This window comes from Paenibacillus sp. J22P143, from assembly GCF_059692035.1.
The window spans coordinates 1-57,671 of record NZ_JCAUAQ010000021.1 but is presented as its reverse complement, the minus strand read 5'-3'; the positions used below and the strand labels follow the sequence as shown (position 1 = coordinate 57,671).

The 57,671-nt window shown below is 43.5% G+C and carries 47 protein-coding genes, 1 pseudogene and 1 other annotated feature (1 of these 49 running past the window's edge); of the genes and pseudogenes, 38 read left to right on the top strand and 10 right to left on the bottom strand.

The window, feature by feature from the left end; all coding sequences use genetic code 11:
• The 14 genes from AC58PQ_RS22605 to AC58PQ_RS22540 all read left to right on the top strand — a co-directional run.
• Nucleotides 1–132, top strand: the end of a protein-coding gene (locus AC58PQ_RS22605; RefSeq protein WP_497245557.1) for a Rossmann-fold NAD(P)-binding domain-containing protein. The gene continues 636 nt to the left of window position 1, outside the view; 132 of the gene's 768 nt are visible here — the last part of the coding sequence; the start codon falls outside the window, past its left edge; the stop codon is at nt 130–132.
• Between the two features lie 273 nt (nt 133–405).
• Complete coding sequence (locus AC58PQ_RS22600; protein ID WP_497245555.1) at nt 406–1,908, top strand: malate:quinone oxidoreductase; 1,503 nt, start codon at nt 406–408, stop codon at nt 1,906–1,908.
• 330 nt (nt 1,909–2,238) lie between these two features.
• On the top strand, nt 2,239–3,771 hold the full coding sequence (locus AC58PQ_RS22595; protein WP_497245553.1) for a type 2 periplasmic-binding domain-containing protein: 1,533 nt from the start codon (nt 2,239–2,241) through the stop codon (nt 3,769–3,771).
• A 175-nt stretch (nt 3,772–3,946) separates the two neighbouring features.
• Nucleotides 3,947–4,909 carry an ABC transporter permease gene (locus AC58PQ_RS22590; protein ID WP_497245551.1) on the top strand — a complete coding sequence of 321 codons (963 nt, stop codon included), beginning with the start codon at nt 3,947–3,949 and terminating at the stop codon, nt 4,907–4,909.
• Nucleotides 4,910–4,928: 19 nt separating this feature from the next.
• Nucleotides 4,929–5,804, top strand: a complete 876-nt coding sequence (locus AC58PQ_RS22585) for a carbohydrate ABC transporter permease (protein WP_497245549.1) — start codon at nt 4,929–4,931, stop codon at nt 5,802–5,804.
• Nucleotides 5,805–5,882: 78 nt separating this feature from the next.
• Nucleotides 5,883–7,685, top strand: coding sequence for a sensor histidine kinase (locus tag AC58PQ_RS22580; RefSeq protein ID WP_497245547.1), 1,803 nt, complete (start codon nt 5,883–5,885; stop codon nt 7,683–7,685).
• Nucleotides 7,672–8,445 carry a response regulator transcription factor gene (locus AC58PQ_RS22575; RefSeq protein ID WP_497245545.1) on the top strand — a complete coding sequence of 258 codons (774 nt, stop codon included), beginning with the start codon at nt 7,672–7,674 and terminating at the stop codon, nt 8,443–8,445. Before AC58PQ_RS22580 ends, AC58PQ_RS22575 begins: the two co-directional genes overlap by 14 nt.
• Nucleotides 8,446–8,542: 97 nt before the next feature.
• A complete protein-coding gene (locus AC58PQ_RS22570; protein ID WP_497245543.1) occupies nt 8,543–10,549 on the top strand; it encodes an alginate lyase family protein in 2,007 nt (668 codons plus the stop codon).
• 53 nt (nt 10,550–10,602) lie between these two features.
• Nucleotides 10,603–11,364 carry a sugar phosphate isomerase/epimerase family protein gene (locus AC58PQ_RS22565; RefSeq protein WP_497245541.1) on the top strand — a complete coding sequence of 254 codons (762 nt, stop codon included), beginning with the start codon at nt 10,603–10,605 and terminating at the stop codon, nt 11,362–11,364.
• A gap of 90 nt (nt 11,365–11,454) precedes the next feature.
• Nucleotides 11,455–13,464, top strand: coding sequence for an alginate lyase family protein (locus AC58PQ_RS22560; protein ID WP_497245539.1), 2,010 nt, complete (start codon nt 11,455–11,457; stop codon nt 13,462–13,464).
• A gap of 56 nt (nt 13,465–13,520) precedes the next feature.
• Complete coding sequence (locus tag AC58PQ_RS22555) at nt 13,521–14,711, top strand: glycoside hydrolase family 88 protein (protein ID WP_497245537.1); 1,191 nt, start codon at nt 13,521–13,523, stop codon at nt 14,709–14,711.
• A gap of 57 nt (nt 14,712–14,768) precedes the next feature.
• Nucleotides 14,769–18,191, top strand: coding sequence for a type 1 glutamine amidotransferase family protein (locus tag AC58PQ_RS22550; protein WP_497245535.1), 3,423 nt, complete (start codon nt 14,769–14,771; stop codon nt 18,189–18,191).
• A 94-nt stretch (nt 18,192–18,285) separates the two neighbouring features.
• A complete protein-coding gene (locus tag AC58PQ_RS22545) occupies nt 18,286–19,542 on the top strand; it encodes a Gfo/Idh/MocA family protein (RefSeq protein ID WP_497245533.1) in 1,257 nt (418 codons plus the stop codon).
• Nucleotides 19,543–19,546: 4 nt separating this feature from the next.
• Complete coding sequence (locus tag AC58PQ_RS22540) at nt 19,547–20,542, top strand: Gfo/Idh/MocA family protein (protein WP_497245531.1); 996 nt, start codon at nt 19,547–19,549, stop codon at nt 20,540–20,542.
• Between the two features lie 1,336 nt (nt 20,543–21,878).
• On the opposite strand, the gene AC58PQ_RS22535 is transcribed toward AC58PQ_RS22540, so the two are convergent.
• Nucleotides 21,879–22,691: a hypothetical protein gene (locus tag AC58PQ_RS22535; RefSeq protein ID WP_497245529.1), complete on the bottom strand. Its 813-nt coding sequence runs from the start codon at nt 22,689–22,691 to the stop codon at nt 21,879–21,881.
• Between the two features lie 976 nt (nt 22,692–23,667).
• Here AC58PQ_RS22535 and AC58PQ_RS22530 point away from each other — a divergent pair.
• The 13 genes from AC58PQ_RS22530 to AC58PQ_RS22470 all read left to right on the top strand — a co-directional run bounded on the left by AC58PQ_RS22530 (nt 23,668) and on the right by AC58PQ_RS22470 (nt 35,217).
• Nucleotides 23,668–24,831: a YhgE/Pip domain-containing protein gene (locus AC58PQ_RS22530; protein WP_497245527.1), complete on the top strand. Its 1,164-nt coding sequence runs from the start codon at nt 23,668–23,670 to the stop codon at nt 24,829–24,831.
• Between the two features lie 24 nt (nt 24,832–24,855).
• A complete protein-coding gene (locus tag AC58PQ_RS22525; protein ID WP_497245525.1) occupies nt 24,856–25,443 on the top strand; it encodes a TetR family transcriptional regulator in 588 nt (195 codons plus the stop codon).
• A gap of 15 nt (nt 25,444–25,458) precedes the next feature.
• Nucleotides 25,459–26,433: a PfkB family carbohydrate kinase gene (locus AC58PQ_RS22520; protein WP_497245523.1), complete on the top strand. Its 975-nt coding sequence runs from the start codon at nt 25,459–25,461 to the stop codon at nt 26,431–26,433.
• Nucleotides 26,434–27,138: 705 nt separating this feature from the next.
• Nucleotides 27,139–27,846: a CpaB family protein gene (locus AC58PQ_RS22515; RefSeq protein ID WP_497245521.1), complete on the top strand. Its 708-nt coding sequence runs from the start codon at nt 27,139–27,141 to the stop codon at nt 27,844–27,846.
• 168 nt (nt 27,847–28,014) lie between these two features.
• A complete protein-coding gene (locus tag AC58PQ_RS22510; protein WP_497245519.1) occupies nt 28,015–29,250 on the top strand; it encodes a CpaE/TadZ family protein in 1,236 nt (411 codons plus the stop codon).
• Nucleotides 29,251–29,273: 23 nt separating this feature from the next.
• A complete protein-coding gene (locus AC58PQ_RS22505) occupies nt 29,274–30,779 on the top strand; it encodes an ATPase, T2SS/T4P/T4SS family (RefSeq protein ID WP_497245517.1) in 1,506 nt (501 codons plus the stop codon).
• Nucleotides 30,776–31,708 carry a type II secretion system F family protein gene (locus AC58PQ_RS22500; protein ID WP_497245515.1) on the top strand — a complete coding sequence of 311 codons (933 nt, stop codon included), beginning with the start codon at nt 30,776–30,778 and terminating at the stop codon, nt 31,706–31,708. The genes AC58PQ_RS22505 and AC58PQ_RS22500 overlap by 4 nt, the downstream gene beginning before the upstream one ends.
• 13 nt (nt 31,709–31,721) lie before the next feature.
• Entirely contained in the window at nt 31,722–32,621 is a 900-nt protein-coding gene (locus AC58PQ_RS22495; RefSeq protein WP_497245513.1) for a hypothetical protein, read from the top strand.
• Between the two features lie 22 nt (nt 32,622–32,643).
• Nucleotides 32,644–32,793 (top strand): hypothetical protein, encoded by a 150-nt coding sequence (locus tag AC58PQ_RS22490; RefSeq protein WP_497245511.1) that lies wholly within the window; start codon nt 32,644–32,646, stop codon nt 32,791–32,793.
• A 31-nt stretch (nt 32,794–32,824) separates the two neighbouring features.
• Nucleotides 32,825–32,956 (top strand): hypothetical protein, encoded by a 132-nt coding sequence (locus AC58PQ_RS22485; protein WP_497245509.1) that lies wholly within the window; start codon nt 32,825–32,827, stop codon nt 32,954–32,956.
• On the top strand, nt 32,953–33,378 hold the full coding sequence (locus tag AC58PQ_RS22480; protein WP_497245507.1) for a hypothetical protein: 426 nt from the start codon (nt 32,953–32,955) through the stop codon (nt 33,376–33,378). The genes AC58PQ_RS22485 and AC58PQ_RS22480 overlap by 4 nt, the downstream gene beginning before the upstream one ends.
• Nucleotides 33,379–33,394: 16 nt before the next feature.
• Nucleotides 33,395–33,877, top strand: coding sequence for a hypothetical protein (locus tag AC58PQ_RS22475; protein WP_497245505.1), 483 nt, complete (start codon nt 33,395–33,397; stop codon nt 33,875–33,877).
• A 152-nt stretch (nt 33,878–34,029) separates the two neighbouring features.
• Nucleotides 34,030–35,217 carry a M24 family metallopeptidase gene (locus AC58PQ_RS22470; protein WP_497245503.1) on the top strand — a complete coding sequence of 396 codons (1,188 nt, stop codon included), beginning with the start codon at nt 34,030–34,032 and terminating at the stop codon, nt 35,215–35,217.
• A 226-nt stretch (nt 35,218–35,443) separates the two neighbouring features.
• Here the strand turns inward: AC58PQ_RS22470 and clpP are convergent, their stop codons facing one another.
• From clpP to AC58PQ_RS22455, 3 genes are all read right to left on the bottom strand, one after another.
• Nucleotides 35,444–36,025, bottom strand: a complete 582-nt coding sequence (gene clpP, locus AC58PQ_RS22465; RefSeq protein WP_497245501.1) for an ATP-dependent Clp endopeptidase proteolytic subunit ClpP — start codon at nt 36,023–36,025, stop codon at nt 35,444–35,446.
• Between the two features lie 65 nt (nt 36,026–36,090).
• Nucleotides 36,091–36,378: a hypothetical protein gene (locus AC58PQ_RS22460; RefSeq protein WP_497245499.1), complete on the bottom strand. Its 288-nt coding sequence runs from the start codon at nt 36,376–36,378 to the stop codon at nt 36,091–36,093.
• 12 nt (nt 36,379–36,390) lie between these two features.
• Entirely contained in the window at nt 36,391–36,990 is a 600-nt protein-coding gene (locus AC58PQ_RS22455) for an ArsR/SmtB family transcription factor (RefSeq protein ID WP_497245637.1), read from the bottom strand.
• Nucleotides 36,991–37,314: 324 nt separating this feature from the next.
• On the opposite strand from AC58PQ_RS22455, the gene AC58PQ_RS22450 reads away from it, so the two are divergent.
• From AC58PQ_RS22450 to AC58PQ_RS22435, 4 genes are read left to right on the top strand one after another with little or no spacing between them, the layout of a single operon-like run.
• Entirely contained in the window at nt 37,315–38,130 is an 816-nt protein-coding gene (locus AC58PQ_RS22450; protein WP_497245497.1) for a TnsA endonuclease C-terminal domain-containing protein, read from the top strand.
• On the top strand, nt 38,127–40,262 hold the full coding sequence (locus tag AC58PQ_RS22445) for a TnsB C-terminal domain-containing protein (protein WP_497245495.1): 2,136 nt from the start codon (nt 38,127–38,129) through the stop codon (nt 40,260–40,262). The genes AC58PQ_RS22450 and AC58PQ_RS22445 overlap by 4 nt, the downstream gene beginning before the upstream one ends.
• The gene (locus tag AC58PQ_RS22440; protein WP_497245493.1) at nt 40,259–41,968 is read left to right on the top strand and encodes an ATP-binding protein; all 1,710 of its coding nucleotides are present in this window, start codon (nt 40,259–40,261) and stop codon (nt 41,966–41,968) included. Before AC58PQ_RS22445 ends, AC58PQ_RS22440 begins: the two co-directional genes overlap by 4 nt.
• Nucleotides 41,969–41,989: 21 nt before the next feature.
• On the top strand, nt 41,990–42,955 hold the full coding sequence (locus tag AC58PQ_RS22435) for a TniQ family protein (RefSeq protein WP_497245635.1): 966 nt from the start codon (nt 41,990–41,992) through the stop codon (nt 42,953–42,955).
• Nucleotides 42,956–43,083: 128 nt separating this feature from the next.
• Here AC58PQ_RS22435 and AC58PQ_RS22430 read toward each other — a convergent pair whose 3' ends face one another.
• On the bottom strand, nt 43,084–44,961 hold the full coding sequence (locus tag AC58PQ_RS22430; RefSeq protein WP_497245491.1) for a TnsD family Tn7-like transposition protein: 1,878 nt from the start codon (nt 44,959–44,961) through the stop codon (nt 43,084–43,086).
• Nucleotides 44,962–45,094: 133 nt separating this feature from the next.
• Between AC58PQ_RS22430 and AC58PQ_RS22425 the strand changes: the two genes are divergently transcribed.
• On the top strand, nt 45,095–45,460 hold the full coding sequence (locus tag AC58PQ_RS22425; RefSeq protein WP_497245489.1) for a hypothetical protein: 366 nt from the start codon (nt 45,095–45,097) through the stop codon (nt 45,458–45,460).
• Between the two features lie 16 nt (nt 45,461–45,476).
• Here the strand turns inward: AC58PQ_RS22425 and AC58PQ_RS22420 are convergent, their stop codons facing one another.
• A complete protein-coding gene (locus AC58PQ_RS22420; protein WP_497245487.1) occupies nt 45,477–45,827 on the bottom strand; it encodes a helix-turn-helix domain-containing protein in 351 nt (116 codons plus the stop codon).
• Nucleotides 45,828–46,128: 301 nt separating this feature from the next.
• Nucleotides 46,129–46,386 (top strand) — a binding site (T-box leader).
• A 79-nt stretch (nt 46,387–46,465) separates the two neighbouring features.
• Here AC58PQ_RS22420 and ileS point away from each other — a divergent pair.
• Together ileS and AC58PQ_RS22410 are read left to right on the top strand one after the other, a co-directional pair.
• A complete protein-coding gene (gene ileS, locus AC58PQ_RS22415; protein ID WP_497245485.1) occupies nt 46,466–49,546 on the top strand; it encodes an isoleucine--tRNA ligase in 3,081 nt (1,026 codons plus the stop codon).
• Between the two features lie 140 nt (nt 49,547–49,686).
• Nucleotides 49,687–50,202 (top strand): hypothetical protein, encoded by a 516-nt coding sequence (locus AC58PQ_RS22410; protein WP_497245483.1) that lies wholly within the window; start codon nt 49,687–49,689, stop codon nt 50,200–50,202.
• 156 nt (nt 50,203–50,358) lie between these two features.
• Here AC58PQ_RS22410 and AC58PQ_RS22405 read toward each other — a convergent pair whose 3' ends face one another.
• The 3 genes from AC58PQ_RS22405 to AC58PQ_RS22395 form a co-directional block, all read right to left on the bottom strand.
• Nucleotides 50,359–50,544: a hypothetical protein gene (locus tag AC58PQ_RS22405; RefSeq protein ID WP_497245481.1), complete on the bottom strand. Its 186-nt coding sequence runs from the start codon at nt 50,542–50,544 to the stop codon at nt 50,359–50,361.
• Nucleotides 50,545–50,621: 77 nt separating this feature from the next.
• The gene (locus AC58PQ_RS22400; protein ID WP_497245479.1) at nt 50,622–50,768 is read right to left on the bottom strand and encodes a hypothetical protein; all 147 of its coding nucleotides are present in this window, start codon (nt 50,766–50,768) and stop codon (nt 50,622–50,624) included.
• An 11-nt stretch (nt 50,769–50,779) separates the two neighbouring features.
• Nucleotides 50,780–51,640: an ATP-dependent DNA ligase gene (locus AC58PQ_RS22395; RefSeq protein WP_497245633.1), complete on the bottom strand. Its 861-nt coding sequence runs from the start codon at nt 51,638–51,640 to the stop codon at nt 50,780–50,782.
• 460 nt (nt 51,641–52,100) lie between these two features.
• On the opposite strand from AC58PQ_RS22395, the gene AC58PQ_RS22390 reads away from it, so the two are divergent.
• Nucleotides 52,101–52,469 (top strand): YhjD family protein, encoded by a 369-nt coding sequence (locus AC58PQ_RS22390; protein WP_497245477.1) that lies wholly within the window; start codon nt 52,101–52,103, stop codon nt 52,467–52,469.
• Nucleotides 52,470–53,741 (top strand): DNA polymerase IV, encoded by a 1,272-nt coding sequence (locus tag AC58PQ_RS22385; RefSeq protein WP_497245475.1) that lies wholly within the window; start codon nt 52,470–52,472, stop codon nt 53,739–53,741.
• A gap of 496 nt (nt 53,742–54,237) precedes the next feature.
• On the opposite strand, the gene AC58PQ_RS22380 is transcribed toward AC58PQ_RS22385, so the two are convergent.
• Nucleotides 54,238–56,028 (bottom strand): hypothetical protein, encoded by a 1,791-nt coding sequence (locus tag AC58PQ_RS22380; RefSeq protein WP_497245473.1) that lies wholly within the window; start codon nt 56,026–56,028, stop codon nt 54,238–54,240.
• Nucleotides 56,029–56,317: 289 nt separating this feature from the next.
• Here AC58PQ_RS22380 and AC58PQ_RS22375 point away from each other — a divergent pair.
• Both AC58PQ_RS22375 and AC58PQ_RS22370 read left to right on the top strand, forming a co-directional pair.
• Nucleotides 56,318–56,479 (top strand): annotated as a pseudogene (locus tag AC58PQ_RS22375) (YhjD family protein); the annotation flags it as partial.
• A gap of 517 nt (nt 56,480–56,996) precedes the next feature.
• Nucleotides 56,997–57,554 (top strand): DUF6431 domain-containing protein, encoded by a 558-nt coding sequence (locus AC58PQ_RS22370; RefSeq protein ID WP_497245631.1) that lies wholly within the window; start codon nt 56,997–56,999, stop codon nt 57,552–57,554.
• Nucleotides 57,555–57,671: the final 117 nt, after the last annotated feature.

Below are 57,671 nucleotides of genomic sequence, written 5' to 3'. Positions count from 1 at the left end.
GGCTATGGGGGCAAATGTCTGCCCAAGGATGTTCACGCACTCATCAGCATGGCAGAGGATAAGGACGTGAATGTCGACTTAATGAGATCGGTTCAGCAGAAAAATAACCGACTTACCCATTTGACGGAGTGAAATTTGTCTAAAAATAACAATTTATGGACCTACAGCTGAGTGCTGCAGGTCTTTATTAGTAATTATTCATAAATCCGATAAGACTTCTTTGCTGCACTTCTTGTCCTAGACCTTATAACTATCATATAATAGTAAATAAATATTTTAATCGATAAGCATATATGGATCCAGAATAGGAAAGGTGTGAGACTAGGTCGCGCCATGGCTTGCTGTAGCGTTAAGCAGGAGCGCCTACATCCTTTCTGCAAATTTTAGGGTATAAGGATGGTAATAATGAGCAACGGAGAAACTAAAACAGACGTCATCTTAATTGGTGCCGGGATCATGAGTGCGACTTTAGGGACGCTTCTGAAAGAATTAGTACCGGAATGGGAAATCAAAGTGTTTGAGAAGCTCGAAAGTGCAGGAGAAGAAAGCTCTAACGAATGGAATAATGCAGGAACAGGACACGCGGCACTGTGCGAGCTTAACTACACGGTCGAAAAACCAGACGGTTCCATAGATATTAGCAAAGCTATTCAAATTAATGAACAGTTTCAGCATTCCATGCAGTTTTGGTCTTATCTTGTAAATAGCAAGCTAATACGTAATCCGCAAGACTTTATCATGCCATTGCCTCATATGAGTATGGTACAAGGGAAACAAAATGTAACATTTTTGAAGAAACGCTATGAAGCGATGTCCAATAATTCGCTGTTTCAAGGGATGGAATTTTCCGATGACCCTAACAAGCTGATGGAATGGATTCCGCTAATTATACAAGATCGTCCATCGAATGAACTCATAGCGGCAACAAAGATCGACTCCGGCACGGATGTTAACTTTGGTGCTTTAACGCGCATCTTGTTTGACCACTTGAAGAGTAAAAACGTCGATATTCAATACAAGCATAGCGTTGACAATTTGAGACGTACAAGCGATGGCTCGTGGGAATTGAAGGTACGTAACGACAACGGTATCGTCCAACGCCATACGGCCAAATTTGTCTTCATCGGAGGCGGTGGCGGGAGCTTGCATTTACTTCAAAAATCCGGTATTCCGGAAGGGAAAAATATTGGCGGATTCCCGGTGAGCGGAATCTTTATGGTATGTAATAATCCGGAGGTTGTAGCGCAGCATCATGCCAAAGTATACGGCAAAGCGAAGCTTGGAGCTCCGCCAATGTCTGTTCCGCATCTAGACACCAGATTTATCGATAATAAAAAATCATTGCTATTTGGACCGTTTGCTGGATTCTCACCAAAGTTTTTGAAAACCGGTTCCATGTTTGATTTGGTAACCTCCGTTAAACCGAATAATTTGGTAACGATGTTGTCGGCAGGTGCCAAAAACATGTCACTGACCAAATACCTGATCGAGCAAGTTATGTTATCGAAAGAAAAGCGCATGGATGAGTTACGAGAATTTATCCCGAGCGCCAAAACCGCGGATTGGGATTTAGTCGTAGCAGGCCAACGTGTGCAAGTTATCAAAGATACGGACGCTGGCAAAGGAACGCTTCAATTTGGTACGGAAGTTATTAGTTCCGCTGATGGCTCGATAGCTGCATTGCTCGGTGCTTCACCAGGCGCTTCTACCGCGGTATCCGTCATGCTTGAGTTAGTAAAGAAATGCTTCCCGCAACATATCAAAGAGTGGGAACCGAAAATAAAAGAAATGATTCCGTCGTATGGCGTTTCGCTCATGAAAAACCCAGAGATGATCCGCGAAATTCATACGTCAACAACGCGGACACTTGGTCTAAGCAAGCCGCTACAGGTTGCACGCCAAACGTAACATAAGTGAGTGTAATGAAAGGGGAGTCTGCTTCGCGGCAGAGCTCCTTTTTTTGTGTTTCTTTCAGGAACGGCTGCTACATCCCCATAAATTAGGATACATTTCGCTTAAAGTAGAGCATGTAAGCGCAAACAAAAATTCGATAAGATTACTAATATCAACCCGCAGCCGAATAATGTAAGCGTATTTTTAATCGCTGCAGCAGTCTCTTTTATTAGTAAAGGAAATGACTTGGTAAGGGTGAAGCTCTCACAACAAGCGTAAAAATACGATATAATCGATTGATTTTGCAAACGAAATATAGAAAAAAATCGAAAGGGGTACTACAGAATGAAAAAGAATTTAGTGATTGTTTCTCTTGCGGTTATCATGATTACGGGGGCATTGACCGGATGTAGCAGTTCCGAGAATAAGAAAACTTCAACTGGCGCATCGGTTTCAAGCGAGCCGACTAAATTAAAGGTGCTTCTCATACAACCAGGCGATCTGCCTAAAGTGGATTTAAACAAAGCGAAGGAAGATATCGAGAAACGCGGCAATGTCAAGCTTGACATCGAACTGGCGATCGAAGATGTATACAAAGATAAAATCAGCTTGGCAATGGCTAATTCGTCAGCCTACGACCTTATTCTGTTTGACAACGGAAAAGACAGCGTGTTTGCCAACTACGTGAAACAGGGCGCTTTCCATGACCTTACCCCCTATCTGAAAGACAAGAAGAATCTAAGCCTGATTCCTGAAGTCACTTGGACCCAGACGAAGGTTGACAATAAAGTATACGGTATCCCTCGCCCACGTGGAATGTATGGTGCGCAGGGAATCATCGCGATACGTAAAGACTGGCTGGACAAGTACGGTTTGAAAACGCCGGAGACCCTGAACGATTTTACCCAAGTAATGAAAACGTTCAAGGAGAAGGATCCAGCTGGTGGAGGGAAGACCGTGCCGATCGTCACCTATCCTACAAACGCGTATACGGTTTTCGGTTGGCTCGCACCGGTTCAGTTCGCAGAAGGTATGCCTAACGGATGGAAAATCGAGAATGGCGTTCCTAAGCATGCGATTCAAACACCGGAATATTTGAAATATTTGGATTGGGTAAAGCAATCGTGGAAGGATGGACTTTTCGACAAGAACGCCCCTGTATTAAAGTCCTCTCAGGCCCAGGCTCAATATATTTCAGGTGTTGTCGGAACCAGAGCCACGAATGTATCGGAATTGAATGACAGCCAGAACGGCAGCTTGGCCCAAATTCGTAAAGCCGATCCCAACGCGAACTTGGAACTCATTCCTTTGTTGAAGGGCCCAGATGGAAAAGGCGGTATACAGAAAGCTGGCGGTTATTATGGATTATGGGCGATTCCGAGTACGACGCCAAAAGACAAGGTTCAGAAAATTGTCGATTATCTTGATTTCACGGCTAGTGAGGAAAATCAACCCTTCGCCGTAACAGGGGTAATCGGTACGCACTCTACAAGTTATAAGGACGGCAAGTTGGAGCAGTCACCTGAGCAGCTAAAACTGTTCAAGGAAGAACAGCCGAGCCTCTGGTCGCTTGAAAATCGTTATGATCCCTATATATACGTCAAAGCAGACGCTTCTGCTCCGGTCAGAGGAATCATGAAAAACATCACTGACAGTTATGAGAAAGTCGGCATAGTGAATCCATTCGATGGTATGATATCGGATACGAATGCCAAAAATCCAGACAATATGAATAAGCTCAGTACTGCCGCATTGAAATACATCATCGGAGAAGGCACACTCGACTCGGTAAAGGCCGAAATCGGAAATTGGGAGAAAGCATACGGCATCCAGATTGCCAAGGAGTATATGGAGCAGTATAACGCCCAGAAAAAGTAAGGCGTTCTAAGAGAATTGTCCTCTGTCCTCTGGACGCAGGGGGCAATTCTCTTTCTTCTACATGATGCATGGAGAAGATCATAAAAGAGGATACAGTTCTAGTAACGAAGGACATTTGAAAGGCTATTAAAGCGTTGTACGATAAGACTATATCAGGAATGAAGGAGGGGAGAAGATGGGTGTATATCAGGGCGAACAATCGGGGCTACAAATGAAAGCGAATTCTTTTAGAGCAGCAGAAAAGTCTTTATTTAAGAAAAATGCAAAAAAATACATGCCGTTTTATTTGCTGGCTGCTCCGGGAATGATCTATTTTATTTTGTTTAAATACTTTCCGATGTGGGGCATCTTGCTCGCATTCCAAGACTATAGCCCGTTTTTGGGTTTTTGGAAAAGTCCGTGGGTAGGCTTCGAGCATTTTCAAGAATTTTTCACTAATGAATCGTTCTTTCTTCTACTAAAGAACACGCTGATGTTAAGCCTCTATAATTTAGCGTTTTACTTTCCTTTTGTCATTTTTTTTGCGATTATGCTGAGCGAGCTGCGCTTCGTGTTGATGAGAAGAATCGTGCAGACACTTGTCTATTTGCCGCATTTTCTTTCCTGGGTCGTAGTTGTAGCGATTACACTCATTTTCTTCGGGCCGTCCGGTGTCATTAACCATTATTTAGGGGAAGGCCAAGAATTAGGATTCATGACGAGCAATGAGTGGTTTCGGCCGCTCGCGGTATTTCAGGGAATTTGGAAGGAAGCGGGTTGGGGAACGATCATCTTTCTTGCGGCGATTGCAGGCGTGAATCCCGACCTTTATGAAGCAGCCAAGATGGACGGTGCCGGAAGATGGCAGCGAATATGGCATGTTACCCTTCCTGGCATCAGGAGCACTATAATCATATTACTAGTGCTGCGCATCGGCAGCATTATGGAATCGAACTTCATGCAGGTATTTCTGATGAGCAACCAGCTTAATCAAGAAGTCTCCGACGTTTTCGAACTGTATGTGTACCGGGTAGGCATAACCCAGTCCCAATTCAGCTACGGAATTGCAGCAGGATTGTTCAATTCGGTAATCGGATTTATCATGGTTGTCCTCAGTAACTATTTTGCCAAAAAAGCGGGAGAAGACGGCGTGTTCTAAGCCAGATCGAGGTGCTAATGTGCGAGTAAAGGATAAATTCACCTTTTTCGATGTAACCAACTTTTATTTTATGCTGTTATTCAGCTTGATCGTGCTCCTTCCATTCTTATACATCGTGGCCGTTTCGTTAAGTGGCGGCGGAGAATCGATTGGAGGACAATTTTTTCTAATACCGAAAGAATTTTCCTTAGAGGGATATAAATATTTACTATCAACGAGTCGATTCCCACGTGCAATTGGTAATACGATTTATATCACAGTAGTCGGAACGGCCATCAATTTGCTATTCTCTGCAACGCTCGCTTATGCACTGTCCAAAAAGTTTTTGCCGGGAAGACGTGCGATGATGTTAATCATTTTTTTTACTATGCTCTTCTCGGCCGGACTAATACCTAATTATTTGCTGATAAAATCGCTAGGACTGTTGGATACTTACTGGGCGTTGTTACTGCCGGGTGCAACGAACGCTTTTACGATAATGGTCATGAAAACATTTTTCCAGGGACTTCCAGAAAGCTTGGATGAGGCGGCACGAATGGACGGAGCGGGGGAAGTTCGGATCTTATGGTCGGTCGTGCTGCCGCTTTCCATGCCGGTTATGGCGACATTCGGTCTTATGTTCATGGTCGGTCACTGGAATGAGTTCTTCGGAGCCGTCATTTATTTGAGCAAGAGCAGTATGTGGACGGTTCAGGTGCTGTTAAGGCAAATGATTATTGTTGGCACAGCAAATATCAATAATGAATATAGCTTGGATGAAAAAAATGCCGCTCAGCTTGGCGACAGCATCAAAATGGCAGCCATCATCTTATCTATGATCCCTATCGTAGTTATTTATCCGTTTTTGCAAAAATATTTCGTGCAGGGATCCATGCTGGGATCGATTAAAGAATAGGTTGTCTTATCATATTTTTAGAAGGTAGAAGGCCCCATGTTGAGGTATAATGAGGCTTAAAAAGGTGGCGATGGCAGGATGAGAGCTTCGTTTTTAAGCTTTTTACGAAGAAGTTTTTTTGTGAAAGTTATCTTTATATTGTTTCTCGTTTCTGTCGTTCCCCTGCTTATTTTCGCTTATTTGACTATAACCCTCTCCAATCAAACGGTCATAGACAAAGTCAAGATACTCAATTTGCAGGTCGTGAACCAAATCATGGGGCGTATCGATACAACGATGTCCCGCATGCAGCAAGTTAGCTCTCAATACGGAATATCGCCAAGTATTATTAATTTAATGGATTCGCAAAAGGACTTTTTCAATTATGTCATACAAAATCAGGAGCTGCAGCGGGTATTGGATACGGGCAAAACGGCAATCGGGGACATCGACGATATCGCACTCTATTCAGTCGAGTCCGGCGAAGTGGTCACTTCACTCGACCCGATTGTTCCGCTGAAACAATCGCGTTACGCTGAACTGATTGAACGATTTGAGCAATCGAGCAAGCCATTTTTTTTGGTCGTTGACCAGAATGACAAAGATTCCTTTTTGCAAAACAACAGCTTTTTCATGCGTAAAGTACCGTATTCCAATGGGTACGGCTTTAAAGGAGTTTTAATAATCACTCTGTCGAACAATGCGTTGAAGCAAACGATTCAGAACATCGATTTGGGACCGGAAGGTGCGATCTATATCCTTTCCCCAGACAGGAAAGTAATCGCCTCGACTAGCAGTGAAGATTCATTTGTACTGACCAAACATATCGGGCAGCTTCTGGACAGCTGGGAGCAAAGGGGACGGAGCGATCAATTCACATTAGGGCACTCGCTTGTATCCGTGAAACAATCGAAAGATTTTCACGAATGGATTATCGTCTCGGAAATTCCGGATACGCATTTGTCGGAGAGCACGCATTTTATTACAAAATCCGCCTTGATCGCGCTATTCGTGCTGATGCTGCTCGGTTTGATCGTTTCATTGACAATAGGATACAGCCTGTATAGCCCTCTGAAACGGCTTAAACATCATATGCAGCTTATCCAGAAGGGGGATTTTACAACGCAAGACACGAAGTATCCAAACAACGAAATCGGCGATTTAGGTGTAATGTTGAACAAGACGGCCTCCCGACTGCAATTGCTTATGGAGGAATTACAGAAGTCGGAGGAATTGAAGCGACGCAATGAAATCCGCGTGCTGCAATCGCAAATCAACCCGCACTTGATGTACAACACCTTGAACACGATCAGCGTATTCGCCACGCTACGGGATTATAACAAAATCAAGTCGATGATGCGCAGTCTGATCTCGATCCTGCGCTATTCGATGGAAAATTACGAACAACTCGTTCCGCTTTCCCGGGAGTTGAAATATTTAGCCGATTATGTGAGCATGATTCAGCTGCGGTACGATCGTCGTATTATCCTGAAATTAGAGGTAGAAGAGCTTCTAAACGAAATGCTCATTCCAAAATTACTTCTGCAGCCTTTGATCGAAAATTCACTGTTCCATGGTATTTTGGCCAAGGAGGACGATGAAGGGGTAATAATCGTTCGGGCTGTACAGGTTTCGGAAGAAAAAGTCCTGCTGCAAATCGAAGATAACGGCATAGGAATTGATCCGGATCGGCTGAAAGCACTCAACACTAATTTGGTACTAGGTCTGCCGGGTGAGAGCATCGGCGTGAAAAACGTCTGGGAGCGGGTTAGATTGCTCTATGGCGAGCAAGCGGTATTTCAAATTCATAGCAGTGAGAACGGAACGGTTGTGTCTATCTTCATTCCTAGCGTGAGACTGGACTTCGAAAGAGAGGATACTTCATTATATGACACCATATAAAGTGATGATTGTCGAGGACGAGAAGCCGGCTCGCGAAGTGTATAAGCAGATGATCACCGAGGAACACGGTCTGTTCCATGTTGTGGGGGAGGCGACTAACGGGGAAAAGGGGTTGCTGTTGTGTAAAGAGCACAAACCCCATTTTCTGGTCACCGATATCACGATGCCAGTTATGGATGGAATCGAGATGATGGTTGAGCTCACCAAGCTGGAACAGGAAATGCCACTCATGGTCATATTAAGTTGCCATAGCGACTTTCACCTCGCGCAAAAGGCGATCGAACTAGGTGCTTCGTCGTATTTGTTAAAGGAAGATTGCTTGGCACAAGATACGTTGCTTGCCGAAACGTTAAAGAAGCTTATACCTAAGCTGGAAGAGCGCGTTTATGCTTCGCTCAAAATGGATGAGCGCACGTCGATCAGTGATCCCGTCCCTGGGCACCCGAACGATGTCATGAAAGATGTCATTCGGCAGCTGCAAGCTGATGTTAGCAGGTCTTATCGCATGGAAGCAATGGCCGCACAAGCCGGCTACAGCGCACCTTATTTCAGCGCCATGTTCAAAAAAACAACTGGCCGAACGTTTACTCAATATATTATGGAGCTGCGGGTCAATAAAGCCAAGCAACTGATTACTTCTTCAAATCTTCGGACAAACGAAATCGCTGAGATGGTCGGGCTGGAAAATTACCGCCACTTCAATAAAATTTTCAAACGAATAGTTGGGATGAATCCGAGCGATTATCGTAATGCGCGTTAAAAGAACAACGGGGAAAACAGGTAGTACGGGTGAACGGTTGAACTTGAAAACCGTTCTCCCAATTGAGACTGTAGCGACAAATGGAGGTCATGATAACATGGAAAACCAAGTAGAATCTGGTCCACGAGTAAGCGATTATGAATTTTTCAAGTCGATCAATATAAACTTGCCGGGTCTTGAGGATGTAAAGAAAGCGGTCGAAAGCGAAGATTTCGGAAAGGCTCGCCAATTATTTGCGGAACATGTGCGTAAATCTTTGCGTCCGGATCTGTATTTCCAGATCCCGCCTCACGAACTGCAAAACATGTATTATCTCCCGGGAGAGACGTTGGAAGAAACGGGCGAGCGCATTTTATCTTTAGAGCTTGTCTCTTGCGGCATGCCCCACCAATTCTCTGGAATGGTGGACTGGTCCATCAATCCTACTTTCAATCAATATTTGGAATGGACCTGGCAGTTGAACCGCCATTGGGAATGGGAGGTACTGGCGAAGCGTTACCGAGAAACGGGAACTGAAAAATTTGCCGAGGGACTCGTTAACTTGTTTACTAGTTGGGTCAAGCAGGTCGTTGTGCCAGAAAGTGGGCCGGGATATGGATGGCGGACGATCGAATGCGGGCTGCGTATGGGCAATGCCTGGCCGTACGCACTTCACGCCTGTTACCGTTCTCCCCATTTCACCGACGATGTGTTGATCGATTGGTATAAATCCTTGTTGGAGCATGCTATGCGGCTCCGCCACCATCACCGGCAAGGCAACTGGCTGCTTATGGAGATGAATGGTCTGTCCCACATCGGCGTACTTTGTCCCGAATTTAGGGAAGCGGAAAACTGGAAACATTATGCTCAGGAGATGCTGATCAATGAATTGAACAGACAACTATACCCGGACGGATTTCAGTTCGAATTGAGCACGAATTATCACGAAGTTACTTTAGTAAACTATTTTCAAGTTATTCAGTTGTATGAAGCATACGGACTCCCGATTGCTACCGAACTTATTATCGCACTCGAAAATGCCTGCTCACTCAATGTCAAGCTGATGATGCCAGACGGTCGTTTGCCGGATTTGAACGACGGCCGCTGGCTGAAGGTTTCGGATGCACCTTCCATGCCTGAGGCGGTACGGCGATATCCACATCGGTACGATTTTCTTTGGGCATTAACGAAAGGGCAAGAAGGGAAACCTCCGATTGAAACATCCGTACCATTAACCTACAGTGGGTACTATGTCATGCGAAACGGTTGGGACCAACAAGCTGTATGGGCGATGCTTGACGCGGGGCCCTTCGGGAGGGGTCACCAACATGAGGATAAATTGAATTTGCTGATTCATGCCTACGGTAAGCTATTACTAACCGAAGGAGGCAATTACGCTTATGACACATCTGAGATGCGGAGCTATGTAGAGTCCACCCGCTCTCACAATACGGTCCGTGTAGATGGATCGGATCAAAACCGGAGGGTCGCTTACCAGTGGAAGGAGGAAGACATCCATTTACCGGCAGACGCGATATGGCATTCCTCTGACAATTCCGATTATGTTCATGGAACCTATGACGAAGGTTATGGCGATGAGGCACATATCAGGGTTACGCACAACCGAAGCGTACTATTTCTGAAAAACCATCCGCTCGTCGCTCCATGTTTTCTGGTGATCGATAGGCTAACGCCGCAAGACGAATTTGAGCATAACTATGAATTCTTATGGCATCTGGATAGTGAATCGGCGGTTGTTCAGGGGTTGAAGAGTGTTACTTTAAACGATGAAGGTCCGAATCTGACCTTAGTGACTAACCAAATGGATAATCTGGCAGGCAAAATCGTTCAAGGGCAAACCGAACCGGAGTGGCAAGGGTGGAAAAACACCGATACTTTTGCGCAAGGGGCATATGCGCCTGCTCCTACGGTTGTGTACAATTTGACGGCAGAGGGACCAGTTCGTGTAGTTACCCTGTTGTTTCCGACAAACGCGGGAGAAAAGTGCCCGGTAGCAGAAGTTGAAGCCTCGGGAGACGTTCGCGATCGGCAAATCCGGCTGAACCTGCAAAACGGTCAATCGATTGTGATTGATGAAAACGAATATTCAAAAAATGTTATGTAACCCTTCCAGAGTTGAATCATACATTTTTTTCATATTGCCAAAGGGGTGTTTAAGTGATTAAAAACAAATTTGCAGCCCAGTTGTTCACGCTTCGCAACGAGTTGGAGCAGGATTTTCCGGGCGTAATTCGCGAGCTGAAAAAAATGGGATGGGCCGGCGTGCAAATTTCTGGTCTGCGCGGCTACAAAGCCGAAGAAATCGCAGCGGTATTGAAGGAAACGGAGCTCGGCACCGCGGGTATGCATATCGGGCTTGATCGGTTCCGTGGCGAGCTTGACTCGGTTATGGAGGAAGCGCGTCTTTTTGGCACGAAAGACTTGATTTTGCCGTATATTCCGGTTCGCAGCGAAGAAGGTTTTCGGGCGACCCGCAGTGAAATGAACGAAATCGCGCGAAAGATTGCTCCGCAAGGCTACCGGATCAGTTACCACAACCACGCTTGGGAGTTCGATACGGTGATCGAAGGTAAATCGGCACTTGAATTTTTGCTGGAGCCTTCCGCAGACAATGCGCTGCTTGCCGAAATCGACGTCTTCTGGGTAAAAAAAGGCGGTAGAGATCCGGTCTCGTTCATCGCTCCTTACGTGAACCGGATGCCAATCATTCACTTAAAAGATATGACGAATGACGAACGGCAAACATTCGCCGAAATCGGCACAGGTGTCATCGACTTTGCGCCGATTTTGGCTTGGGGCGAGCGGAACGGCATCGAATGGTATTGCGTCGAACAGGACGAATGCCCGGGTAATCCGATGGACAGCCTGCAAATCAGCTTGAATAATTTGAACCTTCTCGCCGACCGGCTGGCGAAATAAGTTGGCCGATCGGCGGAAAGACAATCGAATAGATTCTTGAAAACCGTTCTCCTGATTGAGACTTAAGAGCCTAATGGAGGTCATAGTAGAATGGAAAACCAAGCACTTTTTGGTCCAAAAGTAAGCGATTACGAATTTTTTACCCGTTCGATCAATATGAACTTGCCGGGGCTTGAGGATGTAAAGAAAGCGGTCGAAAGCGAAGATTTCGGACAGGCGCGCCAATTATTTGCGGAACATGTTCGGAAAACTTTACGTCCAGATCTGTATTTCCGTATCTCGCGCCTTGAAATGCCAATCCAGATTTTTCTGCCTGGAGAGACGATAGAAGAAATGGGCAAACGCATCTTGTCTTTAAAGCTTGTATCTTGCGGCACGCCCCACCAATTCTCTGGATTGGTGGACTGGTCCGCCAATCCTACTTTCAATCAATATTTGGAGTGGACCTGGCAGCTCAACCGCCACTTGGAATGGGAAGTGCTGGCGAAGCGTTACCGGGAAACGGGAGACGAAAAATATGCCGAGGGACTCATTAACCTGTTTACCAGCTGGGTCAGGCAGGTCGTTGTGCCGGAAAGTGGACCGGGATACGGGTGGCGGACAATCGAGTGCGGTATCCGTATGGGCTTTGCCTGGCCTTACGCGCTTCACGCCTGTTACCGTTCTCCCCATTTCACCGACGATGTGTTGATCGATTGGTATAAATCCTTGTTGGAACATGCTATGCGGCTCCGCCACCATCACCGGCAAGGCAACTGGCTGCTTATGGAGATGAATGGCCTGTCCCACGTCGGCGTAATTTGTCCCGAATTTAGGGAAGCGGAGAACTGGGTACATTATGCTCAGGAGATGCTGATCAAAGAATTGAACATACAACTATACCCGGACGGATTCCAATACGAATTGAGCACGAATTATCACGAGGTCGTGTTAATTAATTATTTTCAAGTCATTCAGTTATATGAAGCATACGGGCGCTCGATTGCTCCCGAACTTGTTCATGCACTCGAAAATGCCTGCTCCGTCCATGTCAAGCTGATGATGCCGGACGGTCGGTTGCCGGATTTGAACGACGGCCGCTGGCTGAAAGTGTCGGCCTCTGCTTCCATGTCCGAGGCGACACGGCGATATCCGCACCGGCACGATTTTCTTTGGGCATTAACGGAAGGGCAAGAAGGGAAACCGCCGATTGAAACGTCCATACCATTTCCCTACAGCGGATACTATGTCATGCGAAACGGTTGGGACCGGCAAGCCGTATGGGCGATGTTCGACGCGGGGCCCTTCGGGCATGGCCACCAGCATGAGGATAAATTGAATCTGCTGATTCATGCCTACGGTAAGCTATTGCTAACCGAAGGCGGCAATTACGCCTATGACGAATCCGAAATGCGGTGCTATGTGGAGTCAACCCGCTCACATAATACGGTCCGTGTAGACGGATCGGATCAAAACCGGAGAGTCGCTTACCAGTGGAAGGAGGAAGACATCCTTTTGCCGGCAGGCGCGAAATGGCATTCCTCCGAAACTTTCGATTATGTTCAAGGAACCTATGGCGAAGGCTACGGCGTTCAGGCGCAGATCAGGGTCACGCACAGTCGAAGCGTACTGTTCTTGAAAAACCATCCTCTTGTATCTCCATGCTTCCTGGTTATCGATAGGCTGAAACCGCAAGATGAAAAATCGCACAGCTATGAATTTTTATGGCATCTGCAAAGTGAACAGGCGGTTACTCAAGGTTTGAAGAGTGTTACCTTGAACGATGAAGGACCGAATCTGACCCTAATAACGAACCGAATGGAAAATCTGGCTGGCAAAATCGTTCAAGGGCAAACCGAACCGGAGTGGCAAGGGTGGCAAAACACCCCTATCCTTGCGCAAGGGGAATATGCGCCTGCTCCTACGGTTGTGTACGATTTGACGGCAGAGGGACCAGTTCGTGTAGTTACACTGTTGTTTCCGACAAACGAAGGAGAAAAGTGCCCGGTAGCGGAAGTTGAAGCCTCGGGAGACGTTCGCGATCGGCAAATCCGGCTGAACCTGCAAAACGGTCAATCGATTGTGATAGATGAAAACGAATATTCAAAAAATGTTATGTAACCCTTGCAGCGTTAAGCGGCCTCAAACTGTTCTAGCCATTTGGAGGGAGAGCTCACATGTTACACGTTAAAGACGAAGGAATACAAGATATGAGGAAATATGACGATGCTCCTATTCTGACCAAATCTTTTTGCGAAAACGAGATTCAATATGTGATATCGCAAATTGATCGGAATCTGGAGAATTTTACAGACAAGTTTCCGTCGTCGTCCAGTATTAACAATGTATACGAACCATGGGACAATTTTGAATGGACTCCAGGGTTTTGGACGGGGATGCTGTGGCTGGCCTATGAAGTGACAGGAGATATGAAATATCGCTTAACAGCTGAAGGGCAGTTGGAAAGCTACAAGAAACGGTTAGAGGATAAAGAACATACAGCCACTCATGACCTGGGATTCCTCTATACGCTCTCTTGTGTCTCCGCATACAGGCTGACCGGTAACGAGGAAGCGAAGAACTCGGCACTCCGTGCGGCCGACTTGCTTCTTGAACGGTATTTCGAGAAAGCGGGAATCATCCAGGCTTGGGGCAATCTAGACAACCCAAAACAGCGCGGTCGTATGATCATCGACTGCTGCATGAATTTGCCGCTGTTATACTGGGCTTACGAAATGACCGGCGAACGGAAATATTATAGCGCTGCAGTAAGTCACGTCAAGCAGGCCGCCGCTTATTTGATCAGAGACGACGCTTCCAGCTACCACACGTTCTACATGGATGTGGAATCGGGTGAACCGAAATACGGCAAGACGGCGCAAGGATACTCCGATGATTCGTGCTGGTCGCGCGGGCAGGCTTGGGCGATGTATGGTTTTCCACTCAGCTACATTTACTCAAGGGATTCCGAATTGCTCGACGTGGGGCAAAAAGTGACGAATTACTTTTTGAACAGACTTCCGGACGATTACGTGCCCTACTGGGATTTAATTTTCACTGAGGGCCCCGAAGAAAGAGACAGCTCTGCGTCGGCCATCGCCGTATGCGGCATGCTGGAGCTTGCCAAGCATTTACCCTTGTCGGACAATAACAAGCGTATATACGAAAATGCCTCGTTACATAGCCTGAAATCATTGGCTGACAAGTATACGGCCAGGAGTGATCCGAGTTCCAATGGTATATTGCTGCATGGCGTTTACGGCAAGCCGGCCCCCGGCCATGGTATCGATGAATGCTGCATTTGGGGGGACTATTTTTACTTCGAAGCGCTTGTAAGAGTTTATAAAGATTGGAAATTGTACTGGTGATCGAAATCGGACACATGTCCCGGGAAATTCGAAAGAAATTGATTGGGGAGATAACCAATGAAATCATCTGTAGAAAAGAATGAAAAATCCCTTGAAGCAGTAGGCCATAGTGATTACGGCTTTGAGCGGTTGTATCAATTGCCGGACAGGTGCTTCTCTGGGGAAGGATTCATTATGCATGAGGACTATCGCTACTTGAGGGCAGGCGAGAGTGTTTCCTTGCGCTTTTCGGGAAACGATATCGGATGGTCCGCGAGCGATGGCCGGAGCTACAGATTAAGGCTCACCGGGGAAGTTGACCTGCCTCCAATTTGGATGACGGAACAGCACTTTCCTCCGCTTTACCGATTGATCGACGACAGTTTGTGCGAATCTGCGACCCATCATAGTCGGTTCAGTCTGGCCTTGAGTTCTGAGGGGGAAGATTATCCGAGAGAAGCTTATACCAAAGTAGTCTGGAACGAGGTCGAAGGTGGATTCCCAGAACTTAGGAATGCCGGAGTTACATCGTTAGAGATGTCGGTTTGGTGCAAAAAAGAACAAGTCGAGCTGCTGCAGGGTGGATCACTCGAGATGGTGGCGGAAGTGTTCTATATAAAGGAAGGGAAGCATCCACGGGATATTTCTGAAATGGCGGATGCGATTTATCGGATCGACGTTGGAGCAGGTACGTGCGGATGGGAGAAAAAAAACGTCGTCATCCCGGTCGAAGGCAAGCTCGCCTGCTTGCTGATACACGTAACCGGTTGCAACTATTCCGGAAACGTATGGTTGGAAGATCCATGCCTGCAAGCGGAGAGTTCTCTTAATCTTCTTCCCCCGTTTGCGCCTTCCGTGCCGTTTTCCACATCTTTTTCCTGGCTCGGACGAAATTTGTCCAAGAAGGAATGGGCGGCGTTCCGTGTGGAAATCGATGGACAGACTGTATGGGCGGGAGAACGCTTTCAACCGGTTTACCGCTGGCCGGTGTCCGAGTTCGAAATTCCGCACGGCGTCCTTCACTCGGGGAATCATGACATGACAATCACACTCGAATCCGATTATCGGGAACCGCTTCCCTACAAGCTGAGATCGGTCGAATTCGTCAGCCGGCCATTTGATTTCGGTATCTTGTCATGCCCGGACATTGTAACCGCCGGCGAAGCCTTCAGCGTATGGGTTCAAGCGGGGCAGCCGGGTATCAAGGTTCAGGTTTCGGTGAGTGGAGGAACGCACATCCGGCCAGAACAAAGCGAGTTTATCACGGAATGCCAAGGATTTAACGAGATTCGCTTTTTTGCGGAACGTGCAGGAGGAACCGCGACGATCGAGCTGTGCACTGAAGACGGTTCGTGGTGCGATACTGTGGAGCGAGCCGTCGAACGAGACGACGATCATGTGCTGACCGGGACGTCCGATCTTGTCTACATCGAAACAGATGCCAGCGAAATGGCCTATTTCCTTGCTTGGTATATGAACCAACAGATCGGCAACATGACCACATTCCGTCCCGTCTACCGATGGTCGGGTACGAGGTCACTCAGAGAGCAGGATTGGAATCAAACGAAGGAATTATGCGAAAAACTTGGCCTGCAATATGCTCTGATCGTTGAAAACAGGGAATTGCCTGGAAGTGGTGTCAATCCGGAAAGAAAGACACTGGGTGGTCCTAATTTTCTGGGAAGCCAAGCGCATGAACGGGATGGATTTTCCAGTTACTGGGGCGCGAGCCCTGGCGCAGAACGCGAGCTATATAGCGACTTACTGAACAGAATGTCACGCTTGGAAGGGCATGTCGTAGTTCAGACACCTGTGCGAACATTGCACGGCGTCTACTATAACTTGGATCCGCTAGCAGCGAAGGACATGGAAATGGCCGCTATACAGTTCGTCAAGAGCGTCGGGCTCGTTCCGCACTACGCTTCAAGGCACACGGGACCTTCCGTTTTGTTCAAATATTTATACCAGGCTGGTGTTTCCTGGCTAGGAGCGGAATTGATGTATGGTCCGCATGAAGTCATTATTGCTGCGCTAAGAGGGGCATCTCGTGCATACGGTCGAGACAGTTTCGGCGCCCATCTGGCCGTGCAATGGTCTACGACACCGCACGACACTGAACAACGTTACCGACGGTATCGACTTGCTTTGTATTTGTGTTACATGCATGGAGTCGATCAGATCAATACGGAAGAAGGCCTATGGAGACTGGAAGAGCGTTTTGCCGATCTGGAGAGGTTTAGTGTGGCGTGTCGCCGACATACGGACGAACAGCGGAATTTCTACAGATTTGTTCAAACACATACCCGCAGAGGCAGGTTGCACGGATCGATTGCGTTTTTACATGGACAGAATGACGGATGGACGTGTTTTGGACGCAGGAACGTATGGGCTCAGCAGGGGGATGAATGGGCGTTTTCCACTCCGGAAGAAAGCTGGGATCTATTAAAAGTCTTTTATCCACGGTCGGTTCTTTCTGCCATTTATAAACATCCGTGCCCTTCTGAACCGGTGGGCTACTATACCGGTACTCCGTATGGCATCGCAGACATCGTTCCCGTTGAAGCGAATGATCAGATACTTGGAAGCTACGCGTACATGGCCTTTCTTGGCTGGAATACGGCGGATTCGGAGCAAATCCAAAAATGGATTAGGTACGTGCAGGAAGGCGGTACGCTACTCATCGGGCTGCCGCATCTGTACGCGACCAAAAGTCGTTCGGATGCTTTTGGAGAAGCACCAACTCTGGTTGATTCCTCAGACATTCAGCAATTGATCGGCGCCGAGATTACAGGTTATCAAAGAACGAAGCTGGAAACAGGAGAAACGCTCGAAATCGGAAGATTAGAGAAATTGACTGCCAGTGTCCGGATGACAAGCGTGAGCGGAGACCCGTTGATTCTTGAGCATCTGTTTGGAAAAGGAAAAGTGCTGTATGTAAATGCAAAAGCGTATCCTGCAGATCAGCGGATTCGGGGATGGTATGAACAGGTGTTGCATGGCTTTGGGGCTTCCGTAATGGAAATGGAACGTAAGCGAGGTTGGCTAGCCGGCAGCCCGGACATTGGGTTTACGGTATACGAACGGGAAGACGGCTTGCGCGTAATTTACACGCTTAATATCAATTGGTGGGAAGAAAGCTCTTCTCCTGTGAGATCAACTTTGTTGTGGGGAGACCAGGAGATTGAAGTTTCCGTCAATCGGGACAAGATGCATATGATCACCTTGTCCGACAATGTGGGGATCATGACAGAAGACAATGAAACGGATGTCATTGACCTGCGCGAGGATGAACAGGAAGTAAAGTTGACGGTTCAAGGCAGCGGAGACACAGAACTGACAGTATTCGTTAAACATCATGATTCAAATTGCGTTCTGTCTGCAAAGACCGAATCGGGAGAAAACCTGGCGGTTCACAGCGAAGGCTCCCCGCAATCGTGGAAACTGAACGTTCATCTGACGGGATCTGCGATTATCAGCTTGAGATTGATTTTGGAAGTGTGAAATAGAGCAGATACAACTTAATGTGGATTTCATCTAGTACAGGAGCAAGGATAATACGATGATAAGTACACTAGATTAAGAAAGGGGAATTGAATTGAAACCATTGACAGCAGTTCTCCTTGGAGCAGGATCCCGAGGCGCCCGAAGCTATGCGCCCTATGCGCTGGACTACCCGCATGAATTGACTTTTGTAGCAGTTGCCGAACCAGATACGGAGAGAAGAGAAAGGTTTGCCAAGGAACACAATATTCCAGCGGAGCGCTGTTTCTCAAGCTGGGAGCAGGTGATGGAACAGCCGCAAATGTCGGATATCATGCTCATCTGTACGCAAGACAAAATGCACCGCGATCCGACGATTGACTCCCTAAACAAAGGCTACCACGTCCTTCTGGAGAAGCCGATGTCTCCTGATCCAAGGGAATGCATGGAAATGGAGCTCACGGCGAAGGAAAACAATCGCTTGTTATCCATCTGTCACGTGCTTCGATATACACCATTCTGGTCGACAATTAAGCGCTTGATTGATGAAGGTAGAATTGGAGAGGTTGTCTCCATTCAGTTGAATGAAAATGTAGGCTTCTGGCACATCGCCCATAGCTTCGTTCGTGGGAACTGGAACAATTCAAACTCTTCCAGCCCGATGATTCTTTCCAAATCGTGCCACGATATGGATGTGCTGTCGTGGTTAATGGATCAGCCTTGTGTTCGCATCAGTTCCTTCGGCTCACTTATGCACTTTCATTCTGGTAATGCGCCTCAAGGCTCAACAGACCGATGCCTGGATGGTTGTGCGGTTGAGTCCCAATGTGCCTATTCAGCTCCAAAATTTTATTTGGGCGATGGGAAGGGCTGGGCATGGCATTTTGCGCCAACGATGTCTAAAGCTGAAATCGTGGAAGGACTAAAGACTACCCCTTATGGGCGTTGTGTGTATAAATCAGATAATAATGTGGTCGATCACCAGGTGGTCAACATGGAGTTTGCGAATGGCGCCACAGCGACTTTCAGCATGTGCGGCTTTACGATGGAGCAAGAAAGGATCATTCAAATTATGGGAACGAAAGGACAAATCAGCGGTCATAATGATAAGATTGCGCTGTACGACTTCGTGACGAAAGAGAAAAATGAGATTACTGTACATGTACCAAACAGTGGTCATGGCGGAGGTGACTCAGGGGTGATGAGCTCCTTCATAAAAGAAGTACGACAATATGATGGAGGAGAAGGACTGACTTCTGCTGCTTCCTCCGTACGCAGTCATTTAATGGCTTTTGCTGCGGAAGAATCAAGATTGAATAAGGGGCGATCCATTGAGCTTACTGAATTCGCTAATGCAATTATAGGAGCGTGAAAGTATGACGGTCAAAATCGGTTTTATCGGCACTGGAGGCATTGCCAATTATCATCTAAAAAACCTCTTCCAAATGAAAGAGGTAGATGTCATATCGTTTTACGATCTGGATCATCAGCGTGCGCAGCAAGCGGCGTCAAATCACTTCGGAGCGAGAGCGTTTGCTACTATTGACGAGATGTTGGACAGTTCCCGATTAGATGGTGTTTACGTATGTATTCCCCCAATGGCTCACGGTGACGCAGAGCATAAACTAATCGAACGCGGTATTCCTTTTTTGGTGGAAAAACCATTAGGAATAGACACGGAAGTGCCTAATGGCATCGGCGAAAAGATTGAAGAGAAGAAGATCATCACCTCCGTTGGTTTCCATTGGAGGTATGATCAGTCGGCCAGTAAGGCCAAGCAATTGTTGGAACGTAGCAAAGCGGGAATGGCGCTTGGCTATTGGATGGGCAGGATGCCGATGGTTCCATGGTGGAGAGTACAAGCGGGCTCAGGAGGGCAATTCGTAGAGCAGACTACCCACATTGTCGATTTGCTTCGTTATCTGTGCGGGGAGGTTCTTGAGGTCTACGCCGCTTACGCACTTCAGGTCATGGACGAGCAAGTGGAAGGTACCGATGTGCCAGACGTTGGAACTGTAACCTTGAAAATGGCCAACGGCATGATCGCCACCATTTCCAATACTTGTATGCTACCTATAGGCCATCATATCGGACTTGATATCTATACAAACAAGGGAGTGTTGGAACTACGGAACAACGAACTTCGTGAGCATACTTCAGAAGGAATACATACATATCCTAATGTAACTAATCCTTATTTCGTTGAAGACGAGGCGTTCATTTATGCCTTGAGAACAGGAGATCGATCACACATTTTATCCGACTATAAAGACGCACTGAAAACCCACGAAATCACTATGGCTGCTAACAAATCCGCTGCGAACGGCCAGGTTGTTTCAATTTCCCCGAACACGGAAGAGAGGGCTTTATAACATTTCGTATTTTATGTCGGATAACAAGGACATTGTCCGAATCAAGTCCGCGTAAATAGCAGGCTTTTTTAGTTGTCGGATCAAGTTCTTGTCATATTATTATGTAGAGACATTTGTGTAGTTATTAGATTTAGATTATTTAGATTATTATTAGTCCGCAGTACAACGACATGAAAGTGGACCTCATTTAAACCTTGTTAAATCAAGGTTTTTTGTGTTTATAGGGATTTTCTTGTCGTTATTTTTGCGACGAGAAGATCCCTACAATACGTGCAGACGACAAGAAAATCCCTGGAATATGAGCAATTTGATTTGAATTGTATCAGAAATGGAAATTAGTCATGAAAGTTACACTTTTTTAAGTGGTAATTTTATGTTTTTAATTAAAACACTAGATCACAAAAGAATGCAAAATGAGACTGTGCGTACTCGAATGAACCACACAACCAACCATGCGATTTATCATCGTAGGGTGGTATCGCTATCAATGCGAATAACCGCTCAGGAAATATTGCTATTAATATATACTCCCACCTAGTTCAAATGGACCTATGTTTCAATCAATATGACTGGGAAAATTTAATGTTTCTTGCAAAGTAGGTTTCTTTGAAATTCATCGTAATACATTTGCCCTTTTCAGCTATTAATCTACAATTAAGCTAAAGTAATAAAGACTATAGAAGCAGAGGCGCATTAGAACTTTACTTTCCAAGTTCTAGTCCACCGCTGCGTCATTTTTACCCCCTATGGATGTAAATGCCTCTTGCGAGGGCACTATAGATGAGTAAAAAAATTAGAAATGATCGGTCTGTGGGAATCTAGCTGCATGATGAACTCCTAAGGTAATTGTTCGGTTAAACGTTAGTTCAAAAAATTCAAAATAAAAAGGCTGACGCGGCAGCCTTTTTATTTATGGAAGCCTAATAGGCCAACTTAACCGTTATGTTGACTAGATCAATAAAACTGCCTTTAATATTTTCCTTAGCATTGTAAATCCGCGTTTTAAGTGGTACCCCAAGTGGGCATTAACGTTTGTTTTTAATCATTCCAATTATTATAACTACTAACAAAATAATATTAAATCCCCATAAAGTATATAGCCAATTTTGTTGAATATTAATTGTTTTCAATAGCAACCCTGATATTATGATTAAACCAAGGTTTTCTCTATTTAATCTTTTAAGTCTGTACTTCCATATTCTATAAACAACTAGGCCGATGATTACGACATATAGTAAAATTCCAAAAAGCAAAACCATTTATAACCTCCCATATAATAGACATATAGGTAGAAAAACTCCAATTCAATTATGCCATATTATCTGTTAGATTACTATTAAAAATGTGATACGTAACCATAAGCGTCACCTATATCATCTTCACAATCATTAAAATCATTGATGACTGCTACCGCAGAAATAGCAGCAGCTCCACCGGCTGCGACTAAACCAACCAATGTTCCCCATGTTAGTGCTGCCAACGCAGTCGAAAGCAATAATGCGGCCACATCATATTGAAAATCATCGTAATTATCCTCAAAAGAATCTACTGCGGATTTAGCTGAATTAAAGAAGGTGTTCGTTGGTGAAATAGTTCTATTAATATTGGATCCAGCTGAAGACATAAAGTCAGACTCATATGCGGAAAAATCAACATCACTAAATGTAGCAAATGTAAAGCTACTATAGTCGCTGTTACTATAGTAATGACAATATTGAGGTATTCCTCCTGTGGCATTCGCTGCCATCACTGTAAATTGATCGGATTTGCTGCCGCTATCCAATAACTTACCATCAAGATACAGTTCGTTGTTTTTTGTGATTTTATAGTTCTTTACTGTTGAGCCATCTGCAAATCTAGCGTTATACTCTGCTATGCTATTGAATTCAGGTTCTAGTTGATAATCATTTGTTTCTGTAACAGAAAATAATGTATCAGTACCATTTTTGCTAATAGTAATAGTAGTATCCTTTTCAGTAGTACCAAGAACTTTGCCATCAGATGTAACTAATTTCTTTGACTTGTGAGTAGTTTTGGTTTGTGGCTGAAATTTCTTATCATTTGATGCGGCATAACTTGAACTGGCTACTCCAAAAAACATTGCTGAAGCTAATGTTGTTGCGATAATTGTTCTAATTGATCTTTTCATCTCTAAATCTCCTCTTTTCGTTGTAATAATAGTTTTTAAATTAATAAAAGTTTGCTAGGATATTTACGATAAAATAAAACAAACAATAAGCATCTCCATCCATTTATTGTAAATATTAAGCCCGAAATAGATTATACTACTCTTTTTTACAAAAATAACCTATTTATTTATTTTAAGTGATATATACCTAATAATTTCCGTGGTCATAGTATAATAATCATAGATTTAATGGAAAGTTTTATACATTACTAGTAATATATACCTACTAATTTTTATGATTACAGTACACTATTCATAAAATAATTGAAATCTCGAAATACGGGAAATTCCAAACAGCCCCCACTTGAGGAGAAGAGTTGTAAGAAGTGAAACTGCTATTCTTCGGTCTATTTAACATACATAAAGCGCTGATCCGAACCTGATCGAATTTCTCAGATCGAAGCAGCTCAATGACGGGGTGAAGGTAGGGACGATCGATAAAGTATTTCGCGCACTTGGGCTTGCACAAATATATCCTGGTTATCGTGAAGAAGCTGCAGGAGCGGAATTCGCCCGAGCATAGCATACAAAACTCTTACGGAAAAAGAGCGTCTCTGCTGAGGGACACTCTTTTTTTTGAGAGGTAAGTTTCTCGTTAGATGAGAATCGCGTATCGCACCGATTTTTAACCAGCCGATCCACAAGTAGCGATGACCAAGTTACTCTGCTCCATTTTGGCACATCCACATCGATTTCCTTAGGCATCATCCCACTGTTATTCCAAGAGTAGATTTGATTTTTTTGAATTGGCTGTTCAATGGATAGTAACAAGCAAGTCCCTACATTTCTGCAGATATGATGCTTCAATTGTAGAGGGATTTTCTTGTCGTTGTAGTTCCGCCGTTTTAAACGATAAGTTGACAAATCATTTTAACTGCATTATTATTTAAACAAATGTTTAATTTAAATGATTGTTTAATAAAAAAGGAGTGGTTACATGAGACAGTCAATAGCTGCATTTTTAAAACCGGCGTCAACGAAAGTAGGGATTATCACCGCGATTACGTTTCAATTGTTGTTTAGTATCATATGGATGACCGGGTATTCGGGGGTTTCGGATAATACGAAGAATTTGAAGATCGCGATCGTCAATGAAGATCAGGCAATGGGAGGCAAGATTGTTCAAAGCCTGCAGAGTAATCTGCCTTTTAAGATGGAAGTTATCGCTTCAAATGAGAAAGCGCAGAGCAAGCTTAATCTGCGCGAAGTGCAGATGGTTATGCATATTTCGCCGGATTTTTCGAAAAAACTTCAAACGCCAGGGCAGACTGCACCAATCACCTATTCGGTTAATGAATCGAATCCGTCCATGACGAAGTCGATCATGCAGGCTGTGGCGGGGAACATTACGGCTACGGTAAATAAAGAGGCTGTCGCGGCAGGGGCATCGGCTGTATTGACCCAGATGAATCCGCAGCTTCCTGCTGAACAAGCGACTCAGATCGCACAAGGACTTTCGAGTAAAGTGAGCTCGGACATTCAAAGCACGAATAAAGTGAAGGATATGCCAAATCAAATGCTGCCGATGATGCTTGTGCTAGCTTCCATTGTGGGGACGATGATCATGGGGATGAACTTCAATGTTTCTACCACTCTATTAGGTGCTTCTCTTTCTAAAATGCAAAAAATGGCCGCGCGTATCGGTATAACTGTCATTGCTGCGGTTGTCATTGGACTTATCAGTGCCACTATGGTTGTTGCATTAGGAGGTCAAGTAGATAAAGGCTTTGTTGCTCTGTGGGGCTTCGAATCGTTGTTTTTATTAACTTTCGCTTTGGTTGCACAAATGTTTTTGACATTGTTTGGGAACGCAGGTATGCTATTTAACATTGCTATGTTATCCCTGCAGTTGGTCTCCTCTGGTGCGATTGTGCCTAGAGAGTTACTGTCGGATTTCTATCATACAATAAGTAATTTCTTCCCGGCGACTTATGCCGTGAACGGGCTGATGAATATTTTATTCGGTGGACCTGGTGTTGGCAGCGAAGTTGGCTACTTAGTGTTGATAGCCATAGTTGCGCTCGGTATTGATATGCTAGTTGTTTTGGTGAAAAAAGCAAATACAGCTTCATCCGCAGCTCGTGTTCCATCAAACGCTTAACGATCGATGAGGAGGGCGCTAGACATGGCTCAACAAGATTCTGATATGAAAATGAAAATTGTGCTGGCTGCGAAAAAGCTCTTCGCGAAGCATGGTTATGATGCAACTAGTGTTCGTCAAATATGTGAGGAGGCCGGGGCCAATGTGGCCCTGGTTTCCTATTATTTTGGTGGAAAAGAGAGCGTTTTCCATGAAATATTTAAACAGTTTTTCCCTGTAGAAAAAATATCGGAATTTATTAAAGTTGAAGATCCGCTGGCAGGTATCCAAATAGTAATTAGAGAAGTCGTGAAGCTTCGAAATGAGGATCCGCAGATGATTAGTCTGATTCAGATGGAGATTATCGCAATTACCCCCCGTGTAGAGAAAATGAGGGAGCTTGTTTTTCCGCTATGGAAAAAGGTTCGTGATTTATTGGACAAGGGCAGACAAGATGGGCTATTTGAGTTTGAATCGCTAGATAGCACACTGATGTTTGTGTTAGGTGCGATGTTCTTTTATAAGCAGAGGGAGTTTTTCGAGCCTATGTTTACGGAAGAACGGCCCGATGTGGAAACCTTGATTAGACAGACAACGACATTCGTCATGCGAGCACTCGGCTATCAAAAATAGAGGGGAATGGGCGATATGGGCAAATCTACTATTGTGTGTTTGGGTGAACTGTTAGTTGATTTTGTGCCGGAGGAAAATGGACAAGCGCTAGCCGACGTTACGAAGTTCGGACGGGCTGCGGGCGGAGCTCCGGCGAACGTGGCTGCGGCGGTCGCCAAATTAGGCGGCGACGCAAGGTTTATAGGGAAAATCGGCCGGGACCCTTTCGGCGATTATCTAGTTCGCACGCTCCAGGAGGTTGGCGTGCAAACGGCTGTGCTCCAGACCGATGAGGCGAAGACCGGTCTGGCTTTTGTTTCACTGCGCGCGGATGGTGAGCGCGATTTCTTGTTCTTCCGCGACCCAGCGGCGGACATGCTGCTGCGCGCAGACGAAGTCGAGACGCAGTGGCTGGAAGATGCCGCGGTTTATCATTTCGGCTCGGTATCGCTGATCGCCGAGCCCTGCCGTACCGCGACGCTCGACGCTGCGCGGAGAGCGAGAGCTTTTGGCGCATTGGTGTCGTACGACCCCAATGTGCGGCTAGCCCTGTGGCCGAGCGCGGAAGCCGCTCGGACTGAGATCCTTGCGCAGCTAGGGCTTGCGGATGTGGTCAAGGTCAGCGAGGAGGAAATCGAATTCCTCCTCGGCGTAGACGCGACCACAGGTGCGCAGCAGCTGCTGCAGCGCGGGCCCAAGGTGATTATTATCACCTTGGGGGCGCAGGGCTGCCGCGTCGTAACCGCGCGGCAGGATGTCGTAATCCCCGGCGTGCCTGTGGCAGCCGTGGATACCACAGGCGCCGGCGATAGCTTCGTCGGCGGTATGCTCTTTCAGCTGGCGGCGCTTGGCGTGACGCCAGCCACAGTCGTTGACGCACTGGCGGAGCCTGGTGCGGCTGAGCAGGTTTTCGCCTTCGCGAACCGCGTCGGGGCGATCACCACGACGCGCAGGGGAGCGATTCCTGCGTTGCCAACACTTGCAGAAGTAATTGAGGGGATCCAGCTTTAAGCTGGGTCTCCTTTTTTACTAGCCTAAACTCCACTACTATATCGTGCGAACTCGAATTCTGTGGTATCTACAAGAGGTAACGATGGAATGGTAGAGTGGAGTAGGTGTAGCAGACTGGTCTTCCTGAACCAAAGGGATAATGGGAACAGAGTGGTAGCTCTGAAGTGGTGGTAAGGCGGAGCAATTGGGTGGCGTGGTGAGAGTAGCTAGTAGTAGCTGACTAATGCTCCTGAGTCGAAGGATAGTGCGACTAAATAGGTAGCTCTGAAGTGGAGGCTTGCCGATTTTTTCGTAGAATGGTATGAAATGGCTCGGTGGCTGTAAATGGTAGGATGTCCCTGAGTCGAAGGGATAGTGCGAATAGATAGGTAGTCTTGAAGTGAGAGCATGCCGAGCTATTCGTGTTGAATGGTGGGGATAGTAGAATAGCTGTAGATGGTTGATGTTCCTGAGTCGAAGGGATAGTGTCGATAGAAAAAGCTAACCTCGGTAACTCTAGCAATCTGCGCCGCTAACTACTTTTTTCAGAAATAACCATTTTTTTTGTAAATGGATGTTGAAAAATGGAAGTTTATGTGTTACTTTTAATATATTGTTTCGAACTTATTGATCATACAGTTTGATTTGCGAAGAACGCAAATTTCGGAGATGGATTTTCCGAGGTTTGCGTTCTTTTTGTTGTGTTTGAAGGGAGGAGGTGATCGATTGAACCGCAGGAGAAGCCTGCTAATTAGTGTGATTGCTGCGGTGCTTGCTGGGTTGCTCGTATACGGGGTGTATGTGTTGCAAGTGAACCAGGTTGAGATGCAGCAGACGGTTCAGGTTGTGGTTCCGAGGGATTTTATTCGTGCGGGTCAGTTTATTCGTGACGATATGGTCGAGTTCAAGGCGATTCAGAAAGGAAGCTACACAGCGGACATGATGACGAGGCTTGCTGATGTTGTTGGACAGGAATCCATGATTCCCTTAGGTACGCAGGAGCCAATTCTGAAATGGAAAGTGAATCGCTATCATCTATTGCCCAATGAGCAACAAGCGACTTTTCAAATTCCCAAAGAATATCTACTCACGGTTTCCAATGGTATCCGCGCTGGAGATCGGGTTCGTATCTATGTATCGGGGAGTGATGGCAGCTCACGCAGGCTATTCGATGAGAGGGAAATTGCAGTTGCTTCTGTGAAGTCCTCTGCCAATGTGGAGGTGGATAATCCGAAAAATTCAAATCTGTTCTCCAAAGTTGAGGGAGATGAACAGAAGATGTACACCTCCAGACTAGAAGCAAATGGCGCTATTGATCAGATAAATTTAAATTTAACGGAGAAAGAATGGCTCCAGATTGATCAATTATGCTCTACGAAGAAGGCTAAGCTAGTCATTGCTTTCAGTTCCACGTCGATTCTTGTAGGGGAGTAGGAGAGAAGGAGAAAGAGGGGAGGGTGTCGGGTGAAGTGGAGAGTGGTGGCAGGGAGTCGAGTAGAAGTGGATGGTGGCGTGCAGAGTAGGAGCAGCAGTCCATTAACAAGCAACTAGGAGTGAATACTGCGTGAGATGTTAATTTATCAAAAAGAGAGGTGAAACAATATGCAAATCGGTCTAGTGTCGACGGATCAGCGTTTGATTGATGAGCTTACGAATGTGGTGTATGTGAAACCGTTTGGGTGGCGAATATTTTCGGAGGCGAATGATTTACAGCCTAAATCAATGGAGCTACCTTACTCGTACGTCATTATTTCTGATCGGGAGCTAGCATACGGGGAACTGGAGGAGTTTCTGGAAGGCTTGCAGGGGCAAGATCCAGCGATGAAGGTCATCGTGTTACTTTCGAATTATCATGATGCCTCGATCAATGAGAAATATGTGAAAATGTGCAAGCTGATGAAGCTGGATTATATCCTCCCAGGACGCAGTACGGCTGTGATTGCGGATGAAATCCGCGCATGGGTCGATGGGTCGAGTGGAGGACAATCGAATCAGGCGCTTCCTGGTAAATTGGTTACGTTCGTTGGCTCTACCCCGAATATTGGTACGACGTTGGCGTCTTTTGGCGTGGCCTGTATGTTAGCGATGGAGACTTCGAAGAAGGTAGGTTATCTTTGTTTGAATCTCAAAAGCTCAAAGCTCCATCGATACCTGGGGCGTGAAGAGCACCTTGTTACGTTAGATGGGTTGAGAGCGGAACTGAAGGCGCAAAGTTTAACGCCTGAAAGGTTACTTCACGTTTGTGATAAGCCGAAAGAGGCGCATGGGCTGCACATTTTATACGGTAATATGCTTCGCGAGCAGGCTGAGTTTTTTACACCAGCAGAAATTATTCATTTATTGCGGGTGGCGCGAGGCGCTTTTGACATCTGTATGATTGAAGTTAGCGCTTATTGGGATAATGCGGCGACGGTTAGCGGGCTGCTTGAAGCAGATAGCAAAATCGTTGTCACGACAGGGGATATTGCCCATTTTCAGGAGGATTTCTCAAGGTGGATTCGGCAGGTTGGGTCTGTATTTGGCTTGCAGCCGGATGCTTTCGAGCTTATGGCTGTGCAAACGGATCGGCATGCGAAGCAAAGTGAGTTCACGATCAAAGATATTCGCAAAGAAACGCAGCTGCATTTGATTGGACATGTCAGCAAACACGGGGATGCGCTTGCTCGTTGCAATCAAGGTAAGCTGATGGAGCTGTTGAGCTCAACGCATCCGATGCATCAAGAGGTGAAGGCTGTGGCGCGGAAATTCGCGGATTATTACAAGCTGCCTCAAAGGACGAGTGTGCGTCAGGAAACATGGTTTCAAAAGCTTCTCGCCGGCAAACGTGCGGTTAGCTAAATCCATATCAGGAGGGTAAGGGAGTGAGCGGGAAAAGATTTTCGATGATTACCTACATGCATGAACGTAGGACGGAAGAGGCAGTTGTTGGATTGGGTCACTATCCGAAATTACATGCGACCGGGTTAAACGATCCCAAGGATGGGATGGTCGAACGGACCAACGAAGTGCGTGCAAGCAGTAACGGTCAGGATCAGGCGGGTGAGGAAGCTTTTTTCCAGCAATGGGTTCAGGAGATTCGCAGTGAGCTTGTTTCCTTGAAAGGCAGATCAGAAAGCGAAAAGCAGCTGTATAACGAGACGTTGAATCGCGCAATCCTGGGCTATGAAGAGGATCGTGGCAAGCTGCTGGCGATCATTCATGATCTCGTGTCGAAAAGAAGGCTTTCCGGCATTCCTCCTCGGACTAGTGGTTATACGACGTTGCCTGAAGCGATTTTTGCCGAAATTATTGGCTTAAATGTCCTTGAACTTGTCCTCAAACAGAAGGAAGGCTTGGAAGAGATTCAGGTTGTGGGGAGGCAGATTTTTGAGGTGCGCGGTGGCATGGCAAGACCTTCTCTTTATGAGCTTCCATCGATCCGTGAATTAGAGCGAATTCAACAAAATTTGGTGTTATTCAACCACGATACCCTGAATCCCAGGAAGCGCTGGGCAGAGGTTGTGCTCCAAGATGGTTCACGTGTGACGATGACAGGCTTCGGATTCACAGCAGAACCGACATTAACGATTCGATTTTATACCGTAAAAAGATTTGATTTAGCCTCGCTTGCCTCGCCAGACCTTGCCACGATGGATGCCCGCATGGAGATATTACTTCGTTGTTTCATCCGCACGTATTTCAATTTGGTCGTTATTGGGCCGACAAACTCAGGTAAAACAAATCTTATCAAGGCGATCATCGCCGAAATGGACGATAATGAGCGAATCATTACGATTGAATCCCGATTTGAGTTGAATTTAATGCGAGATTTTCCACATAAAAATATCGTCGAATACGAAATAGACGAGGAAGATCCGAGGCATTCAGGTTTACAGGCATTTAAACTGGCGTTAAGGCAGTCCCCGAAGCGCATATGTCATGCTGAAATTAGGGATGAAGATGCTAATTTGTATGTTCGCGCTTGTACGCGTGGCCATGAGGGCAGTTTGACAACGGTCCATGTGAGTGAGCTGGAGGATGTACCCGATGCGATTACTGACATGTGCATGCTCGATGGCAGAGGGATGGATTCGAAGCGGTTGACGAAGCGGATTACTGAATTTGTTACACATATCGGCATTGAAATGCAGGTTGTTCACGGTAAAAGAAAGATTGTGCGAATCGTCGAATACCGCTATGAAAATGATTGCGTTTTCGTCACGAATCTAGCTCTTTATGACAACTCGACAGACAAATGGACATTTCCCGGGAAATTGTCGCTTCATGCATCGCGAAAAGTAAAGAAGGCTGATGCGGGGAGCTATTCGCTGTTGATAGAGCACGGATTTATCGAAAATGATGGGAAAGAAGGCGATTTAGAGGGGTGACTTTCGCCAAATATGTCTTTCTCTTGTTGTTATTTGTGATCGTTTTTGTGGTTTTTCAAGCTCTTCTAGAGCTGCTGATCCGACAACGCAAAGCCAGATTCAGGTTGCACTATGTAAAAAACGCCACAGTTAGCGCGAGATTAAGTGCTTATTTGGAGACATGGGGCTGGATTTATAAGCACATAAAGGAGCTATTGGAATCCGTCGAATCCAAATTAAGCATGCGAGCGATGCTGACGATAAGTCTAGTTGGGTTGTTGATGGGGTTGTTGGCTGGAGGATTGTTTTTTCAATCCTTAAAAGGAGCCCTTATCATTACCACGATCGGTGCTTCGCTGCCCTATTTGCTGCTAAGGGTCAAACTGGTGAGTGTTCGTTTGCGAACGAGGTTAGAGTTTCTCCCTGCTGTCGAAGTCTTTTACCAGACTTATATGATGGACCCTAATCAAAATATGAAAATCGCGCTGAAGTATTGTCTAGAGGAAAATCGAATTCTGTATCCGATAAGGCCTGTTTTCGAGCAGTTATATCGTCATTTGATGACGCAAAGGGATACAGAGGAAAGCTTGCGAATTTTCGCTCTCACGCTCGGTCATATCTGGGCGGATTATTTTACGGGGATCATGCGAGTGGCATTGAAAGAGGGAAGCTTTGTCGGAGATAGCTTGAAGGAGCTCATCAAGGATATGCGTAAAGCTCAGCGCTTTAATCAGATGGAACGAAATCGACTTTTGGAGATTCGCATTGCGAATTTTACACCAATCGGATTCATGGCTTTATTCATGTGGATTAATTTCAAAGTGAACGCGGACAATGCTTATTTGTATTACGTGATCGACCCGGCGGGGCGGAATATGATTTTGGATGCCCTTTTATTAATTTTCATTTCGTTTTTGATGGGGATCTACTTATCCATGCGAAGAATGTGAGGAGGTGAATGTTGTGGTTTTGGTCAACACCCAGCTGTTAATGCTGCAGTACGCTTCGCGTTTGCTATTATTTATACTTTTGATGATCATGATTTACCAAGGTCTTAGGTACATTCCGTTACGCAAGAAGAGATGGCGTTCTCTGCGTGTAAAAAGCACGCTAAAAGAGGCTGATATCCCCTCGTGGATGTATAAAATGCTTGGGATGAGCACGAAAGCGGTAGAGGAGAAGCGCCAATTGCTGTTGGGGTGTGGTATTTGGATGAATGCGAATCTGTATGAGGGTGTGAGAAGGCTGCTTCTAGGTGGTTCGCTTCTAATCGGAGGTATGGGGTATGCGGCTTTCCAGCGTCCTTGGCTCTCTTTGCAAATGCAGCCTGCTTATGTTCTTGTTGGCGCTGTGGTGGTGTCGATTTTTCTGATATGGGATGGAAAAGTGCTGGCACAGTTAAAAGAAAAGCGATCCCAGCGCATCGTGAGGGATATTTATGCAATCAGTCGACAGCTCTTGTACTATAATGAGTCGAAATTGAATTTGCATGACAAATTATCCTTATGTGTGGGTCAGACGACGTCGATTCGAGCTCATGTTCAACTGCTGCTGAATGAATGGTATCAGGGGGCAGAAGAAGCGATTTCCCATTTTAAAAGGAGACTAGGAACCGAGGAAGCTCATAGCTTTGGAGAGACGCTGAATGCGCTCAGGTTGAATGAGCATGGTGGCTATTACGAGCTGCTGAAGCAGCGGATTCAGGACTATAAAGAGAAGATGGAATTGATTCGCGACAGCAAGAAGGAAACGGTATCGTATGTGCTTTTTGTGCTTGCGGGACTGCCGATTCTGAATACATTTCGGGTGTTTATGTACCCTTGGATTGCCGAAGGACAGCGATTATTTGATGCTATTAACTAATGAGCGACGGGAGAGCGAAGAAATGAGAAATATTTTAGTAACAGTGATGATGTTGATTGTGGTGGCTTTATTGTTTACGACGATTATTAATGATGGATCTACGGGAATGAGACGTAATATTAATACGCATGGGACGACAGCGAATACGAATATTACGGCACTTCAACCATAGTGATGGCAGGCGATGTATGAGGTCTATTCTTGTGACGGTGCTGTTGATGATTGTCGTTATCGGTATTTATGTCGATGTGGTAGGGGGAAATACGGGGACACGCAGGCAGGTTAGCGATAGCGGGGCTAGAATTAATGGGTCTATCGAGCGGATTAATCCATGAAGCAGATTTTGGTATTTATCCTTTTTTCAACTATGCTTTGTTGGTTCATGTTTGCACCGGTTTATAAGCATATCGTGATTGTTCGACAGGCTGTGCTGCAAAAGGAAGTCGATTATTTGCTTGAGGTTGGCGCGAATGGCAGCCATGGGTATATCAATGCAGCGATGATTCAGGAATCCAGAGCTCGCATGGCGGAAAGAGGCTTCGTGCCTGGGGATATTGCGTATGTTGTGGGTACCAACACTGGTGTTAGTGGGATGAATGATGGAGCCCCCGTATGGCGAGGGACGGGCTTAAGGTTGACGATGACGTATCCGTATCACCGACTTTTTGTAATTGATCAACTTGTCGGAATTACCGTCCCTGCTGCCTCTGATCGTATGGGCGCAACAGGTATGAAAATGAGTGAATATGTGCCATGAGAGTTGAGGGATTGGCGTGTATAAGCTGCTATTAATGATCTTAATGAGCGTGGTGCTTATGTCTTTGTACGCCCTTCAAACCGATGAAGAATTAGCGATGCATACCGTGTTTCAGGGGAAGCATGCTCTGAACAATGCTGTACATGCGGCTGCTCAGCAAAGTGATGGGGCGAAGCTGGCACAGGGGATTTATTCGATTGATGAGACGAAGGCGAGAGAGGCTGCGATGGCCTATTTGCAGGCGAATTTACGCTTAGATGAGGATAATAGGCCATTGCCGGATACTTTTTTGCAGAGTACGGTGGTAGTTGAACTATTTAAGGTTGTTAATGAGGGGGAAATATTTCCCTATACGTATCAGGATGATGCGCATGACTATACGGTTAGGCTTGAAAGGCCTGGGGTGATTATGTTTATTCGATTGGCGTACCCACGAGCGTATAAGGTATTGCAGCCGATTACTTGGACGATCAAGGGTTCGGCGGAGATGGTGTTTTGAATGGGGGGCAAGGGGACCGCACATCAGATATCAGACATGAGACATCCAGATATCAGACATATAATCGATGTCGGGCAAGAATGATAACAATGGGTATTCATTGTATAATGAGGGTGAGGTGTGAAATTAACGGCGTATAGGAGTCGATTCGAATGACAATTTTTCAGCAAAGGCAGCAATTGCTGCAAGATGAGATGCGCAAGCGAGGATGGTCAGGCTTCCTGGTCACACAGAACGTCGATATATATTATTACTGCGGCTCGATGCAGACGGGGTATTTGTTCATTCCGACGGAGGGCGAAGCGATCTATCTCGTTCGTCGGAGTTTGGTACGAGCGGAGGAGGAAGCGGCAGCGGCCGTCGAAGCGCTTGGCTCTTGGAAGACGCTCGGAGAGCGGCTTCGCGCGCGCTGCGCGTGTGGCGATGCAGCGGCGGTTGAGCCGCTGCGTGTGGCGGTTGAGCTGGACGTGTTACCCGTCCAGCTGTACTTGCGGTTGCAGACCGCGCTGCCCGGCGCGGTCTGGGAGGACGGCGCGCTACTCGTGCGAGAGCAGCGCATGATCAAATCGCCGGACGAAGTCACGGCGATTCGGACGGCCGCGCGCGTCGTCGACGACGCGCTGGAGGCGGTCATCCCCCACATTCGTGAGGGGATGGCGGAATTTGAGCTGATGGCGCTCATTGAGCATCAGCTCAGGCTGCGCGGGCACCAAGGGCTGATGCGCATGCGCGCGTACAATTCCGAGTTGATCACCGGAATGGTCGCGTCAGGCGCTTCGGCAGCGGTGCCGACGTATTTTGACGGGCCGGCCGGGGGCACGGGGCTTCACCCGTCCAGCCCGCAAAGCTCGGGCCGCGCGCTGATTCGGCGCGGCGACCCGATCCTCGTCGATATCGGCTGCACCATCGACGGGTACTTGATCGATCAGACGCGTACGCTCGTGATCGGGGATCTAGAGCCTGAGCTGCAGCGAGCCTATGACGTGGCGGAGGCGGTCCTCCGCGCCACGGAAGCCAGGCTGCAGCCGGGCACGATTGCCGAGCATCTGTATCTGCTCGCGCTGGATCAAGTACAGGAAGCTGGGCTGGGCGCCCACTTCATGGGGTACGGCGCTGACCAAGTGAAATTCCTTGGTCACGGCATCGGGCTCGAAATCGACGAACTGCCCGTTCTCGCCAAGGGATTCAAATACCCGCTGGCGCCCGGCATGGTCATCGCAATTGAGCCCAAGTTCACCTTCCCGGGACGAGGTGTCGTTGGTATTGAAGATACGTATCTGATCACCGAAAGTGGATACGAGAAATTGACGTTATCCCGAGATGGGATACGTCGGATATAGGTTAGGACTCACATGATAAGTGAGATATTGCTCTATGTATGCTCCTGTACATAGATGACATAGTAGAGTGACCTAAGGGTGAAGTTAATCGAATAAATAGACTAACTCGAGAGAGAAGTGGCTCCTACGGCGGGGCAGGTCACAACTATTAATGAAAAAAGACTACCAATGGAGTTAAGGCTCCTTCGGTAGTCTTTTCATATCATTTTATTCATAAGATGTTCGATTAGATCCGCTCAATCACCTTATCAATCAAACCATACTCACGCGCATCCTTAGCTTCCAAGAAGTAATCGCGATCCGTATCCAGTTCGATTTTCTCAATCGGTTGTTTGGTCGTTTCGGAAAGAATGCGGTTGAGTGTGCTGCGCGTTTTGAGTATGTGCTGCGTGCGGATAAGGATATCACTCGCTTGCCCCTGCGCGCCTCCCCAAGGTTGGTGAATCATGACTTCGGCATTCGGGAGTGCGAATCGTTTGCCTGGAGCACCAGCGGTAAGGAGAACAGCGCCCATGGAGGCGGCCATACCTACACAAATCGTGGATACGTCAGGCTTAATGAAATTCATCGTGTCATAAATCGCGAGTCCAGCTGACGTAGATCCCCCTGGTGAGTTGATGTAGAGCGAAATATCCTTCTCAGGATCCTCCGCGGCTAGGAACAAAAGCTGGGCAATAATCGCATTCGCTACGTGATCATTCACCTCTGTGCCAAGGAATACGATGCGGTCTTTCAGCAAACGGGAATAAATATCGTACGAGCGCTCTCCGCGCGCGGTTTGTTCGACTACCATAGGTATGAAGCTCATTGCAATCATCCTTTCTATTGTGAAAATCAGTTTATTTTGTTTAATCTACTAAAATGTTTAGCCCATTAAGCGGCTTTGCATTGGATCGTATTCATATGAATCGTAGTCTTCTGGCTAAAACCAGAGGATACCATGATGAGTCGAACGGGTTCTTGATTTTGAAAAGCTGGGATCTCGCGAACGGTAACAGTTGCTTCAGAATCTATGATCGTGGACTCTTGTCGGCGATAGGTGTTGATGTCAATGACTTTGTTACTGGACGAGTCCTTTGGGCTGCGTTCGCTCGGCTGTTCCCAAGCAACGATAGGTGTTACTGATGACGGAGCGGAATCCTGCTTTTTCTCACTACTCATGCAAATGCCTCCTTATTCCTTCGGTTTGGGGTACACGGCTAGCAGCACATGGTAGGCGTCTTGGTTAGGGGACGGAGCCTGACTACTGGAGTACCGTTCTACTAATTGTTGAACCATAGCGGTGTATTCTTCAATGAACATTGACCGTTGCTGTTCGGAACATAAGTGAACCTGAAGCTGCAGCGTCGCACTCGGAATCGCTTCGCCGACGTCAGACTGCTCCATGAGCAGCATAGCATCTCGACGTATCCGCTCGGATGTCGTCACGAGATGAGCGAGAGAGCTTTGGTCCTTCAGCTTTTGCAAGGTTTCAGGTTTCATGCTGAGCGATTCGGCAAGAACAAAAGTTTTGGCGATGGATCGATAGAGCACCTCGACCAGATTGCGCACTTGGCGCGTACCTACGCGCGTGACTAGGCCGGCTTTCTCCAACGCCTTGAGGTGATAGTTGATGCGCTGAGCAGTCTCACCTAAGGTGCGCGCCACTTCCGCGGCGGATCCTGGATCTAGGAGCTGGGCGATGATTTCGCCACGAAGCGGATTGAGCAGCACAGTTGCCTGCTCCGGGGACTCGATGTAGTAGCTGTCTTGGATCTCTTTGTCTAGTGGCATGGAGTGGATAGCCTCCGTGTACAAAGTATATGTTACGTACAAATATTTTATTACGTGGAGCATGGAAAGTCAATGGGCGGGAGGATGGGTCCTATCGGGTGACAAATAAGTTTTGAAGTAGACAATAAAGTTTTGAAGTAACAAATAAAGTTCTGAAGTAACAAATAAAGTTTTGAAGTAACAAATAAAGTTCTGAAGTATAGAAAATGACCTTTTTGGCGAAATTGTATATTACCAAGATATATGGGACATTTGTCCTACGTAGTCAGCAGTTGCGTTCACTCCATTGGGTGAACGCATATTTTATTTTAGGGGGAATGAAGGATGAGTAGAGGAAGTGCTATACGAAAAACGCAGATGAACAGAATTAAGGACGGAAGAGGTCAAGGATACGGAAAGGATTATAAGCCTTTCATTCAAGCAAGTGACAACAAAGCTCCCTCACTTGGATATCTAATCAGGGAGTTAGGATGGAAGACTGGCAGGATACACCACACGCTTTCTAAAGAAGAAAATCGCTATCTAATGGTATTAACCTGGTCAGATAAAGTCGTAGATATAAGAGAACAATACCCACTTACACCAATTGAACGGAGTATTGAAATCGCAGAGCAATTGAATATTAAGCATGCTAATAAAGATAATGAACCAATTCTTACAACGACCGACTTTATGGTCACAATTGAGACAGAGAAAGGGTTAGAAGATGTTGTTAGAACGATAAAGATTCCTAGTGATTTAACTCCGAGGACGCTGGAACTCTTTCAAATAGAAAAAACCTTTTTTGAAGAGCAAGACATCAATTGGGGCATTATTCTTTCTACACATTTACCTATGAATCTAGTGAAGAATGTGGAGTGGATGTATGAGGGTAAATATTTGGATAGTAGAGAAGGAATAGACATAGAGGTGATCGATCATATCTCAGAGGCATTCCTTCATTTGCTTACAAAGAATAACGGTCAAATACCAATTCAAAAGCTATGTCAGCACGCTGATAAACAATTTGGATTAGAGGAAGGCTCATGTATGTTCATATTAAAACACCAGTTAGCTAACAAACATTGGCATACAGACATGATGAGTCAACAAATTAGAATGTCGAAACCATTAATCATTAGAGGAGGAATAATAAAATGATATTAGAGGGTTCTTTATATCATCTTTATAGTTTGAATGGCAATAACGATATTATTCTTAGAGTTCTTTGGAGTTCTGAAGATAAATCTAAAATAATTGTGATGAACACGACAAATTCAGAACATATGGAGTTCCCTTACATATTGGATTCAGAGGAGTTGATTAGCAATATACAACAAGAAAAAGCTATTAAATTAAACTACGAGCCTGACCAGCAGATCATGTATCCCACAGATGAGTATCTAATTAAATATGTTGAGAGTAGGGATACAAAATGGGAGATGATTAAGGACATAGTACAAATGGAGCCAGAGATTTACGATCCTAAAGTAAGATGGCAATTAATTAAAAGTGTTATGGAAAAATTTAAAGTTAAAGAAAATATTATTTACGATGCCTTAAAGAGGTACTGGTTCTACGGTAAAAATATGAATGGCTTATTAAATAATTATCATAATTGTGGTTCAAAAGGGGAGGAGAGAGTGTATAGCAAAAGACCAGGAAGAAAAGGTTCTAATATCTATCAGCTCAAAGAGAGTGACATTACTTATTTTCAGGAAGCGGTTAGTAAATATATCATTCAAGGTCGATTAAATTTTCGTGATGCACATCAACAGCTACTTGAGAACTATTATAAAAAGCCTGGATATCGGTTAAGAGGAGTACTAGTACCGATAATTGTCGAGAGTGAAGCACCAACAGAGCGTCAGTTTAGATACTGGTATAACAAGGAGTATCCGTTTAAAACAAGAAAGGCACATAAAGTCGGTCGAAGAAATGCCGAAAAGGATTTTAGAGCGCTATTAAGTAGTAGTTCAGTTTACGTCGAAGGACCAGGGGCTCTGTATCAAATAGATTCTACACCATCAGATGTTGATGTTGTTGCTTTAGACGGGAGGACCACGATAGGAAGACCGACTACTTTTATTGTTAAAGATGTGTTTTCTCGAAATGTAGTTGGCTATTCATCTAGTCTAAAACATGCATCTTGGATAGAAGGGGCAATGATGGCATTGGAAAATGCATCAGCCAATAAAGTGGAATACTGTAAGAAATTTAATGTTGATATTAATGAAGAGGATTGGCCCGCGGCAAACTTACCAAGAGAAATTGTTGCAGACAGAGGGGAAATGAAAAGTAAATATCCAAATGGGATCGTTACTTTAGGAATAAGAGTAGCTAATACACCGTCATATCGGCCTGAATTGAAGGCAGTAGTTGAACAACATTTTCGAATCAAAAATGATATGATCAAACGAATTTTAGGTAAAGCTGGTGCAATTACAAAGGGGAAAAGAGATCCAGGTGACCCTGATCCCTCTGACACAGCAGCAATAACTTTTGACACATTTAATAGAATTATGATTGAACATATACTTGCTTTTAACAAAATGTCACTACCTAGGGATTTTTTAGTTACTCCTGAGATGTTTAAAGAGAACGTAGAACTAACACCAAATGCGTTGTGGGAATGGGGAAAAAAGAGAATGCTTCTGCATGAAAGACCCAGTTCAACCATTCACTATGCCTTGTTACCAAAAGAGACAGCAAAAGTAACCAGATTCGGAATCGAATTTAAAAAACTTTGCTATAGCTGTGAAATCGGAGAGGAGAAGGGATGGTTTGATAGTGAGAGAATCGAAGGGAAATCTAGTGTCACTATCGCTTTTGATTCAAGAAACTGTAGCCAAATCATCGTTCAGTTACAAGATGCAACACTTATTTATTGTAGATTAACACTCAAATATCAAGAATATGAAAATTTATGTTTCGAAGATGTTAAAACAATCTTTGATTTTAGAAGCGAACAATATAAAAATAAATCCAATTCGAATAAACAAACAAAGGCGGAGTTTAATGCTATTTCTTCTAATGCAATAAAAGAGGATGTCAAATTGACCAAAGCTGAAAATGTAGGTAAAAGCAAATCTGAGAAAAAATCGAATAAGCGAGCAAAACGAGTCTATGAAGCAATGAAAAGAAGTTCACAAGCAGCTTTGACGGCAGTTGCTAAAGGAAACGACCATCATGAGTCACAAGTACTACAAACCAATGAGGTGAAAAAGAATAAGCTAAACAGTAACATTAATGATTTTCTAAAAAGTATGTATGAGGAGATGAGTGGTGCATGAATACGAATCCAAATTTAAAAGTGATAAGTGGTCGCCATTGCCAAGCGAAATATAGTGAACAGGTTATCCCGGAGAATCAAGGGAATCCTCACATAGAGGCACTACCCAATCGAATTGAGGATAAAGACATATTTATTAAATTATTTAGCAAACCTGCCTTTAAAGGAGATTTATTTCAAGTTGACATCGAGGATCGACTAGCATTAGTACAACAGATCGGCAAAAGTTTCTGGTTGCCTCCAGCATCTCAGTTTTCAAAATATCGGCAGCTTTACAACATGATAAAAATTGGTTATCAATCAAGGAACCCGTTGTCCCCGGAATATAATAGACAGTATGCGATTGGAATAGAAGAGATATTTGAACATGGTACCGATGACGAAGGAAAGAACCTTGCTGGGGTCTGTCATACTGCCGAAATGTATGCTGAGATTGGTTTGAGTGGCGTTGGTAAAACCCTCGCTCATAAAAAATTGTTCGAGCTATTTCCACAAGTTATTCATCATACCTCTTATAAGGGTAAACCACTTAAACGAACTCAGGTAGTATGGTTGCATATTGAATGTCCAAGTAATAAATCACTTGGTGCTCTATGTCGTAATTTTTACTCACAAGTTGATAGAATATTAGGCACTGATTATTACGAGAAATTCGGAGAAAGGGGGGGCACGATTGAGAAGTTAATAAATAGAATGGTTAAAGTTGCTAATCTTATTAACCTGGGAGTACTAGTCATTGATGAGATCAATAGAGTTCATAAGGCGCATTCTGGTGGCGACGATCGAATGATCGAATTTATTACTGAGCTTACAAATACAATCGGGGTACCTATTATCATTATGGGAACGTTCAAGTCACTATACTTGTTTAAGAATTCATTAGCTAATTCTAGACGTGGTATTCCTGATTCTTACACTGAAAATGTCACAGGTCGCATGTTAGAGGATAGTGAAGAGTGGGAACAACTTATCACAGCCTTGTGGGATTTACAATATACACTAACGAAGACAAAACTTAATGAGGAAATTAAGAAAGTTATGTATTACCATAGCATGGGGATTGCAGATATAACCGTAAAATTATTTATGCACGTTCAATGTCAAGCCATTCTTCAAGGAGGTACAGAAGTTATTACCCCTGGCTTAATTCGTGCCGTTGCAAATAACAGTCTGAGGCTGGTACAACCTTTTTTCGAGGGGATAAGAAGAAATGAGGATGCAGCTTTAGAAAAATATGAGGACGCGAATCCCAATTGGAAAGAATTTAACGAGTATTTAAAAGAGGTTAATCATAGGGTTTATGTACATGGTGATTTAGCCGAACAGCATGAACGGGTGATTCAATCGAAGGAAAGGGAAGAAATCCTAGCTAATCTCATACAATTTGCAAGTAAGCTGGTTGACATCGATAGAGCTGAGTTACTTTCAAGAACAGTGTATGACGCTAGTAGCGGAATGGGAGATGTTAGCTCGATGTATCAACAACTAGCTGATCTAATATATAAACCAGAGCAATCCAAATCGGATAAGGAAAAAGGAAGTTTGAGTACGCTACCAAAACTTGCAAAAATCCAAAAGATAAATCCCTTAATGAGTGAATCAGATCTTAGGTTTATTGTGGATAATGGGGCAATCAAAGAACTTTCTGTTGAGGAATCATTGTTTGAAGCTGGTGTAATTAAAATACCAACAGAATTTATTGGTTAATGAGGAGGAGACAAGTTGATTGTGTCATTTCCAATGATGTTACCTGATGAACTTTTCTATAGCTGCTGTGCAAGGTATCACAATGAAAGTGGTAATGAAGATGTCATGCAAACTCTTAATGATTTGTTTGGAAAACCCCACATGGTCCTTGACCCGACATACCCGAAAGGGTTAAATAACTTTGTAGCCCAAATGAATACTAGCGTCCAAGTTGACCAAATAATCAGAGAGCATACGATTTTCCCTCTATTCGTTCCTTTTCTTGATAAGAGAAGGCTTGATCATTTATATAAGATGTTCAGTGGAGAGGGTAAAAACTACGCAAATCATATTCTGGGAATAAAGAATGATTTAAGAATAATCTCATTTAAGTATTGCCGGATGTGCTTATTGAATGATGAAGTGAGGTTTGGCGTACCCTTTTGGCATAGATCACACCATTTGCCAGGAATACATAGTTGTTTAATTCATCATGTGCCATTAGAGTCACATTGTCCTGTTTGTTCAATACAATTCAGACCCGTAAAGGGGAGTTTAACTCGGCTAAATCGATATTGTGAAAACGGGCACGATTTAACAAAGGTCGTTCGAATAAATAATTCTCGCGACGAGCATCTTGAGCTGATGAATGGGCTAGCACAAGATGTTAGTTTAATATTTCATCTTGATGAAGTTACATATAATTGGAGCGATATATATATATTAGGCTTGAAAGAGCTAGGATATGGTGGATTAAATCGAAATGTTAATTTAAGGAGATTACGGGGGGACATGCAAAAGAAATATCCAGAGTCGTTTCTTGTTCGATTAGGATGTCAATTAGAAAAGAACGGAGATTGGCTTACGAAAATCTATTTAAAGAAAACCTCTAGCTTCCATCCCGTTCAACATCTTTTGATGATTCGGTTCCTGTTTGGTTCTTCGAAGGAATTAATAGCCTGGATAGAAAAAAGTAAAGATAAATATCAAAATATACTTGCTGCATGAAACCACCAGGATCTTCCTGATGGTTTTCTTTTGTGCCAGCATATGCGCTATTCAGGAATTTCAGAATGCAGCAAAAACTTTTTCTATGCTGTGTAGCAATGTAAGAACTTAAACGCCTGTTAGTAAGTTCAGAAGCTAACCTCAGTAGGGCAACTTTCGTTCAAAATATGAGCTTCAAGTAACTCTTCTATATGGGGGGAGCAATTGTGAAATTGTGTACAGGTATTTTTAATAGATTTTACTGTCAGTGTTTTCACTGAACTTCTTACTTTTTCAATAGCTTTAGGGAGTATCCTTTTTAGAAAATCTTCCCTAGATTCGTGGATTTTATCAATGTAGTTATATGTTTTAGGAAGCATACTTTTATTCTTACGTGATCGAATCCTATATAGATCAGTTTTTGCAAGTCTACTAAGTACTGAATTCTTTGATATAGAACGCATTGGATTTTCAATTAGAATATTATGATGCAAAAATTGAATTTTCGTAAGAAGGTCACTATCAAGAGAATCGTATTTAAGGTTACGAGGGCTAGGTTTTCGACGAGGCAAAATTGTTTCCATCCACTCTTTTTCGTGTTTTTTTAGAAAGCGATAACGACTAGAACCAAATTTTACTTGAATCTGTACTCTTGTTAGTCCTGTTTCTTGATCAAGTAACTTTATAAGATCTTGTTTAAGGCGGTCAACATTGTTGAGGTGAACAAAGTGTAAATCGAATTTCCTAATGAATCTATCTTGTTTAAACTTTTTTTTCTTTTCATCTAAATATTTTTTTACTGTAGATTTATTAGATAGTACGACCTTGCTTATTTTAATATATGAATAATTTGAAGTATTATAAAGCTTGTCGACAGTGTTTTTCCATAGAAAACCCATGTCAACAATAGAGTAATGCTCCTCGTCTTCGTACCCCCATTTGCTTTGCCTAGAATAACTCATTCCACAAACTGGACAGGTAAATGATCCAGAAACATAATGATGTATACTACGATTACAAGAGGTAATATTTCTCTTTCCGTACTGCGAGCAAAAACGATTTACACACGGCCATGGCCCACAACCAAATGGTAAAGGATAGGAGTAGGCAACTGTATTATCTAAGAATTCGTTAAGTGATTGAGTGAGAAACAAAATGATTGAAATATAAAAAGGGATGTACTTCGCCATTTGATTAATGGTTAGAAATTCCATAAAAAAAATTCGTGAGTTAACTAATTCTCTCGTAACCCCAAGGATTGAATAAAATTCTTCTCCATGAAAAGAAATTAGATCGTATAAAAAGAGTTTTTTATTAACAGTCCCTTTAAAATTTATGTATCCTTTTAAACCAACGTATGTAAGTATTCTGTTGAGTAATTCTTCTGCATGCAGAGTTGAGGAAGGCTCAGAAAGTTTAATAAGAGAGTTATATATATTTAATATTTGTTTATGAGCTGGTACGTACTCATTGTATGATACCGGATGATGATTGCTACATTGTGGAAGTGAAATCAGCTTCTGATTCCATTTCTCTGCAAATGGTACATTACATTCGCGGCAGTTCGTTAAAAGTGAAACGTGATGAGTTGGGCAAGAGGAAAGAAAATGAAATTGATGGGTACGATGAACATATATTTCTTTATGATTTTTTTCATCTTCACCTATACAGATTGGACAATACCTGATTTTTGGACTGACTAAGTTATTAATGGAAAAATTACACCGTATAGATGGGGTGGTTAAAATTGTACTAAATTCCTTTTTTGATATAAATGGCTTAATGTAAGGGAGAAAAGTGTGATTGTTAATGAATTGTTGTTTCTCTTCACCAGAGAAACATAATCTTTGGAATAGAAATTCCAAATTCCTTGGTAGTACATCTTCATTCTGGGGCACATTTACCGAGAATAATTCTAACTTTGATTTGCGAAAATCACCATTCGTTGAGTCTCTGTGATATCTGTTGAGTAAACTCCTCAAGTCTTCATTCGGATACAAAATTGGGAAATTAATCAGAGTATCCAATCTAAGCACCTTCTTTTATTGATTCATGTATAAGAGTATTGATTTTACATGCATATAAGTATTTATTAGTGCGTTTCTGGTAATAATTATATTAAGTTTAACTAATAGTTTAGTAGAAGGAGATGCAAGAAATATGGAACAAGTGGAGTACATGCTTTGCGATGAGGCAGTTATCACAAACAAGGGATTCTTTTTTAAGGGTAACTACTATACATGTCAATCTGCCTTAAAAAAACAGTTGTTTAGTCCAGAGAACTGCGTGGATCGAAAACTTGTGGAAGTTCTTTACGAGCCACTCTCAACTGAGAGGATTTTACTTAAATTAGAAGACTGGAAGTACTTTTTTGCTTACTTATTGAAAGAGGATGATACTATGACTCGAGAGGATGTAGAGGAGTATCATAGGAAAATACAAATTTTAAAGCAGAACCAGGTAAAGGTAGAGAAAAGAAAAATTCAACGAACAATTATTGTAGCTGACAATAATAATTGCAGTTGAATTCATCAATACTGACTTATTTATATACTTTCAACACTTCACGAATAACACTTTGAAACATAAGAATTTCATTGACCTCAAGCTTACTGAGTACATTAATAATTTCACTTGTAGCTGCTTCATGCACAGATGAAATCGTGTGGAGATCATTTGATTCTGCAGACTTTAATAAATCTGAGAGATTAACAGAAAGACAATCGGCGACTTTCTCAAGATTACTCAATGAAATATTGCGTTCTCCTCGCTCTAACCCACCAATGTAGGTAAAATGAAATCCTGATTTTTCACCTAACTCTTCTTGTGAGAAACCTTTAAGCTTCCTTAGTTCACGGATAGTTTCACCTAAACGAATAAGTAAAGTTGACATTTAGTATCCCACCTTTAGTTAAAGTTTAGATAAGGGATACAAATGTAGTAATGGGTATAAAAGTATTATTTATATAGTGCAATTAAGTATTATATATGTAGTGTTAGTTACTATGCAATCATGTGTAATAATCAAATATTAAGGGAGGCGATTAATTAAAAGAATTAATTAAATTTATTGAGAAAACAATATTATATACGTTTGCGTAGTTTCATATGTTTACTTTATATATAGAATATAAAGACAACCAAGTTGACATTTATTGATTTTGATGTAAAAATGAATTAACTGAATGTTCGAATAAAATTCATTGACGAGAAAGAGTACGCTAATCCCCTTGATCCGCAGAGAGTTGGTGCATGCTGAAAGCCAACGTTCAAGACTTAGCCGAAAATCCTCTCCGAGAAGGAAAGCTGAAGTAATTGAGTAAGCTGACCCGGGTTCCTGCCGTTACAAAGGATGCGTATGATGGTACGTAGTAAGAGGTGTCGTAAGATCATGTTGTACATGATCGTTACGGAACTAGGGTGGTATCGCGAGATGAAATCTCGTCCCTTATGGGGCGGGATTTTTTTGCGTTTTCTACGTTTTCGTCAATGAATGAACTTCAAGTTGTAGTTAAAGAGAGGATGGGAAATATGAGAAAAGTTGATGTGAAAGAGAAGGCAAGGACCAGGGAACTTCGTGTTCTTGAGCAGTGGAAACAGAATGATACGTTCCGTAAATCGATAAAAAATCGCGAGGGGAAACCGAACTTTGTTTTTTACGAAGGACCTCCAACTGCGAATGGAGAGCCTCATATCGGCCACGTACTTGGGCGTGTGATCAAAGACTTCATCGGCCGTTACAAAACGATGTCCGGCTATCGTGTCGTCCGCAAAGCAGGTTGGGATACACATGGACTTCCTGTCGAGCTTGGTGTGGAGAAAAAGCTAGGAATTTCCGGCAAGCAGGAGATTGAAACCTATGGAGTTGCCGAGTTTGTGGAGAAGTGCAAAAGCAGTGTTTTCGAATATGAGAAACAGTGGCGTGAAATGACCGAAGCCATCGGATATTGGACCGATATGGAAAATCCGTATGTTACTCTGACGAACGATTATATTGAAAGTGTATGGCATATTTTATCCACGATTCATCGAAAAGGACTTCTGTATAAAGGTCATCGCGTAAGCCCGTACTGTCCTGATTGTCAGACAACACTCAGTTCTCATGAAGTTGCTCAGGGCTATGAGGATGTCAAAGATTTGAGTGCCACTGTGAAATTCACAAGTCAAATAGGACATGAACATTTCCTAGCATGGACGACAACGCCGTGGACATTGCCTGCAAACGTCGCTTTGGCTGTGAATAAAAATTTGGATTATGTCAAAGTAAAAAAGCATAATGAAGTGTATATCGTAGCAAGTAATCTAGTCGAAAAGGTTATGAAAGAAGACTACGAGATCCTAACCACGCATAAAGGTGCTGAATTCATAGGCACGCCTTATGTGGCACCATTTGGCTATGTAAGTGTGAACAAAGGACATTTCGTTGTAGACGCGGACTATGTAAGCGACACTAGCGGTACGGGGATCGTCCATATTGCTCCCGCACACGGAGAAGATGATTACCGCACCGTTCGCCAACATGAATTGGATTTCGTGAATGTCGTGAATACGGCAGGCCGATACGTGGATCAGATTACGGATTTTGCAGGACGGTTTGTGAAAGATTGTGACATCGATATTGTGAAAAACTTGTCGGAGCGTAATCTCTTGTTCGCTAAGGAACGTTACGAGCATAGCTACCCATTCTGTTGGCGCTGTAAATCGCCGCTTCTCTATTACGCGACAGAGAGCTGGTTCATCCGAACGACAGCAATTAAAGATCAATTGATAGAGAACAACAGTCAAGTTACCTGGTATCCTGCGCATCTTCGCGAGGGACGATTTGGTAGATTTCTGGAAGAACTCGTCGATTGGAATATCAGTCGGAATCGTTATTGGGGGACACCGCTGAATGTATGGGTATGCCAAGATTGCACAGCGGAATATGCGCCAGACAGCCATAAGGATCTCCGGGAGAAGTCGATTCACCCGATCGAGGAAAGCCTTGAGCTGCACAAACCCTACGTGGATGAAGTGAAGCTTCGCTGCACTTGCGACGGTATCATGGATCGAACGTCGGAAGTGATTGACGTCTGGTTCGATAGCGGCTCCATGCCATTCGCCCAGTATCATCAGCCATTTGAGCATACGGAGCAATTCCAGGAGCAGTATCCTGCCGACATGATCTGTGAGGGGATTGATCAAACGAGAGGTTGGTTTTTCAGCTTATTGGCTGTCTCCACACTCTATAACGGGAAAGCTCCGTACAAAGCTGTCCTCTCAACAGGTCATGTACTCGATGAGAAAGGTCAAAAAATGTCCAAGAGCAAGGGCAACGGAATTGATCCATGGGAAATCATCAACGAATTTGGAACGGATTCTTTCCGGTGGGCTTTGTTAGCTGACAGCGCACCTTGGAATAGTAAACGCTTCTCCAAGCAAATCGTAGCCGAGGCAAAATCCAAAGTCATAGATACGATTCATAACACCCATGCTTTCTATGCGTTGTATGCGACACTTGATAAGTATATGCCAGAGGAACATCCGCGGCAGTTCTCTATGAATGTACTGGACCGATGGATCGTGTCGCGATTGAACAGCACGTTGCAGGGGGTTGTGAAGGGGCTGGAGATCAATGATTTCTTAAACCCAGCGAAGCAAATCGAAGCGTTCGTCGATGAACTAAGTAACTGGTACATCCGACGTTCGCGGGATCGCTTTTGGGGGAGCGAGTTAACTGTGGATAAATTATCAGCCTATCAAACTTTGCGCGACGTTTTGCTGACCCTTGCACGAATGATAGCACCATATGCGCCGTTTCTTGCAGATGATTTATACGATAATTTGGGTGGTATGAACAGTGTTCACCTAACCGATTATCCTACGGTGAATGAGTCTATATACGATGTATCGCTTGAAAATGATATGGAAGCTGTGAGACAAATCGTTGAGTTGGCTCGTAACATCCGGAATGAAACGGGAATCAAGACTCGGATGCCGCTGTCTGAAATGCTCATTTCGCTTGAGTGTGAATACAACCTAGACCAATTTGAAGCTATCATCAAGGATGAGATCAATGTCAAAGAAATCCACGTTGTACAGAGTGATGCCGGTTTCGTACGCTTCCTTTTCAAATTAAACTTGAAGACAGCAGGTAAAAAGTATGGGAAGCTCGTGGGACCCGTGCAAACGTATTTGAAACAGTTATCCGCTGCACAAACAAAAGAAGCCATCGATAATGGCTATCTGGATGTTATGGTGGAGGGGGAATCTGTGCATATCTTACTTGACGATTTACTTGTAGAAAAACAAGCGAATGAAGGTTTTGCATCAGCAACGGGTTACCAAATGACAGTTGCCTTAAATACTATAATTACCGAAGAATTAGAACAGGAAGGTATAGTTCGGGAGGTTATACGTACCATTCAGGACTATCGTAAGAAGCTAGGGCTCCCCATCGAAAAACGCATTAATCTCGTCCTCGATGTGGATGAGAAGTTGAAAACAGCATTATTACGGTTTGAGCATCTATTGCAGGAAAACGTACTACTAACCCAAGTTAGATATGCAAAAGAAACCGAAATGGATTCTGTTTCGTGTGGGGAAAATAACTTTGGCTTGCTGATTGAGTAATTTATAGCAAAATAATCAAACTGGCTGCCTGCATACTGGGGCAGCTGTTAAAGTTACGGGCAATAAGGTTGAATATGATAAAAGTTGCTTAATCGGGAAAATTATTGAAGAATTGATCCATTTTTTACAGGAGGAAAATTATGAGAAAGACTGGATTGTGTCTTTTGGTAATGTTTTGTCTAACCTTTTTGAATCCATTTTTGCCACAGTTAAGAGCGAAAATGTCCATTTTCTCGCCACAGCAAATGATTGATATGTCAGATTGCGTTGTGTTGGGTAAAATTGAAAAAGAGCTTATTTCTATAAAACAAAACGCTGAATATACAGCGATACACACCGAAGTAACTATTTCACTTGAATCCGTTCTGAAAGGCGATATTTCACAAAAGGAAATTGTATTACAGTACGATTCTCGAACAGATAGAATGCGTACAGATGGTGTAGACTTTGATTTTCCTAAAAAAGGAACGAAGGTTATGCTTTTGTTAAAGCAAGGAAGAAGCGGAATAGCACTTACGTATGCAAACAGTATTTGTTTAATCAATAAAAATATAGTTTCGTTGTATAAAGGTACTGAATTTGTGGGTAATTGGAAAATTACAGATTATAAGAACACCTACCAAACCTTTTACGACAAAGCTCTTTTGACTTACTAAACGCTAACGAAAACTAATAGTTCAAAGCCAACACCGATTGAATTTCTGGAATAGTAACCAGACGTTTTGACATCTTGGTGTGGGGGAATAGAGGAAAAGTACCATTTTCCATGTTCATCCAATATGGGCGCATTCTCCAACGATTCCCGTGGAGGTTCACCCTCCGACCAGAACCATCCCTTTGCAACATTGCAACTCCTTGATGAGCTGCCTGATCGTTTGCTTCGTGCTTCGGTTTTCGGGAATCGACAGCACCAGTTCAATCCCGAATCGACTGCTATCCGAATCGAAATCCTGCTCCCGACTCGAGTGCCCACCCGCATGTCCGAAAGCATCGGACAAAATGATTAAGCCCTTAGGGAAAGCATCCCAAGGGCTTTTTTGTGCTTAAAAGTTTGGTTATGATTATTAAATAATTCCTAATTATCTTCAAGTAAAATATAGGCTTCCATTCCTTTATCAAACACAATTATCTGCCTAGCATCATTATACACCATGTCATTAATTTCAAGATGACTCAGCGTTTTCTCCTCGCCGGTTACCTTTTGCTTTACTTTGTATTCCATGACCTCAACCCCTAAACAATAAATTCCTCGAAGACAGGCAACCGCATTAAACCTGATTTATACCAGTCCCGGTACTTCACCTTACAACGTACTAATGGTTTAACAAATACGTGATCTTTGCTCTCACCACTTTTGTATGCTTGGAATACTGGCCACATGGATTGGCGGGCTGACTGGGTTATTCCCAACTCCAAAGCACCGATTGGTCTAATTTTGTCGCCATCTGGATAACCAAGTAGCCAGGAATGTTCCTTCTTGCTATATCCAGTTATATAGACTTCTGCTTTTTGATAATTAATTACCTTTTGCCATGACCACGAGCGAATTGAGCGCGATAATCGTAAATCCGTTTCATACTTCGAAGCCTTCTTTTTTATCACGATTCCTTCAAGCCCATGCTGACATACGATATTAAAGAAATCTTGTGTGCTTCCCTGTATTGGTCGTACAATTCTGTAGTTTTCATTTTCCTGCACAGCCTCTTCAAGAAGCTGCTTTCGTTGTTCTAACGGCATACTAGTTACATCTACGCCGCGGTGGTACAAGATATCAAACGCCATAAATACGATTGGCTTTCTATTCTTGCTGGATCGGAATCCTGTGTTACACGCTTCGAAATCGGCTCGACCTTTTTCATCAAGTACTACAATCTCGCCATCTAGGATGGTTCCTTTCGGAATAGGCGGGTTGTGCAGCTCTGGATATTTAGCTGTTGCATTTGTGTTTTTTGTATATAGATTTAGTTCATCCAAATTAGAAACGATCAACCTTATGCCATCCCACTTGAGTTCGGCAAAAGTGGAAGAGTCATCAAATGCCAGATTGTTTTTACTGTATTGTAGAAGCATTGGAGGAATAAACATTTTCTTCATCACCCATAATAATGGTACACCTTAGAGCAGTCTGTGACTAATGGAATTTGAAGGAATTAAGGAGCCTTGTTAAATGAAAAAAATAGTAATCCCCAGTTCATTTGTTTGTTTGAGCATTGCAACTGCTATCTCATTTCCAGTTTACTTCGCTCTTAAAGGAAGATGAACCACATGGATGAAGAAGTCCAGAGTCATGAGCTCCGGGCTTCAATTAAATAGGCTTTGGCAGCCATGTATATAACCTGGCATAGCTTAATACAGGCTGACCGCAAATGACATAATCGGGAGCTTGTTGATGTAACTAGTCTATGATCGATGAATAACCTATATAGATAGCAAATCCCTGATTGGCCATAAATGGCCAATGGGGATCTTTTTTATTTTTAGTACTTACATAGCGAATGCGTGTTCGTTATATAATAAATTATACGAACATATGTATTGTGATGGTGGTGAGAAGATGAGTGTTATATCAAGAGTTGAGAATGCGGAGGATGTTCAAATTATTAAAGAGTATACGTTATTACTCATTTTGCTCGATATGTTAACCAGGGACATGGAGGAGCTGAAGATATATAAAGATAAAATCGTATATAACCATGTTCTCTTTTATTTGAAAGAAGTGGAGAGCGATATTTACCCCCAAATACAAATTATTAAGAACAGTATGAAGAAGAGAGATATCAAAGTGCTCAGCACAACCACGAATGCAGTCGGTATTAACATAGAATACAAAGTCCGAGGTTATATCTATTATTTCACGATGTTACGAAGCTTAGTTAAAGCAGAACTAATGACTACGCTGATGAACATGCGGAGGCGAGTTTAGATGAGTAAAAAATGCGAAAGGACAATTTTCCTATCGGATTGTCAGTCATTCTATGCAAGCGTTGAAAAGGCTACTCATCCTGGCCTTGATAATTTACCTGTTGTTGTAGCTGGGGATCCGACCAGGAGATCAGGAATCATTTTGGCGGCATGTCCTATCGCAAAAAGCTTTGGTATTACTACAGCCCAGCGTCTTGGTGAAGCCTTACAACTTTGCCCAAATGCTATTGTAATGCGTCCGCACATGCAGCGCTATATTGACGTATCGCTTGCGATAACAGGTATATACGAAAAATATACTGATCTCGTAGAGATATTTTCAATCGATGAGCAGTTCTTGGATGTGACTGGTTCACTCAATCATTTCGGTTGTACGCCATATGAACTGGCAGTAATGATTCAACAAAAAGTTGCTGCATCCATGAACGTTCGAATTCGAGTAGGAATTGGACCGACTAAAATACTTGCAAAGCAGGCAACTGATAATTTCGCAAAGAAAAATCCGAGTGGAATATTTACGCTTGGCAAGGATGACGTTGAGCGATTCCTTTGGCCGTTATCCATCGATAAGATGTACGGAGTTGGTTCACGAATGACACGCCACTTTGTCGCTCTTGGTATGACAACTATAGGTCATGTGGCTAAAACCCCACTAGCAACGCTAAAACAGAAATTTCGTGCACGTTTCGGAAAGCAATCGGATATTCAAGCGGAAGTAATGTGGAGAACGGCAAACGGATTAGACGATAGTCCTGTTACACCTGGAACATTTGATATCGAACCAAAGTCAATTGGCCACGCTATGACGCTACCTCGCGATTATTTGACGGTTGAGGAGGTTGACATAGTACTGTTGGAGTTAACGGAAGAAGTGTGCCGCGATGCTAGGTCGAAGGGATTTACAAGCGGGACAGTCCACGTTTTCTGTATGTGTTCGCCATATGACTCTCCAACAGGCTTTAGTCAACAACGAAAGATGCCACTAAATACAAATCATACGTTGAAAATTTACAACTCTGTGCGTGAAATATTTCGCCGCAATTGGAACGGATTACCTGTAAGGAAAGTAGGCGTTACACTGGGAACACTTGCAGAGGAAGAAGTTACTCAACTTGATCTTTTCGAAGATGTGACGAAATTACGTGAGCTTGATCGCGTAGTGGATGGAATAAAGGACCGTTTTGGTAATACAGCAATCATTCGTGCTTCGAGTCTAATGAAAGCAGGATTGGCAACGGACAGGGCCGGTAAAATTGGGGGGCATTATAGATGAGCAAGAAACTAGAAATGAACGGTCTATGGGAATCAAGTCGGATGATGCTTCCTTTATCTACGGAAATTTGAACATAATAACATTTGAGCATAAATATTAAAAAAAGCCAAGCTATTTCGGCTTTTTTTAATTTCCAGCAATCTTATATTGTTCATAAATGCCCCCTTTATTAATATGGAAATTAGCTACATATCCAATGAATGATTTTAAGCAATATGTTGTGCATAATTAGGAGTTGAACTATGGAAGTCACTCTATCATTTAGATTCTAGGCCACAGAATGTGATTGTTAAGGTAAAGGATTATCAATACGCGAATTGCCAGATTTCTTCAATACGAAAAGGTACATTCGGTTGGGATTTTGTGGAGTTTAAGGAACACACGTATATAAAGATGGAAAATCGGTACATGCTGATTTATCAAAGCGCAGAAAGAGTCACGTTGACGCTGTCGCCTGCAAGGTAGGCAAAACCCCAATATCAATTAAAAAGTTTTTCTATCGAACTACCCCAAGTAATTCGATACGTATTGAAATGGTTTCTTTTTCAAAATATTCGGGTTGGATTCTTCTTACGGTTACCGATGCATCGTTTTCATTTGGCACATCAAATTCATTTGAGAATAAGACTAAATCCACAACTAAATTAAGAAGATCTTCGATAGCACCTGTTTCTATTTTAGCTTTTACTGATGAAGCAAAGCTTAAAATGGAAGAACGAGATACTTTAACTTCGATAGTTATAGAACCAATGTCAATATCCAGACCTAATGAAACTCCTTTGTTTTTAGATATAATATCCATATCAATATCTACATCTTCAAGCCTGATTATTAGCTGCCCAGAAGCTCTCCATATATTAGCACCTCTGACCCTGTAGAGAGCTTGGATTGAACCACCGGCTTCAACATCATCAAACTCAATTTTAATACCATCATTCTGAATTGTAGCATCATCGAAGTTAATTTTTACCCAATATTCTGCACTTAAACGTAGGTCACCCCCTTGACTCCATCCATCGCTTTTTCCAGCATTGAATGATTTGATTGTTTCAGTTAAGGCTTTTTGACTTATACCAAACCCTATTTCAGAATGTAAATTACGTGCAGCAATAAGATTCCTTAACATTGGTTTGTCACTAATTTGCAAGGGGTTATTCAATGCTTTGGTATTGCATTCACCGGTTCCATATATTGAAAAAATGGGGATAATATAATTCAGAGTTTTTCCGTTAACAATACCTGATTTATAATCAAATTTAATAAAGTAAGCTCTAATTTTATCCAAGTCACTCCAATTGCTTGGTAATAATACTTGAGCAATGATACTTAATAATACTTCACCGAAATCTGTATCTACTTTCCCTTCCGATATTTCTAATATCATTTGTCCTTTATACTTTTCAAAATCATCATTTGTAGGAAATAGCCTGTCAAATTCCTCTTGATCTTCAATTTCTAGATTCTTATCGATTTGTAATGCAGCCTTCACGAAACGGAATTCAAAATACCCGTCAGAGTTGATAAGAATGGATGGTAATGCTTCGACGTGAAATTCAACGTGCCATCTGAAAACCCTTATTGGTCCTGAGCTCAACATAAGTTGAAATCCGATATTAAAATCTATTGTCCCAGAGGTATTATTAATTTTAGCCAATATTCTTACAGGGTACCCATTATATTTTTCATCAAGGTAACTAAGCATGATATCATAGCTCATATTGTTAGGAAGTTTCTTTTCCCAATTGTGTTCTGAGTAAAATAGATTTGAAAAGATGGTTATTAGATCATCACTAAACGCGTAGCAGATCGGATTTACAATGTTTTCTTTGCTTGCATCGGAAAGGGATGACCTTACAACATCCTGAACTTGTGTAAAATCAGGTAATGTTTTAAGAGCTAAATTAAACTCTTCTGAAGGTGACATTTCGGATATGCTAAATGCAGTTTTAACTTCAACATTTAAAGGAAAGAGTAGACCAGTTCCGCCATTAAAAACAACCAAAGTTTCTGTACGATTATTTATCTCGTAGACGATCGATTTCTCCTCATAGATTACTCCATTATCTACGTAGGAGAATTTCATTTGAACATAAAATTTGATTTTTGTGTCGGGTTGATTGGTAATGTTAACTTGTAATTTATATCTTGAATAAGACTGAGAATCTTTCATAGTAAAAGGAAGTTCAACAATTGCTTCTCCCAAAGCAGTCGATGTTCCAATAACGGTTCCTAAGTCAATTTCATCATCTAATAATCTTAATTCTTTAATTGGTTGTAAAGTGCTCATTTTATCCCCCCAAATTAATGTAAAACGAATATAGATATGGCTCTAGTGGCACATTCAATTTTAACCAGGTATCATGCTCTCTATGCGTACAATACAAGATTGATTAAGCCGCGGCACAACCCGCGTGAGCCTGGCAAACTGACGTGCACACATTTGTTAGACACTACTAACAATGGAGGTGCGGGTCAGACGTGGGGGGACTGCTTTTTTTAAGGATTTACATTAACTTTGAAAGAGGCCCGTAGAGCTTTTGGCTTTTGTATGTTTTTCATGACCTGTATTCCAAAATTCTAAAGATGATCATGCAATTTATTATCGTTTTGTTTGTCCTGGTCATAAAGATGAGTTAGTGATAACCAAAGAATTTGTGCGAGCAGAGGTCAGTGCTAAGATTGTAGGGTACATACAAAGTTTTGTTAGTACCCTACAAAACGCGTCCGAAAAAGAATAAGAGCATGGTCAAAGGTATTCTTAAACTAGCTGATTGATTGTACGGATAATGAAAACGGATTTGGGAGAAAAAGTTTTGGTTGTTGCATGAAAAACATAGAGCTAGTGAGCATAATTAATAATTAATTTTGCTCAAGATGAATAATGTACAATTTAAAAAGCTTAGAAAAGGCTTATTTAAGAAGGGAATATAGATGAAAATAAATTTGTGTACAATATATTTACGTAGATTCCTTCCTCAACATAAAGAGTCCGCAACCAGAGTTCAGGAAGAAAAGCAGTACACTCAGCGGAAAGTAATCGATGAGCAAGAAATTCATTTCATTTCTGCTACACTTAGTGTTGCCGCTGAATCATAATGCCCAAAAGCTGACGGAATTGCCTGTCCAAGGATTGACGAATATAATGACCGTATCACAGTAAAGGAAAAGGACGCCTCCATAAAACGTGTACCTGTTGGCGCAGGTTCACCGGAGACATCCTCTCACAAAAAAATAACATGGTCATTGTATCAAATTATGAGCTGGTTGAGAAGATCGCCGGCGTTTTTTGTTAGGTGTGTGGAAGTGGTTCCCTCCCCTTGTTGTGGGGAAAAACTCAAGGTCATTGGCAGTCGTAAGCGAATCAGTAGGAATGCCACTGGGGAAGTCAAGTTATTAGCCCTCCGAAGATTACGCTGTACCGGTTGTCGTAAGATCCATCATGAACTACCAGACTGTTTGGTTCCTTACAAGCGTTACGAATCTACTTGTCTAGAGGAAGTGGTTTCAGAGGAGGAGGCGGGAACTGTTGTTGCAGCAGACGACTCCACATTGTACCGCTGGCGAAGTTGGTACAACGAACTAACAACCTACTGGTGCGGCGCTCTTTCCTCGATCGCAGTTCGTTTTCATCAACAACCCATGGAGGCTTCGTCCACCCCTTCATTGTCTGCACACCACAGAATTGGACAAATCGTTGGCGATGCGCCCGGATGGCTGGCCAGAGTTGTCCGTCCCATTACCAATGTGAATTTATGGCTACATACCCGTTCTGCATTCTTGTCCGCAGATGCTTTTGGTAGACTCAGTTCGTAGTCTAGCAAAGGGAGATGGGAACGAATGAAAGATAAGCAAAAAGCGGAAGAGATTGCCGCACAACGGGTGCAGTTGTTGTCACCGCTACTCGCAGAAGGACTGGATCCAGCCAAAGCA

Bases quoted from the DNA above. Each gene is read 5' to 3' on its own strand.
- AC58PQ_RS22600 (WP_497245555.1), top strand. From the start codon at position 406: ATGAGCAACGGAGAAACTAAAACAGACGTCATCTTAATTGGTGCCGGG.
- AC58PQ_RS22595 (WP_497245553.1), top strand. From the start codon at position 2,239: ATGAAAAAGAATTTAGTGATTGTTTCTCTTGCGGTTATCATGATTACG.
- AC58PQ_RS22590 (WP_497245551.1), top strand. From the start codon at position 3,947: ATGGGTGTATATCAGGGCGAACAATCGGGGCTACAAATGAAAGCGAAT.
- AC58PQ_RS22580 (WP_497245547.1), top strand. From the start codon at position 5,883: ATGAGAGCTTCGTTTTTAAGCTTTTTACGAAGAAGTTTTTTTGTGAAA.
- AC58PQ_RS22575 (WP_497245545.1), top strand. From the start codon at position 7,672: ATGACACCATATAAAGTGATGATTGTCGAGGACGAGAAGCCGGCTCGC.
- AC58PQ_RS22570 (WP_497245543.1), top strand. From the start codon at position 8,543: ATGGAAAACCAAGTAGAATCTGGTCCACGAGTAAGCGATTATGAATTT.
- AC58PQ_RS22560 (WP_497245539.1), top strand. From the start codon at position 11,455: ATGGAAAACCAAGCACTTTTTGGTCCAAAAGTAAGCGATTACGAATTT.
- AC58PQ_RS22555 (WP_497245537.1), top strand. From the start codon at position 13,521: ATGTTACACGTTAAAGACGAAGGAATACAAGATATGAGGAAATATGAC.
- AC58PQ_RS22550 (WP_497245535.1), top strand. From the start codon at position 14,769: ATGAAATCATCTGTAGAAAAGAATGAAAAATCCCTTGAAGCAGTAGGC.
- AC58PQ_RS22540 (WP_497245531.1), top strand. From the start codon at position 19,547: ATGACGGTCAAAATCGGTTTTATCGGCACTGGAGGCATTGCCAATTAT.
- AC58PQ_RS22535 (WP_497245529.1), bottom strand. From the start codon at position 22,691: ATGAAAAGATCAATTAGAACAATTATCGCAACAACATTAGCTTCAGCA.
- AC58PQ_RS22530 (WP_497245527.1), top strand. From the start codon at position 23,668: ATGAGACAGTCAATAGCTGCATTTTTAAAACCGGCGTCAACGAAAGTA.
- AC58PQ_RS22525 (WP_497245525.1), top strand. From the start codon at position 24,856: ATGGCTCAACAAGATTCTGATATGAAAATGAAAATTGTGCTGGCTGCG.
- AC58PQ_RS22520 (WP_497245523.1), top strand. From the start codon at position 25,459: ATGGGCAAATCTACTATTGTGTGTTTGGGTGAACTGTTAGTTGATTTT.
- AC58PQ_RS22510 (WP_497245519.1), top strand. From the start codon at position 28,015: ATGCAAATCGGTCTAGTGTCGACGGATCAGCGTTTGATTGATGAGCTT.
- AC58PQ_RS22490 (WP_497245511.1), top strand. From the start codon at position 32,644: ATGAGAAATATTTTAGTAACAGTGATGATGTTGATTGTGGTGGCTTTA.
- AC58PQ_RS22480 (WP_497245507.1), top strand. From the start codon at position 32,953: ATGAAGCAGATTTTGGTATTTATCCTTTTTTCAACTATGCTTTGTTGG.
- AC58PQ_RS22470 (WP_497245503.1), top strand. From the start codon at position 34,030: ATGACAATTTTTCAGCAAAGGCAGCAATTGCTGCAAGATGAGATGCGC.
- clpP (WP_497245501.1), bottom strand. From the start codon at position 36,025: ATGAGCTTCATACCTATGGTAGTCGAACAAACCGCGCGCGGAGAGCGC.
- AC58PQ_RS22460 (WP_497245499.1), bottom strand. From the start codon at position 36,378: ATGAGTAGTGAGAAAAAGCAGGATTCCGCTCCGTCATCAGTAACACCT.
- AC58PQ_RS22455 (WP_497245637.1), bottom strand. From the start codon at position 36,990: ATGCCACTAGACAAAGAGATCCAAGACAGCTACTACATCGAGTCCCCG.
- AC58PQ_RS22450 (WP_497245497.1), top strand. From the start codon at position 37,315: ATGAGTAGAGGAAGTGCTATACGAAAAACGCAGATGAACAGAATTAAG.
- AC58PQ_RS22445 (WP_497245495.1), top strand. From the start codon at position 38,127: ATGATATTAGAGGGTTCTTTATATCATCTTTATAGTTTGAATGGCAAT.
- AC58PQ_RS22440 (WP_497245493.1), top strand. From the start codon at position 40,259: ATGAATACGAATCCAAATTTAAAAGTGATAAGTGGTCGCCATTGCCAA.
- AC58PQ_RS22425 (WP_497245489.1), top strand. From the start codon at position 45,095: ATGGAACAAGTGGAGTACATGCTTTGCGATGAGGCAGTTATCACAAAC.
- AC58PQ_RS22420 (WP_497245487.1), bottom strand. From the start codon at position 45,827: ATGTCAACTTTACTTATTCGTTTAGGTGAAACTATCCGTGAACTAAGG.
- ileS (WP_497245485.1), top strand. From the start codon at position 46,466: ATGAGAAAAGTTGATGTGAAAGAGAAGGCAAGGACCAGGGAACTTCGT.
- AC58PQ_RS22410 (WP_497245483.1), top strand. From the start codon at position 49,687: ATGAGAAAGACTGGATTGTGTCTTTTGGTAATGTTTTGTCTAACCTTT.
- AC58PQ_RS22400 (WP_497245479.1), bottom strand. From the start codon at position 50,768: ATGGAATACAAAGTAAAGCAAAAGGTAACCGGCGAGGAGAAAACGCTG.
- AC58PQ_RS22395 (WP_497245633.1), bottom strand. From the start codon at position 51,640: ATGAAGAAAATGTTTATTCCTCCAATGCTTCTACAATACAGTAAAAAC.
- AC58PQ_RS22390 (WP_497245477.1), top strand. From the start codon at position 52,101: ATGAGTGTTATATCAAGAGTTGAGAATGCGGAGGATGTTCAAATTATT.
- AC58PQ_RS22385 (WP_497245475.1), top strand. From the start codon at position 52,470: ATGAGTAAAAAATGCGAAAGGACAATTTTCCTATCGGATTGTCAGTCA.
- AC58PQ_RS22380 (WP_497245473.1), bottom strand. From the start codon at position 56,028: ATGAGCACTTTACAACCAATTAAAGAATTAAGATTATTAGATGATGAA.
- AC58PQ_RS22370 (WP_497245631.1), top strand. From the start codon at position 56,997: ATGAGCTGGTTGAGAAGATCGCCGGCGTTTTTTGTTAGGTGTGTGGAA.